A 48,491-nucleotide genomic window follows, 5' to 3' on the forward strand; every position below is an offset into this window, starting at 1 on the left:
TATAGTCACTGCACTACAAAAGAGTTATGTTTTGGATGAATATCATAAAACAATTTAGATAAGTCATTTTCCATCCAACCTTGGCGTAAAAACTTCACTTGAGCCCACTTTTTCTCGATGGGATTTAAGTCAGGACTATAAGGAGGTAAGAATAATAGCCTGTGACCATGCCTGTTAAGCAGCTTTTGAACGCGCTTATGAAAGGCTGCATTATCCATAACGATTACACATTTTCTCTTAAGCTTTGGTATCAGCGTGAACTTGCACCAGTGATAGAAAATCTTTTTATTAATGTTGGTCTTTAAGCAATTGAGTGCAAACAGCGTTTTGCCATATAGTGCACCAATGACGTTGGTTCGATCTTTGGCTTGCCAATTGTAACTGCCAATGCAGGGGCTACCAATGGGTGCATAACCACAAGGACGCATCGTTTCACTCTCAAACCCACTTTCGTCCATATAGACAATAGCAAAGCCTTGAGCAATGTAGTGGTTAAGCTTGGCTAGATAAGTCGCTCTTTTCACAGGACAGGCTTTGGGATGCTCAAGTGTCTTTTTTTTTGCTAACACCAATACGCTTTAAGGCTTTACTGATGCCTGTTGGGCTACAATCAAAACGCTGTGCTCGCTCATAGTGATAATCGTCAGGGTGGTCTTTGACATCTTGAGCTAAGGCTTCATCCTCTATTTTGTAGGGCTTAATATATCGAGTGGTTTTACTATGAAGACGCTTTTTCCACTTCTGGATAGTCGTTGGACTGATATCATAGAAAACAGCAGCTTCAGCAAAGGTCATGCCCTCATCTAAGCTTTTTAAGACTTGTTTGCGAAAATCTAGGGAGTAAGTCATGGTTATTTATTGTGGTAATCGTTTAGTTGATTTATTTTATAACATTTTTGTGGTCAGGTGACTATAGCTTCAGGTAATCCGCCATAAAGCTTACTATATTCTTTGGTCAAAGATTCATCATAGTTATTAGGGATTATTTGTCTTATTAACTCTAACTCATCGAAAATATCTAAGCTAATCAGGTAATGACGGTTGCCTGTTTCAGGGTCACTTTGCCTATTTATTCTAATATTCATAAATACATCTGTACCATGTCGCAGTTGCCATATTTGTAAATCACTGAGCTGCATCCATTGCTCAAAGTTCAAAGGGTAGGTGTAATCAAGATTAAAGTCACTTCCACCTTCTTTTGTGGCAAATATAAAGCTGTCTTTAGGGCTTAAACGAGGCTCACTTAAACTTTTAGCATAAGTCCAACCCTTACCTTGCAGTTCTTTAAAGAAAGCCATCATTTTCTGATAGGCATCTTCGTCTGATATACCGCTTACTTTATGGTTGAATAAAAAGCCAAGATTGACTTTCGAGAGTTTGTAATTTGCTTGTTTGTTATCGTCATAAGCCAAGACTGACATAACACCGTCAATACTTAACTCACCATTAGGATATTTAATAATGACAGTAGGTTCTTTATATCTTGGAAAATCATAACCTTGAAAAGTAACCCCCATAGGCTGAGCGTCTGCTTCTTGGAAAGCTTTATACTCAGGGTTAGCACCGTATAAATCTTTAGCAGTCATGTTTAATGAAATTTCTAAAGGTTTATCAGGCATAACAACCTTTGTTTTAGCTTGGCAAGAAGTAGCTATTAATATGATAAAAAAAGAAGTAATGAACCTTAATCGCTTCAACATATCTATCTACTCATTCAGATCAAACATCAAAGTGCACTGCTTCTTACTATTCTAATTTTTATCATTAAGTCAATCGATTTTTTGGCTGTTATAAGATTGTAAAGTATCATATGTTTTAACCGCATCAAAGCTTGTGTTTAAATAACTGATTGACTTTAGTTGTAACATTTCTTCTGATGTTAAACTTGAAATGTTATTTACTTTGTCTATTATATGACTGCTGACTATTTCTTCAGAAATTAAACGTGCTCTCTTTCGTACTGCGGAGCTTTTTGCCTTATCTGTTGATAAAGCTACAAAATATTCAAGTGGAGCTGCACCATTTTTAAGCATACAGATCTTATAGTTGATATCTGAACGATATAATATGTAATCTTGAACTTTTTTTATGTCAATTTCACTTATCTTCTCTAAAGTACTTTCATCAGGTAAAGTTCTGCTTTTTTCTTCAGCAGTGCATAGATCTATAGTGCTCTCGTACTGTTCTATTGCTGATTCTAGAGTAATTTCATCTTCTAATTTTTTCTCTGTTTTAGCACAAGCTGGTACTGAAAATATAATTAATATTAATGAAAAGAATATAGTTTTTTTCATGGTATACATCCATCTTCAATAGCTTGAAATAATAATTTTTTGTAATGATCTTTTATGCTGAAATTGAGATACAACTTTGAATAGCTTGCAGAAGTTAAAACTTTGAATAACAAAATTACTTTGAAATATTCTCTTTATATGCTCGCAATGCCCTTGTTGTAACCAACAAATCAAAACTACTGTTTAAGTAGTCTATTTGATGAAGTTTATTTCTTTCTTCTTCAGGTAGGTTGTTAATATAATTAACATTACCTATAAAGTCATAAGGCATTAGAGTTTTAAATAAGTGTTCGGCTTCCCTGCGAGTAAAATAATCTATATTACTATCTAAAGCTACAGCCAAAATGTATTCTCTGGGTGTAGCACCATTTTGTATCAGACAAATTTGGTCATTTATATTACTACGATATATTATATAAGCATTGATAGTATTTTCAGAAAATTTGCTCATAGCTTTTAAATCATCTAGTTCAGGATCTTTAATAGAGTTTTTATCTTCTTCACACAAATCTACTGCATCATTCATAGTTTGAACTGCTCTATCTAGAGCTAAAGAATGTTCACTAGCACCTATGAACTGTGAACACGAGATGCATAACAATGTCATACTCCATATTAATGATAATTTAATATATTTCATGGCATACATCCTTCAGCAATAGCTTTAAAGAATTTTATTTCATTATTGTGTTTAGAATAGCCATCAGATTCTAATTCTAAAATAGCCCGATAAGCATCCTTTTCAACCATGTTCCTTTTTATTTGATCAACACTACCCATTGCTTCTGCAAATAATACCCAGTTAGCTCCGTCTATTTTTCGAGGGGCAGGTTTTATGGCTGCTTCTAACTCTGCTTTTGCCGATATACCCCAAATTGAGTTAATTGGTATTCCAGATGATGTCCTCCCGCCAGCAGGTCTTTTTGTAAATAAGAGTCCTGCAAATGCGGCAGGTAAAATTTTACTTAACCAGCTAGCTGATTCTATACGTGAGTCTATACTTTCAAGCCACCTCAAACTTATGTCACTAAACACTAAATTATTAATAATAGGACAAACCTTTAAGTTTGAGTTTCTTCTGGTTATTTTTACATCTATATTATTGCCGTCAGCAGTTGTTTTGCCACTCGACTCTTTACGCATAATCTGCATAACTACTAATCTCCAATCGTTGATAGATAAAGATGAACATTAAAGTTTTCTTCAATTGATGATACAAGGTTTGCAGTTTCACCCTCAGCATTAGTAGTTCCAAAATAAATTAACTCTTTTACCTCAGATACTGCACGATAATGAACATGACTATACGGGTTACCATCATCATCAGTAAACTTAAATTTAACTTTATAAAGTTCAATAGATCCCCAAGGGTCTTCATTTCTTAGATGCACTTTAATCTTATTGGAGTCAGAACTATAGAAATTCTCTGTACTTCCCTCAGCATCAGTTATACCTTCAAAGGTCTCTTGCGTATCCTCATTAATAGCAATATAAGGAGTATTGGCATAAGCAATGTCATCATCGTCTGCAAATTTGAACTTTGCTTTATACATCGCACCAGCTATCAAACTAGGCAACCCCGCCAACCCAAGCCCATCATTTCCACCTCCAGCCTTACTGTGCTTGCCACCTTTCTCCGTAAACTGTTTCGCTGCAATCGTAATGTCAGCACCATCAAGCGTGATCCTGGCACCACCAGCCGTCAGCGTAATCTTATTGGTGGCTACGACCTCAACCTCTTTGGTCGAGGAGGCAATGTTGACATCTTGCTTAGCGGTCGCTTCAAGCTTACCCGTGTGCGCAGACAGCATGATATTGTCTTTGGCATTGGTCATACTAAACTGACCATCTGCTATGATATTTAGAGACTCGCTACTGACTTGTTGATGACTATCGCCACTACTGATACTCATATCTTGCTGGGTAGTGCTGATCATCTCACCCATCGACCGTTGGATCAGCAGGTCTTCACTGACGTAACTACTATCTGCTGCGCTATCGATAAGGGTGTAGGGCGTTGTTTGATGGGTTTTGGTTTGCTGCTCGTTGCTGATATTCTCTAACTGTGTTTTGATGACACTGTGATCATTAACCGATCTACCCAAGCCCGTTGCCAACTGTGTTAAACGTTCTGCTAGATGCTGACCGCCAAGACCAGTTTGGGTGAGAGTCGGGGTGTGCTGTTGATAGTTATGTTGTCCAGACTGTGCGTGAGTTTGCGGTTGAGTAGAGATTAATAAATATAAAAAGCCACCCAAGGGTGGCTTGAATAAAATAATATATTAATTACCCTTTTTCAGCGTCAAATTGCCAAATCACCTCACCCCAGTTATTGTTTGGATAGTCTGGCATGATGTCGCCTTGCTTAAAGTAAGCACGACTGTCAGATTTTGCTTGCGTGAACCAGTAGCCTGACTTAGGGCAGGGCTGACCAGCTAGGCAACGGCCTCGAGCTTGACTAGTAATTTCAGGTTTATTGGGTTTGGTTTTATTTTCATAGTACGGCGTCATGTCTTCGCCCGCCTCTTGACGCTTAATAAAATCCTCGTAGGTAATTTTATAAGGGTCAATTGATACAGATTTGCTGGTATCGATACCTGTCTCTTTAAGTACGAGTGGTAGGGTATAGTCAGGTTGGTTCTGCTGAATCTTTAATCCCATTTTAATAGCTTCAGTTTCAATAAAGAGTCTAGCTTCAGGTAGTTTGTCATAAAGCTTACTGTATTCTTTAGTCAAAGGCTCATCATAATCATTCGGAACGATTTGTAGTAGTAGCTCTACTTCATTGAAAACCTCTAAACTAATCAGGTAATGACGCTTACCTGTGGATGAATCTGTTTGTCTATTCATTCTAATATTCATAAATACATCTGTACCATGTCGCAGTTGCCATGTTTGTAGATCATCGAGCTGCAACCACTGTTCAAAACTTAATGGATAAGTATAGTTAAGACTGAAGGCATATCCATCTTCTTTAGTAGCAAATGTAAAGCTATCTTTGGGGCTTAAACGAGGTTCACTTAAAGTTTTAGCATGTGTCCAACCTTTATTCTGTAGCTCTTTAAAGAAAGATATCATTTTTTTATAAGCATCTTTATCTGATATACCGCTTACTTTATGGTTGAATAAAAAACTAAGATTGATTTTAGAGAGTTTATAACTTTCTTGTTTATTATCCTCATAAGCTAAGACTGACATAACACCATCGATAGCAAATTCACCATTAGGATATTTGATAATGACAGTAGGCTCTTTATATCTTGGAAAGTCGTAACCTTGGAAAGTGGCTCCCATAGGTTGAGCGTCTCCTTCTTGAAACGCTTTATACTCAGGGTTGGCATCGTATAACTCTTTAGCTGTCATGTTTAATGAAATTTCTAAAGGTTTATCAGGCATAGTGCTCTCTTTTTCTGCTTGGCAGGCAGTAGTTGAAAAAGATAGTGATGCTAATATTAAGGTTACTTTTAGAAGTTTATATTTAAACATAACCATCCCTGTTATTGGTTAACCTCTAAGTATTTCAATTGTTTTTCAAAAAAATAATCTCTTTTTGTAATTCCAACCATTCTGATTTATAGTGAAACTTATAATACTTTACTAAAAAGTCAGCTTTTAATTTATATAATTTTTCATTATTATATCTTGAGATATGTTGTTCAATTAATGGTGCAATAGTGTCAATCTCAAAAAAAGACCACACAGCAGGTATAACGCTTGAAAAATTTAGTGAACAAATAGGGGCTACTTCATAAAACAATGAATATTCAATTGTATCTAAAGAATAACTTTGAACTTTCTTCGCAATAGCATCGTAATTTATTTCATTATCAACAAATAATTCAGATAATGCTGACCATAATTCTCTTTTTTTCACAATACCTTCCATGTAGTAAACTCCTCCGCCTCTTCATATAGAGCTTCACCTACTTCCGAACCTATTAGTCCTCCTAACACACTACCAACTAGTATTACGGCAACGAAACATATAGGAGCACCAGGCCCACAGATTATTGATGCTCCCATTCCTGCAAGCGTACCTCCAGCTAGGCCACCACCAATAGTGCCACCTTGAACAAATGACTCTTTAACTTTATTTTCTGCTGTAGCAATATAATAGATTGCTAAGGCAGCAGTAACTACCCAAAGAACCTTACCTAATACCTTTAAACGTTTTACTTTTATTGTTACACTTTTACGGTTCCTACCAGAAGCCTCTATAATATGGTATTGTACTTTTTGTTTTTCTATTGGACTTAGTTTATTAAATTTTTTGGAAAAAAGTTTTTCTGAATACTTATCCATTAGATCTTCTGTACTAACTCCAACTTTCTTCATTTTAATTGCCCCAGCCTGACTTTGTACTGATGTTATACTTCTTGTTTCTTCCATAATTACGTTACGCATTTTACTACTGTACTCTAAACCTTCTACAACAGTAATCTTTCCACTATCTACTGCCTTTAAAGTCTCATTAGAAATCTCTTTTATTTTTTTAGTATAGTTAATTCTAGCATTTGCATCTTTTATGAAATCTTTAGCGAATTTAGAGGCTGCACCTTCAAATCCTTTGATAGAATGGTTAAGGACTTCCGTCCCATCAACATAATTTATATTATTAATTTTAGCTTGTTCTTCAAGATAAACTCTATCTTTCCAAGCTCTAGTGGCAGAGTTATAATCACTAACTCCTGTGTAACCGCTCATAGAAACCTCCTTTATTTAATATTACTCGGACATTAATTTTAATATATCGTCAACTAAGCTATTTTTAGATTTAGTCTTTTCATCAAATAAAATTTCAAATATTCTTACTTCTTCGCCGTATATATCTTTAAACTCTACATAACTGTTTTCGTCAAATATTGAATCTATAGAATCTCCATTGGTTAGAGTCAAGCGACATTTCATTCCAGCTAAATCAAGAGTATTTTCTTCAAAAGCAACCCAATCTGGTTTTCGTAGTACTGAATTTTTTAGTTTAACGATATGTTGTGGTAACCCCGCCAATCCTAACCCATCCATACCGCCTCCAGCCTTACTATGCTTCCCAGCTTTCTCCGTAAACTGCTTAGCGGCGATAGTGATATTAGCGCCTTCTAAGACAATACTCGCACCACCAGCCGTCAGCGTGATCTTGTTCGTTGCGACTATCTCAACCTCTTTGGTCGAGGAGGCGATGTTGATATCTTGCTTAGCGGTCGCTTCAAGTTTCCCCGTATGGGCAGAAAGGGTGATGTTCTCTTTGGCATTGGTCATACTAAATTGACCATCGGCTATGATATTTAGAGACTCGCTACTGACTTGATGATGACTATCGCCACTACTGATCATCATATCTTGCTGAGTGGTATTAATCATCTCACCCATAGTTCTATGAATCAGTATATCGTCACTGACATAACTTGTGTCTGCTGCGCTGTCGATTAGCGTGTAAGGTGTTTGCTGATGGGTTTTAGTGTCTTGTTCCTTGGCGATACTCTCTAACTGAGTTTTAATATTGGCATGGTCTTTGACGTTTCTGCCTAGTCCCGTTGCCAATTGCGTGAGTCGCTCAGCTAAGTGTTGACCACCCAATGCTGTTTGCGTCAGCGTCGGGGTATGCTGTTGATAGTTATGCTGTCCAGATTGAGCGTGGGTTTGTGCTTGGGTGGAGAGAACGAGCGCTTCGCCTGATTTTATATTGATTTGCGCGTTGGTGGTAGCGCTAATACCTTCGCGTTTAGCAGTGTCCGATGGATTAATAACCCCCATCTTAAACGTTGCGCCCACTTGTCCGTCTTCGACCTTGAGCTGCGAGTACGCTTGCGCGCTACGATGATCAGTGACCCACTCTGATAAGCCATTGTCGGTATTGCGATAACCACTCTCTATCGCTTGTTCGTTCTCAGTGGTAAACAGACTAGGACGGGTATTCGATAGCAGACTACCCGTATTAATCAAATGCTCACCATCGCCAATAGACTGAACTAGCGTTTGATCATCGGCTCTATGAGTGCTCACCATCATTTGTTAGTGCAGTCTATTAATATACTTTACTGCGCTTTCAGCTCTTCAATCTTTTTTTGATCACTAAGAATAAATTTAAATTCTTCCAATTCAGGATATGAAAGTTTTGAAAAGTAATTTATTGAGTCCATATCCATCGGCTGAATTATAAATCGGTCATGGTCTGAAGAATAAGTGAATTTTCTAGAATCAGGTAATTCTGATATTTTTTTTTCTTCTAACAGATAAGTATCGAAAGTAGTACCATAGTTTTCATTTTTTTTATATAAACCGTAATCTAGCAGATAGATTTGATTGTCTATTTCTAGTATTTTGAATTTATTCTTTACATCTGTATTGTAATGATCATATATTTGATCTTTACTTATACTAAAAAATTTTCTGTTTTTATAGTTGACGAATAGTTCATAAACGAAGGAGTTATCAAGATCAATTTTTCTCGTCGAGTTACTGTATTTTTCTTGATTATGAATACTAATTAGCTTAGTTTCAACATACTCACTATATTCATGACTATTCCTTAATAACTCAATATTTACCACAATATTATCCTGTAAATGTTTGTCGACATCTATATCTATATAAAGGTTTTTTTCTGCGTTAATAGACATAACTTTACTCACTAAATATATAGTTAATAATAGAATAATTACAATAAAAGGTATGCAATAGTATTTCTTACCTATGATCATTGAATATACCTTGATGAGAATTATTAGTAATAGTGTTATTTTTATAGAACCTCATAACTTCCGCTTTTGGAAAATCTTTAAGATTGGGTTTTTCTACTCCCTGCCAAGTTATAGAATCAAGACCCTTGCCGCCTAAGCTACCTACCATGTAGGTATTGGCAATATCCCAGCCTGCTCCTCCAAATATAGGAATACTTCGAGCGCCTGTCGTTACTCGGTAATCAGGAAATACAGAAGGGAAGGATGATGTGCTTTGACCTATAACTTCAACAGTAGAATAGTTCGGTAATGCTGAAATTCTTTTAGCAAAAGAATTAGTTTTTAAGGCAGATCTACATCCAAAGAAAACACATCTAGTTGTAGTTACACCTTTGTATGTAGCCCAGTTAAAATCTATACTTGACCAGCCATCTATATGCATTTGCTTTTTTTTGTCATTAAGCGGAGGGTCGTTAGGTGTATCATAAGTGATAGGCCCATCAGTTCCAGAATGAGAAAATATACTTACTTCTCTAGTTCTAACTTTACTTTTGCCTCCGTATTTTTTTATATAATTATTTATTATGACTTGTATTTCTTGTAAGGCTTGTATTGGAGGACAGTGAACCTTATGAATACTAGACTTGTACCAGCTTGATTTTTTAATATTTTTTAGTCTCGTTTGTGCTGACTCAGAAAACATTTTTGTTCCACTATCCCATTCATCAACCCAAAATAGTAAAAATAACTCGATAGGAGGAGAAATTTTTACTTTTTTATTATTATTGGGTGTAGATTTTGTAGTACCTGTAGATGAAGACATTACTTACTCCTTTCATTATCACTCTGCCAATCAAGTTTCAAAACCACCTCAATATCGTCTTCACTATTAGATTGAAACCTTTCTGACCAACCGTCTTTATCTGTATTACCTTTAAACTCTTCTCCTGTTACTTTATTAATAGCGGTGTAAGGCGTATTAGCATAAGGTTCCTCATCATCATCAACAAACTGATACGCTAAGTTATAAACCCCATCCATCAACGTCTTTTTATCAGGAATAATGTTAGGCAACCCTGCCAATCCCAACCCATCTACACCGCCTCCAGCCCTACTATGCTTACCAGCCTTCTCCGTAAACTGCTTTGCCGTAATCGTAATATCACCACCATCTAAAGTGATACTCGCACCACCAGCCGTCAGCGTAATTTTATTCGTCGCTACTATCTCAACCTCTTTAGTCGAGGAGGCAATATTCACATCTTGCTTAGCCGTGGCTTCAAGCTTACCCGTATGGGCGGAGAGGGTAATATTCTCTTTGGCATTGGTCATGCTAAATTGACCATCGGCTATGATATTTAGAGACTCGCTACTGACTTGGTTATGACTATCGCCACTACTGATATTCATGTCTTGCTGAGTGGTGGTTATCATCTCACCCATACTTCTGTGAATCAGCGTATCGTCACTGGCATAAGCACTGTATGCTGCGCTATCGATTAGCGTGTAGGGCATCGTTTGATGGGTTTTGGTTTGCTGTTCTTCTGCGATAGTTTCAAGTTGGGTTTTAATCGCTTTGTGGTCATTGACATGACGTCCAAGCCCTGTTGCCAGTTGCGTTAACCGCTCAGTTAAGTGCTGACCTCCAAGACCAGTTTGAGTCAGAGTCGGGGTGTGCTGCTGGTAGTTATGCTGTCCAGATTGCGTATGAGTTTGCGGTTGAGTGGAAAGGACGAGGGCTTCGCCTGATTTTATATTGATTTGAGCGTTAGTAGTCGCATTGATGCCTTCGCGTTTGGCGGTGTCTGATGGATTGATGACCCCCATTTTTAGACTGGCAGATATCCCAGCACTGTCTACTTTTAGCTGAGAGTACGCTTTTTCTGTACGGTGATCAGTGATCCATTCCGATAAACCGTTACCCGTGTTGCGATAACCACTTTCGACCGCTTGTTCATTATCCGTGGCAAATAGGCTTGGGCGCGTAGACGACAATAGACTGCCAGTATTGATTAGATGCTCGCTATCACCGATAGACTGCAGGAGAGTTTGGTCGTCCGCTCGATGGGTGAAGTGTGTGCCATAGTTAGCGCCAGCTTGTGCTTCAAGGCGATTGATAGGTTGGGCTGGACTATCCAGTAAGTAGCTTTTGGTCGGGGTCATATGGTTGCGACTGTCTGTATCGCTTTGACTGTCTGTAATGCCTGTCATCGGCGGTAGAGCCTGTCTGCTGTATAGAGGACCGACCCACGGGGTATCAGCGGTAATGAGGCTCAGCTGGGTTAAGTGAATGCCAGCTTCCAAAGAGGAGGCATGGCGCTGATGATGGCGGCGGCTTATGGTGAGTCCAGTCACATGTGCCAGACTATTGCGTGCCAAATGAACGATATGGGTAGCACGGTAGTGTTGATTGAGCGCACTGTGATCGACAAGCATAAAAGTATCAGCAACATTCAAATCCGTGGCATGGGCGAGGGCGTGATAGACGCTATATCTGCTTTGATGGCTGTGAGCGACTATGCTTGCCTCATCTATAGTTTCAGTATCGGTTACTGGTGCAAAGGCGGCTGGGCTGTCTAAAGTGAGTGAATGACTACTCGTTTGATTGTTTTCTTTATCCCCATTATTGCTCGTCGCAATATCGGCTGACTGGGTTGGGTGTGCGACATTTGCTGCATTGAAGCGCTGCATCGTTACTGAGTTTGGTTGGGTGATGACCTGCTCACTGATGGCCAAGACAGGCGCATGGACACGGTCGTGTAATATTTGTTGATAGCGTAATGCGCCAATATTTAGGCTGACGCCATCGCTATCGCTGGGATGGGCGGAGGTGATAATGAGCTTTGGCAGGCTGTGATCGTCTGTTTGCTCATGGCGCAGATAAGCCGTCAGCCCTTGACGCGCGAGGCGCTCACAAATATGTGACCAGTGACTCATTTGCCACTGAGTCATACGAGCGGGTATCCAGTTCGTATCATTTTCACCGTTGCTGCTGTCATCGACCACGTCCACATCTAGTGTGCTGAGGCGCTCTGAGACCATAGTGAGAACAGATAAATTGGTGTCTATTTGACTGTGTAGATGCTGATGCAAGCGATAGGTAATCGGCTGTGCCAGCAGACGGTAATAGCCATAACTGCCATCATGATCCAATTGACGAATGGCTGTGATATAGAGATGACGATAGGTCAATCCGCTCGGCGTATCAAAGCTCAAGGTTAATGCACTACCGATTAAAGCCGTCAACGGTGTGAAAGGGGGATGATGGCGCTCATGGATATAGACGTGTAATAGATAGGTATCAATACCGTGCTGCTCTTGCTGGTGACAGCCGTTCGGGTTCAGCTGAGCGATGATGTGTGCTTCCTCATGAGCATGAGTCAGTTTCTGTAGCCACGCTCGGTGAGCCGCCATATCTTGTCGAGCACTGGCGTAAGGGGCTTGGCTATTGCTTTCAATCGCATACAGCCTATCAGGGTGCATCGGAAGCACGGTGTTGGTCAAGCGTAACATAGGGGTAGTCCCTCTTGTGTCAGAGACGGCATCATAAGCATCAGTGCTTAGCTGCCATGATCAACGTATATAGCAGCGTTATTCACCAAGATTGAATTCGATCCGGCGGTTACGAGTGCGTCCTTCTTCATTGTCATTACTCGCGATAGGATCAGCGTCACCTTTACCAGCGGTACTTAGACGGGCCGCATCAATGTTACGACCGATGAGGTATTGCTTAACTGCTTCGGCACGCTTGTTAGATAAGACCAGATTGGCGCTTGGGTTGCCCACATTATCAGTATGTCCAATGATGGTCACTGGCTTATCGCCAACACGCTGCAGGACGCCAGCCATATCGTCTAGAATACCCAGTCCCATTGAGGTCAACTTCGCGCTGCCGGATTCAAACTCGACAATACGGTTGCCCAAGGTGTCATCGATAAGTCGCTGCTCACCTTCTACGACGACCAATTGATTTTCTAATTGGTAAAGATCGGTGAGGCGCGTGTGTATCCGGTTTTGGATGGCTTGCTTTTGCTCAATGCTGCTCACCTTGCCATGCAAGCTAATGGTAGTCCCATGAATATCAATACGACCCTGACGGATATTGGAGATATCACTATCGATAATAGCGGTCGCTACCTGTTGCCAGTTGGTCGGTATGCTAATGTTAGAACGCACTTCGATCTCATCTCTGACGGGCTTGTTAGGGTATTGCGCCTTTAGCTTTTCAAGGAGTTGCTGCTTATCCGAGCTGGTAGCTACGACACCTTTAATGACCACAGGCACATCTTCAGGGCTATTATTAATATGAGCATCATTATGAGCCGCAAACACCGCAGCACTCATAGACAAAGTAACAGCAGCGAATAATAGGCTTTTTTTACGACGTGTTAATTTAGGTATTGTGGTTGAGACTTGGGCTAGCATAAAAATACCTTTTCTAATCTTACTGTTATTGAGAGCATGCTTGTTAACGATCAATTATCGAATATCTACTGTGCCAAGAAGGTTTTTTTAAACAGTTGTCTAGTATCGTACAGATAAAGGTCATCTTGCAACAATATTTTGTTAAACCGAGTTAAGCCGATATCTTCATCGATATAGCTTTGTGTCCAGTCACTATGAGCAATGATTACCCAATCATCGGGATGACTGTCCTCACTACTTGCCAGCTGGCTAAGCATGCAACCGTCCGGCTTGGTAAAGCTCAATAGCAGGCGGTAGCAGTTTGAAACTCGGTACAGATACGTATTCAGATAGAGCTGGTGTGGCTGATAAAAACCGCTAATAAGATCATGCCAAAAAGTCGCCATATGTATGGCATTTTCTCTGTCAGAGGTCAGGGTCCAATATATGGCTTTATTCAGACCGCTAAAGCCTTTGCTATAAGTCGGTAAGAATAACAAGCCTGTGGCTATGATTTGTTGTATCAGTTGTGATTTACTGATGTTCATCAATATCGCGATGTCGTGCAATGTGGTGGTATTGATAAAATCGTAATAGTGGGTACTGGCGTTTTTATTGACGGTAAGCTGACCGTCGTTCAGACCCGCCATAACCTCAGCGCTATCGGTTTTAGATTTAGCCACGCTTAGGACTTCATAAGTCTCATTCCACAGCGTTAATGACTTAACGGGCAGGTAGTTCATCCAGCTTTTTGGTTTATCGAGATGAAGCACACCAAAACCGATAAGCGGATAGTTTCTATGGCTACTGTCATGACTAGGAAGCAGGACGCCGGTAATAATCTCGTTAGATACCGTATCTACGTGACTAAAGTTCAAAAAAGCAATGTTGTTCGTCGGTGGGCTGTCTATCAACGAGTCACTCGCGTCACTGAATAAGTTTTCTGATATCGCCAAGGCTTGACTGACCCATTGATCAATTGCATTGGTCTCAGCGATATGAGCGCGCGCCCTGATAAAGTCTCCACGAGCTGGTAATTTGCCAAAATAAACTAGGGGTAGTGATTCAGGAGTCATGGCGTTGGCTCCCGCGGTTCAGAGGTAGCCGTAGTTGGAGACGAGGCAGTTTGTGCGCCATTGCCACTATTGTCCTCGGTGTTCTGAACGTTACTCGTGGTAGCACTGGTATTAGCATCTGTATTGGCGTCTGTACTAGGAGCCAAGTTCAACACGCCTGCTACTGGAGGGGCTGTACTCGTTTGCTCAGTATTTTGACCGGTTGATTCACGAGCATTATTGCTATTAGCCGCTGCGCTATTATCCGTAACAGGTCTTGCCGTACGTGTGACCCCAAGGGCAATCACCTCGTTAGGGAGTTTCATACCAGTAAAGGGGTTGTTAGAGCGCCCTTGACTGGCTGTGCTACTGCTACCACTGATGATTCTAAAACGTACCGGAATAGTGATGCCATCACCTGACCATGCCATCTCAAAGATATTGTCGCCAAGCTCAGTGCGGCGGGCGCTATTAATCAGTCTTTCAACGCCAAAGCTGCCGGCTTCCTCAAATATGGTGTAATCCCTGCCATCGTAGTTTTTGGCTCTGATGCTGGCTCCTGGTTGGCTACTTGGATTTGGCCATACAAACGTCGTCCATGCTTGCGTACCCATACGATAACGCAGCTGCTGTCCATCAACGACGATCGTATATTCGGTCAAACCGCTAACCGGTAAAGGCATGATTTGGAATGTGGTTTGATTGGCAGTGGCACTGCCACCACTCGCGCCTGACGCGCTTCCAGCATTGCCACCAGTATAGTTGACAAAATATCTGCCAAAATCAGCGACGAACTTAGGATTCAGACCTAAGCCTGCACCATTCCAAATTTTACTTGAGATTTGATCGCCTCGGCGGATGATAAAAGGCGATAAGGTTTCGTTAACAAACTTGGCGACATAGCCATCTTCCCCAAAGAACTGTCCAATCTCAGCAGGGGTTGCCTCCAAGTTAGCATTGGCGGTAAATGGATATTTATTGCCCAAGTTATCCAAAAAGGGCTTGTATACTTGTGCTTGCCAGACTTTATTAATCTCAGCCTTAGTCGGGGTGAGGAGCATCGTAAATGAGCGAGTTAGCGGCTCGCTTAGCAATGGACGTACCAGCTGTTTTATTTCAGAGTTGGCTTGGCTAAGTATTTGCTCATCTAAGATCTGCAAGGACTTGGTCATCTCTGAACCTTCAGTGCTGAGCGTTTGCGAAGCAAATAACAAGGCATCAGGACCGATATCATCGCTACGGGCTATGTTATTGAACCGCGTTCTAATATCTCCTAAGCTTGCCAAATAGTTATCCAATAGCGATAAGTCTTGATTGTCTTCTCTTGGGGTGACTAGGTTGTGTATTGAGGAGAACTCCTGCGCTACCATGCCGGTGCTGGCAGGGACGGCTGCCGCTTCATTAGTACTGTTATTACTGCCATTATTCATCGCCGCTTCTGCTTGACGAAGCTCAGCTGGGCTTTGACGCAGGATCGTTTGCTTGAACCAATTGACAAATGAGCGCCGAGAGTTGGAGCCATTCGCTGCGGGTTGGTTTGCGGCTTTATTGTCCCACTGGGTCTGACGATCTACCGTCTCAAATAGTGTTTTTAGCGGTGATTCGGTGGCGTTAGACAGCTGATTTAATAAGAGCGCATGATCGTCGAAGCCTTTACTATCACGGATGTAGACCTGTGATAAAAAGCGCTTCCACTCAATGATGTACTCTTGTTTGTAGCGATTGACCAGATATTGACGTATTTGTTCAGGGCTGCCTGTCAGCGTCAAATCATCTTTGCTACTGGTCGCAAGTACCCAATCGTCGGCAACCACTCTATTGGTAGCAGCTCTATCAATCTCATCACTCACGAACGATTCCCATGCTTGCTTGGTAAAGGTGCCGGAGATCACATAACTGCCTAGCAGTACTTCATTGGCACTGTCTTGGGTAATTTGTGCGACAGTCACCGATGGAAAGCGAGCAGAGGAGCGCATTTTAATCTCAGAATAGACACGCTCACGGGCAGGTTGGCCTTTACTGGCTTTAGACAACGTCGTACGGGTTTTATCCACCAGTCCCAAGTCATTTTGAATCAATGGAAAGGCGGGGTCGTCGACATGAGCAAGCGTAAAGCTTAAGATGCGCTCAGCCTGACGAATCATCTTGTCACGCGGCATATCAGCACGGTTGGACTCAAGCCAAGTGCGCCAAAAACGTGTCATTTGATCGCTCAAATGGCTGGTTTCTAAGTGCTCATGATTGCCCAGCATCAGATAAGCTTTCAGCGCATTATAAGCATCCTCTACGTCGGTAGGGTCAGATTGTATATAAGCGTCGTTGCTCACGGTTTCGGATTCAGCTGCTGACGTTTCTGCCTCCTGCACTTTCAGGTCTGCCGCATTCGTATTGACGTCGGTCAAAAACCTTTCAATGTTTTGTTTGGTAGGCGCTAACACGATAATGCCTACACCATTATAATATTCAGATAGCAGTTTTTCTTTGAGCTTATCTCCTTGATATAACCCAAAGCTCAGCGACAACGGACGATTCTCGTCGTAGCCTTCGAGTTGCTCTATTCGACTTTGCAGGATAGTGAGTGACTCAAGTTGTGACTGCAAATCACCATTAGCATTTTTTTGCATTAGTGCGACTTGCTGCAAGTCAGCTTCTACACGTTCAGTCAATTGCTTGTTATTGGCATAAGACCAAGTCCATAAACCAACCGCTGTACATAGCACCACCACAGAGGCGAGGGTGGCCAGCGCGCGATGGCTACGCTTGTTGCGGTTTTTATGTTGTTTGACCAAATGCTTGTCTTTTAAGATGACTTTAGAAAATAAATCATGCAAGAAGTAAGGCTTGTCGGCGGCTTCTTGCTGAGCACTTAAAGGCACTGCAGGTGGTTGCAAGTCGTAATTTTGCACCATTTGTAAGGTCATTTGACTGCTGACTTGCCCTTCTTGTAAGGCACTGGTGAAGTAAAATCCGCGTAGTATGGGCTTAAACTGAAAAGGGTTGTCTTCGAATAAGGCGTGCATCAGCGTTCTAATCATCGGCCGTAATGATTGGAACTCCATGGGAAAAGTCATCAGACTCGGAGATACCGTACGTTGGTGACGCAGAGACAACTTAGTGGTGCTAAGATCTTTTAGACCGTTAACCAGCACGCCAAAATGCTCTTCAAACACATCGCTGATATTGATGCTATCAGGGTCTTCGGGATAGGGAATCGTCGCGCCCCATACTTGCCCGCGCTCTTCTTGCTCGTAATCATTAAAAAAGTCACGGAAGCCTGATACCAAATCCATTTTTGTGAAGACCACATAAACGGGGGCATAAACTTCTAATTGCTCTGTTAAATCTTGCACACGGCTACGCAGGTTTTTGGCCAAGTCTAGTGCGTAACTGGGGTCATTTTTGGTAAGCTCAGCGATACTAACGGCGATAATAATACCGTTGATAGGCGCTTTGGGGCGGTTCTTCTTCAATAGGTTTAAAAACGACAGCCATTCTGAGCGGTCATCTTCGTAGGCAGAGTAGCGTCCTGCGGTATCGAGTAGGATGCCTTCGGTAGAAAAAAACCAATCACAGTTACGAGTACCGCCGACACCTTGTACCGACAGCTTGTTGGTTTTTTCCATAAACGGGAATTTTAGCCCAGAGTGAAGTACCGCCGAGCTTTTACCTGCTGCTGGGTTACCAATGACCATATACCATGGCAACTCGTACAGTGCAGCTTTGCCAGTTTGATCGCCAATTTTAGACTTGCGAATGGTCTTAATAGCGTCTTGCATTTGCTGACGTAAGGCCTGTACTTCTTGTGCATTCTCGTCTTTAGCAGCACTACTATTGGCACTATTAGCGCCTTCATCGTTATTGTCTTCTACTAAATCTGCGAGCTCAGCGGCCGCCTTTTTACGCTTTTTCCACCAGTAGTAGCCAAACCACGCTAGTAGCAGACAGGTTATGGAGACACCGATAATGACGAAGAAGGCTTGTAGCGCGACATAATCATAGAGTAAGACCAGAGCGACTATGATAGCTAAGACCAATAACACTCTTGGATTGTAGATGAGATGAAAAAACCTTGAGAACATGCCTGCTACCTAATGTGATCTTGAAATAATAGAGAGTCATCATTTCATCATAAACAATGACTGATATAAGCGATAAAACGAGCAATATTAACTGAACTAAAAGTGGCTAAAGTGTTTGGTTGGACTCTGCAAGCCACAACATACAGCGGTGCTTATGTTGGGTAATAAGGAGTTTAATGTCAGACTCCTGTGGCTGTTCTTTGGCAGCGCTGACCAACAGTGCGAGACTTAAAAAAGGCTGTAACCATGAGTTCAGAGGCATATAATGCCCTAAATGATGGTCATTTACTAGCGCCCCTTGCGCTATAAATTCATCGATAAATGTCATAAGTAGGGATAAGTCGTAAGGTTGTGTTGATGGATTAATGTCTGACAAGAGGGTGATACTATTTTCACTTAACGCATCTGTCATTGTTGTTTTATTGTCAATGGCCTGCGCTGACTTTTTTTCTTCTGCCTTGGTTTTGTCGTCATGGCGATCTAATAGAGCAAATGAATTATCTAGTAACAGCTGTTTTATCGTTTTCAAATTTGCTAAATAATGCTGGCGAGTATTGCTATAAGCCTGCTGCGGCACCTCAGCGGCCATACTACTGGCATCATTGGGTAGCGCCTCGCCAATTTCAGTCATGGAAAAACGTACCTTGTGATCTAGATCGAGAAGGTCTTTGGCGGCTTTGTTATAGAAAATCAGCAATATACCGGCTTCGGTAGGCAAGAGATTGGAGGCGTTGTCTACGTATAAGTTTGCTTCAAGCCATTGCTCATTAATCTGTGAGTCGACGGTGATAAAAAGACAAATCTCGGGGGTCGCAGCTTTAGTCAGAGCAATAAGTTGCCCGTGAATAAATTGCAGCGGCTGATAGGTCTCGTTATCAGCACCGTCATGGCTATTATGAAAAGAGTCTGTATGACGAGGATTTTTATCAGCGATGATGGTCTGAATAGTGAGTAGCTGCTCGGGAATACCATAGGTTGCCAATTGCTGTTTTAGCCTTTCAACCAGATAATTAGCATCAGCCAGCTCAGGAATAGACAAATAAATAGACAGCGTAGACAATGAGATAACGGGAAGGCTATCCTCTGCAGAGGAGTCTTCTGTTGTGCTCGCGATGTAGTGTTGCTGCCATTCTGGATGGATATTCAGCGCTGAGTTTGGCTCATGGATATTTTGTTGCATAATGCGCTCAAAATGCTGAGCCAGTACACTTAGTGCATCATCACTTGCGGTAAGTTGATTATCAATCAATGCCCATAGACGCAAGGTTTGCTCATTTAGGCTTTCAGCCGCGTCTTCAGGATATGCCTCGTTATCTAGCTCATTATCGTAAGCGTAGAGCGCTGTTTGTTCGGTGATCACACCCTCAATCGGCTTGGTTAATATTGGTAAGCCGTCAAAGTCTGATAGCGCTTCACTCAATACCGTGAGATCGTTATCATTGTCTATGATTTCAGGCCAATCAATCCCTTCGGGTAGACAGATACTACTATTTATAAACAATTGATAAGAATCGATAGGTGGCGCCTTTATTTTTTTGCTTATTTTCTGAGCTGGCGCTAGTTCTTCTGCTTCTGATTTTTTTTGTCGCCATTTAATAAACACGATAAAGCCAAACAAAATTATTGGAATAATCACAAACCATAGCAGCAGTCTTGCAGAGGTAAGTTGCAGCGTATTATCTTTAAAGTACATCCAAACCAATAACAGATAAATGACTAAAAAAAGTGCAAGAGCATAGCGCCCGTAAGTTATTAGCTTTTTTACGCCCACTTGCCATACCCCTTATCTACATAATTTTATTAGAGGTAGTTTATGGTATTTGAAGATTTCTCGCTACCATGTATCATTACTTTGCTTGGTTAATTAGCATAAGATGGTTTTTCTTCTCGATTTTTGCTCATCGCCATGCTATATCACTAGTCAATATAGCCAGTTAATAAAAAATACAATTAAGTTGGGTTTTTTATAAAAAAATATCTCATCTGTCTATATAATAGCCAGCTACGACATGCTGATGGCTGAACATTAGTATTTTCCAATATTTTGCCCGCTGTTTTTCTTTATGCCTCACTGTGCCATTATTTTCCTTATGATTTATTTGGTCGTTATCCTTTTTACGCTTGTTTCCATTACAGTGATTATCATGCTTTTTGATCGTCAGCTGTATGAGCGACTGTTTGATAAGGTGAGCACTGTTTGGCAAGGCGTCTCGGTGATCAAACTTCAACGCCCCACGCTCAAGCTACCAGTTCTGCCACGTATCTCGCCTAACAGCATTCCTATTGTTCCCACTTTATCTGTTTTAGCCATTCTTACGACGACAGTGGGGTGTTATTTTCTGATTATGCATAACTCTCTTGAGGTTTATCATGCTCAAGATGACTCGTTGAATACTGCCAACTCGCAAATCAGTCAATTACTGGTCGGGGAGCGATTGCGACCACCGCCTGCGCCGCCTGCTGAGCTTTTCGCTGAGCTAGAAGCAGAGATTGCCAGCTATCAAGCCACGCAAACCGACGAGGGCTATTGGCCGGAGGTGGCGACGGACGCGTCACCAGTACAAAGGCCTTTAATGCTCCCTGAACCTGACCTGTCTGATTTAAATACCCAAGACCACAGTACGGGCTACTCGGGTGATATTTTGGCATCGCATATCAGCAATGGGCACATTAACATCAGAAATGCTGACCGTAATTGGAATAAGATGAACTCTGAGTTTGTCCAACGGCTGTTGACTGTCTATAAGGTGATGAGTGATCAATATGGTTATGACATGGTGCTGCTAGAGGGCTATCGTAGTCCGGGAAGGCAAGCACGCTTGCTCAAAAAAGGCCCAAATGTCACCAAGGCAGGATCTTATAAGAGCTATCATCAGTTTGGTCTAGCAGGCGATAGCGCCTTTATTAGAAATGGTAAAATTGTGATTACTGAAAAGGATCCATGGGCGATGCAGGGCTACCAGTTATATGGTAAAGTAGCAAAATCGGCTGGACTAGTGTGGGGCGGCGACTGGCGTATGATGGATTTGGGCCATGTTGAGCTGCGCAAAAAAGGCGTGCTTGGTCGCCCGCAAATGGCAGAGATTTTGACCAGTCAATAACGACAATAACAAAGCAAAATACAGAAATAATATGGACAAATGTATGAAATTATCTATAGCGGCAGTGGCTCTTGGTTGGGTATTAACGACCACGCTATCAGGATGTAGCCTCAGTGGCGCTAGTAAGTCTGATAGTAATGCGTCTGTACTGGCTGGCAAGTCAGGTAGCAATAACGAAGCTTCCGTCATCGATAGCATGAAAGACGTTATTAGCCATAAAAGCACGGCAATGAATGAAGATTTACAAAACCTAAAAGCGCAACTAGAGCAACAGCAACAGCGGCTTGAGTCAATGAATGACGAGCAAAAAGCCTTGCAAGAACAGCTAAAACGTCAAAGTATTACCTTACAAATTCTTCCTGCGGCTAATGCCAATGCTGGACGTGCCAAACAAGGCACTGCGAGTACGGCTTATATTGGATTTTTGGAAGAAGAGAACCAATTCGCCGAGGTAGAGGAGCGGGCTGCTAAAGAAGTTAGCGTCATTCCCAATCGTGCCACCAGTCTTAAGCTAAGTATTCCACAGGATGCACAGTTTATTGCCATCAAAGTTGGACTGAGACATACGCAGAAACGCTCGCAGGTATTGATACCACTTGATAGTATCGATTTTGACCAAGCGCTGGTTTTAAATATCGGCGCTTGTGATATCAATATCAAAGAAGGCGTCAATCCAGAGTTAGTGCCTGACTTTACCACCAAACTTAAATATTATCAGCAACCGCTGGTTAGCTGCTTGTAGGAGATAGCCTTGAGTAAACATAGAGTATTATGGGGAGAGGGACTGTTTTTAAGACCCCAGCATTTTCAGATTCAAGACAGCTATCATAACTCGCAACGTGCACTAAGTATGACACTGATGCACCCTTATGCTTATGGCATAGCAGACGTGCAAATTGATAAACAATTACTAGAGAGCAATTTATTAAGCTTCCAAAGCATCTACGGTGTGCTACCAGACGGTACTATCTATCAAGCGCCACGTACCGATGCGCTGCCAAAGCCAATCACGCTTGATACTCACCGTAACGACGATGAGATATTCGTGTTTTTGAGCCTTGAGATTGTTCATAGTGGCGGTAGCAATATACAGACAGAGCAAAGCGATAACCCAGCACGCTATGTGAGAAATACGGTCGAGGCACAAGATCTGTACAGTCAAGCTGCCGAAGCGATGATCGATGTTATTCAACTGTCACCAAGCTTGCAGCTGAGCCATTCTGCTCAAGCGCCCAGTCAAGATACCGTCTCTTTGCTAGTTGCTAAGTTGCTGCGTACCACCCAAGGTGTCTACCAAGTGGACGAGGATTATATTGTGCCTAGCGTCCATATCACCAGTAATCCTGCATTGGTCAACCAAGTCTATCGCTTGATGACGATGATTAATACCAAGTCCACCTCTCTCTATGACCATCATCGTCAATCTAACAATGATTTGCTAGAGTTTCGCTCATCAGACATTGCGTCTTTTTGGCTTTTGCATACGCTAAATACCGCATACTCTCAGCTCAGCCATTTATACAATAATGCCAAGCTACATCCAGAACGGCTTTATGAGGCGCTATTGAATGTTGCCAGTCAATTGGCGACCTTTAGCTCATTATATAAAGTAGGTGATTTGCCCTCTTATCAGCATAACAATGCCAATGAGTCTTTTATCAGTATCATTTTGATCATTCGCGAACTGCTCAATACGGTGATTGCTAGCAACTTTATCTCTATTCCTTTGCGTCAAAATAAACCGTCTTACTACACAGGGGAGCTGAGCAGTGACAAGATTACTCGCAGCTCACAGCTGTATCTGTCGGTTAGCTCATCGCTACCGATGCATGAGCTCATTGATATCGTGCCAAGACGCTTTAAAGTGGCAACGCCAGACGCGGTAGAGAAGCGGGTACTATCAGCACTACCGGGGTCACCAGTCTCGCATGTCACCCAAGTACCTAGTGCGATACCGGTAAGACCAGGCTTTAGCTACTTCACTATCGAACCGGTCGGTGAGCTGTATGATGAGATGATTAAGTCTGAGTCTATCTGTATTTATGTACCGAACGGCTTTGATGACTTAAAAATAGAGCTGATGGCCATCGTGCAGTAGTTTTTCTGAGAAATGTTATGAATAAGGGTTTATGAGAAATTGATGTTTATATCTAAAATATCTCACTCAATTTTTGCTTATGGATAATCTTTAACCAAACCCTTTTATTCAGTTGTATTTCAAATAATTAGTATTAGGAACGATCATGTCAGCAAACAATTCAACGGGTTCTGCGCCTTCATTGCTAGATTCAGGCGAGGTGGCATCAAAAGTATCAGCGAATGGCCTTGATAGACGCATCAGCAGCCAGTCGCTGGTTGATATCATGTATGACGGCTTTTACTTGGTTTTCTTATTGCGTAATCATTATTTTAGTACCGAACCGCGTAAGTTCCGTCAAAAAATATACGAGTTTTTAGATAAGTTCGAAATGAACGCTCGTAAAAAGGGCTTTTTGTCAGAAGATATTCACGAAGCCAAGTACGCTTATTGTGCGCTGATTGATGAGACAATCATGACGTCGCAAGAGCCAGAGTTTCAAACGTTAAAGGATGCTTGGGAGCTAAACCCTTTACAGTTAGATTTGTTTGGCTCGCAAATCGCTGGCAATGAGTTCTTTGAGCGCTTAGATGGTCTGCGCGAACAAGGGGAGAGGCGTCTGCCAGCGTTAGAAGTCTATCATTATGCGATGTTGCTTGGCTTTCAAGGAAAGTATCGTTTAGAGGCGCCAGAAAAGATACGCTATCTTATCTCGCGTTTGGGTGATGAGATTGAGCATTTGCGTGGTAATAAAAACGAGTTTTCGCCATTTTGGGCGATTCCTGATCAGATTAAGCATACACTGACCAGTGAGACACCGCTATGGATCATCGTTGCCGTAATGGCAGTGCTATTGACGGCGATATTTACAACTATGTGGTATCTGACCAATAGCTTCACGGATCATCAACTCTCAGCTTATGATAACGTCATCCAAGAAAATAAAGAGCAAGCGCATATTTCAATTTTCTTACCGTAACTGCTTGTATTTACCGAGAGATATTTACCTTATATTTACCGAGAGATAGTTACCGATAATAATTTAAAATACGGCCGTTAGTTATAGTTAATATTAAATAAATGGATACGTTGTTTAATAACGCGGAACTGGTATGAATTTTTCTGGCTTGCTGTGCCTATGCCGACAGAGGCTGCAAAAAATTCATCCCAGTCCAGCTGTATCTTTTTAATATTGGACTGACTATAAGTACTGACGGTCGTTTTCATGAGTCGGTAGTAAAATATTTTTAGTAATATCTAAAACATAAAGCAATAAATAACACCCATAAAAAAACCCCCATCAAAGTGATGAGGGTCTTGGCAAATGCCATAATCGAATCAAAGATGACTCAAAAAATTTACGACTAAAATATGGCTCTCCAACCTGGGCTCGAACCAGGGACACACGGATTAACAGTCCGTTGCTCTACCAACTGAGCTATTGGAGAATAAGCTGTAAGTGTTTCATGGCTTACAACGAGCTTAGAAAGTCTCTAACGAGTTCTTGCTAAGTGGGGCGTATTCTAGCAAAGATAAAAAATACGTCAAGCTTTTTTTGCATAATTAACAACATTAATGGTTTTTAATAGGATGATGATGGTTTTTAAGACGTTTTTCATTATCGGTAGTTGTTAAAACCACAATAAAAAAGACGCCCACATATCCTTTATGTGAGCGTCTTTTTTATTTACATATTTCTAATGCTTATTACTTATAGTAGATTAAATATAATCGTTATTCAGCAACGTCTAAATCAGCAACCGCTTTTTCGATACGCGATAAGGCGTCTTTTAGTGTTGCTTCATCAGTGGCGTAAGAGATACGCATATAACCGCCCAGACCGAAGGCATCGCCAGGAACGACCGCAACGCCAACTTTCTCTAACAACCATGCTGAAAACTCAGTACATGACGATAGACCAGCCGCTTTGATGAGTGGTTTGATGTCAGGATAGACATAAAATGCGCCATCAGGACGTAGACATGTGATGCCTTTAATGGCATTTAGACCATCAACGACCAAATCACAACGCTTTTCAAATGCCGCGACCATAGGCTCTAGTACGCTTTGGTCACCACTGATAGCAGCTTCGGCAGCGACTTGACTGATAGAGGTCGGGCATGAGGTTGATTGTGATTGTACTTTCTTCATCGCACCAATTAATTTAGCAGGGCCACCAGCATAGCCGATACGCCAGCCGGTCATCGCATAGGCTTTTGATACGCCATTTAGGATGATAGCGCGGTCTTTAAGCTCAGGCGCAGCATTCAAGATATTGTAGAACTTATCACCCGTCCAGCGAATGTGCTCGTACATGTCGTCAGAGGCCACATAGACTTGTGGGTGCTTTTTCAGCACGTCAGCGATAGCTTTTAGCTCATCTAGCGTATAAATCATGCCCGTTGGGTTAGAAGGACTGTTCAATACCAGCATTTTGGTTTTGTCAGTGATGGCAGCTTCTAATTGCTCTGGAGTAATTTTGAAGTCCTGCTCAGCTGGGCATTTAACAATGACTGGCACGCCTTCTGCGATGATGACCATGTCAGGATAGCTGACCCAGTACGGTGCTGGAATGATGACTTCATCACCAGGATTGATAAAAGCTTGGGCAAGATTAAAGAAGGATTGCTTACCACCGACCGATACCAAGATTTCATTTGGCTCATAGCTGATGTCGTTATCACGCTTGAATTTCTCAATGATGGCTTTTTTGAGCTCTGGGGTGCCATCGACAGCAGTGTACTTGGTGAAGCCGTCATTGATGGCATCGATTGCTGCTTTTTTGACATGTTCTGGCGTATCAAAATCAGGTTCGCCAGCACCTAGACCAATGATATCTTTGCCTGAGGCTTTTAGCTCTTTGGCTTTATTGGTGATTGCTAAGGTAGGGGATGGTTTGATGTTGTTGACACGGTCAGACAATTGCAATTCGCTCATGAGAGCTCCTTTTCGTATGGGAGTGGGTTGGTGAAAATCTGCTGGTAATTATATAACGTTTTAAGCATTATCAGGACATGTTATAAGGTAGTTTAAGCGTTTTTTAGCGTCATTTTATTATGCATATCAGGCATCGCCGAATAATACATGGCTATTACTGAATAATAAGTCGTTAGCGCTCAATATAAAGCTTGCCAGTTTTGGCATTGTAGCATGCTGCTATTACGCTGTCTCATAGAGGCAGTAACAGAAAATGACGCTTTTGCAGAGGGTCTTAGCCTTTATTTGATCAAATATATGTCATATTGATAGCATAACTTGTGCGTCATTGATTGCGAAGTCACAACAATAGCGCCGCAGCCTTATACTATAATTATTTAGATTTGATAAATAAGTGATGTAATTAGTTAATGTAAATGTTACTAATACTCACTCTCAATAAAAACAAAAAACGAATTATAAGTGCTTTATACCCGTCACAATTTCTATATGATAAAAATGGTTAACAAGGATATTAACGATGACAAACGCTCCCGAAAAACAACACATACTTATCACTGGCGCGACCTCAGGTATTGGCAAGCAACTGGCCAAAGACTATCTGCTAGACGGTCATCATGTCTATGCCGTTGGACGAGATGATGAAGCACTGGCTGAGCTGAAAGCATTAGGGGCAGAGACGATTGATTTGGATCTTATGGATCGAGAAAAAGTCATTGCCGCCTTTGATAAGGTTAGCCAGATTGATGTGGCCATTTGCGGTGCTGGCATGTGTGAGTATTTAGACATGCCAAACTTTGACAGTAGTGTGTTTATGAAAGTCATGTCAGTCAATATGGGCACGTTATCGCACGCCATCGAAGGGGTGTTGCCAAAGCTGATTGCTTCAAAAGGTCGCTTGGTCGGTATCGGCTCAGCCTCTGCTTATGTGCCTTTTGCTCGTGCCGAAGCCTATGGTAGCTCAAAAGCCGCTATCCATTATCTTATGAAAACCTTACAGATTAGTCTTGCTCCGCAGGATATCTCGGTGAGCTTAGTCGTTCCCGGCTTTGTCGAAACGCCAATGACCAAACAAAATGATTTTCCCATGCCATTTATCCAAACACCAAAACAGGCAAGCCAAGCGATACGCGATGGTATTGCCAGCGGCCATGATGTTATCGAATTCCCTAAAAAACTCACCTTGCCATTAAAAGTGCTGGGTACATTGCCAGATTTGGTCTGGCAACAAGTGGGTAGTAAGCTGAGTAAAAAATAACAGCCTAGGGCATGTCTTCATTGTTAGCCCTTTGAGATGAGTTTCAGTTGGATAGAGGATATGCTCTAACGATTAAATGAATGAAATGCCCTTGTGTTTATAAAATATCGCTCGTCCAAATAATAGCAAAAACAAAAATATAGAAAGGAATGCTTTTATGCTGTTTAACCGTCGTAAGCGTGCCAGTACGAATACAGTGTCAACCAATAAAAAACAGCCCAACGCCTTTAAAGATTCAGCTAATGCGCCCGCGAAAAAGCGTATCGCTATCATCGGATCGGGGGTCTCAGGACTGACTTGTGCTCATTATTTGGTCGCAGAGCATGAGGTGACGATATTTGAAGCCAGTGATTATATTGGCGGGCATGTAAATACCATTGATGTGGCGCTACAAGATGGCAAAAAAGCAAAGAGCAGTAAAGTAGAAAACAGCGCAATAGACACCGGTTTTATTGTCTTTAATGAGCGTACCTATCCCAACTTTTTTCGCTTACTCCATGAGTTACAAGTGCCGTTTCAAGCAACGGATATGAGCTTTTCAGTAAAAAATATCGCGCGTCATTTTGAGTATAACGGTCACACGCTCAATACCTTATTATCGCAGCGCAAGAATGTCCTCAATCCTAAGTTTTGGCAATTTATCAAAGATATCCTACAGTTTAATAAGCATATCAAGCAGCTGCGCCAAGATTATGATGCGGCGCGTGCACAGGGGCAAGATGTCAGCGGTTTTACTGCGCAAACATTGGGCGATTATCTAGCGCAAAAACGCTATGGGTCGCTATTTACCGATAATTATCTGCTGCCTATGGTGTCTGCTATTTGGTCAGCCAGTCTGGATGACGTACAAGATTTCCCATTGGTATTTTTTGCCCAGTTTTTTGATAATCATGGACTGCTCGATGTAGTCAATCGTCCGCAATGGTTCACCATCAAAGGCGGCTCTAAACAATATGTCAATAAATTGCTGCCACGCTTTGTCAAGGCAGGCGGCCAGGTAAGGGTAAATTGCCCGGTGCAGTCTGTTACTCGTATGGGTGCTGATGATGGCGACAAGGTGACGTTGACCATTCAAGATAAGAGCCGCACTGATGATAAGGTTGAACACCTTGTGTTTGATGACGTTATCTTTGCTTGTCATGCAGATACCGCGCTCAAGATTCTAGCAGATGCCAGTACCGATGAAGCTGAGGTGTTGAGTCATTTCCGCTTTAGCAAAAATACCGCTGTCCTGCATACTGATACTCAGGTGTTGCCCAACAAGCCTCTAGCATGGGCAAGCTGGAACTATCTTATTGGTAATGAGACAGATGCAAAGGATGCTTTAAAAAATGACGTGATTGATGCTGGCAAGCAGGCTGCCTCAAAGCCAGTACTGACTTATCATATGAATATCTTGCAGCGGCTGACCAAAAAGCATAATTATTTGGTCACCCTCAATCCAGCAACCGTTGATAAAGGTATTGATGACAGACAAGTTATTAAGCGTATTGACTATAGCCATCCTATCTTCGACAAGGCGATGATTGAGGCGCAGACACAATGGTCACGCATCTCTGGCAGTGGTTTGCATACGCATTTTTGCGGTGCGTATTGGTTCAATGGCTTTCATGAAGATGGTGTACGCAGTGGTCTAAGAGTTTGCCAAGCGCTTGGGTATGATATTGACATAAAAGACGAAGTCGACCCAAGTCACTTGCCGGATAGTGATAGCGCACACACGCCGTTTCGTTATAAAGACTTGCCAGTAAAAGCCGATAAACAGTCGCGCACACTGACAAAGCGTCAGGTAGTGACGGCAACGACCAATCAAGAATTGGTTGATTACGTTCACCGTTTACAGTCTGCCGCTACTGACTCGCCGCAAAAGAAAAAACGTGGCTTATTTGGTCGGCGTAAAGCCGAGCAACATAGTACCAAGCAGCATAGTAATGAGTGAAATAAAAGAGAGCATTATGATGACCCCAGTGCATCCGTCTCACGCAATGTCAACTCATGAGTTACCTTGTACCTCTGACAGCTTGCCGCACCAGTTATTTCATGGGAATACGTGGCACAGTCGGCTACTGCCAAATGTGCATAAGTTTGTGTACCCGTATCGCTATTGGGGTGTCAATATTAGCGCGTTAGCAGCAGGGCAGGCGCTCCCTGAAGTCGATACAGCAGGCTATGGCAAACGTCAGTGCCTAAAAGGGCTGCCACTATTTTCCACAGGAAAAAAGGCATTACAGCAGTTTTATCCTGATGATTATTTACAAGGCATATCACAAAGATTAAGGTCGCAAGAGCCAAATAGCCTAAGTGAAAGTAATAATCCAAATGATGCCAGAAAATCGCTTGATATAAATGCTAAAAACGGTGAAGAAGCTAATAATAGAGTAGCCAACAATAAATTAGCTAACGTCAGTAGCTATCAAAAACTTGAGCAAAGACTGCGTCAGGCTTTTATGAACCATGCTGGTAGCGCGCCAAGTGGTGACATGTTGGGCTTGGTTGTCTGCCGCAATGCTGGTATATATTTTAGCCCCGTGAATTTTTATCTGGGTTTTGATGAGCAGCAACAGCCAACGCATTTACTGGCTGAGGTCTCTAATACGCCGTGGAATAAACGTCACTATTACGGATTTTTATTAGATGGGACGGACACCGAATTCTGCCATGATAAAGACTTTCATGTCTCACCATTTAATCCTATCGACCAGCTCTATCGCTGGCAGGTTAAAGTTAAAAAACAGCCAGATAACTGCTTACAAGTGCGTATTGCCATCGATATTAGCGACGAGCGGGGAGAGGTGCTAAAGACTGGTATCAAGGTGTCTGGGGTGCCGATGACCGAGGCAACGGTTCGCGATAGCTTACGCAAAAATCCGCTGATGAATATGACCTCGCTAACGCGTATTTATTGGCATGCGTTTAAGCTTTATGCGATTAAAAAAGTGCCTTATATTAATTATGATGAAAAGCTAGCCGATAGCAAACAGCAGCAAGCGGCTAATAAAAAAGACATCATTTAGCCAGTGCAAAGTTAACATTCGGTATAAATGTAAAACTCAGTACAGAATTGAAATCAAGTTTCAGAATTAAGCCACGCGACTTCAAGAGCCTAATGTCCAAACATAAGGCCTTTAGATAAGGATAAGTAGACGATGTCAGCACGACCGACCAATAGAAATCCAGCTTCGACATTAGGAAGATTTACCGCACGTATCAATAAAACCGTCAATGACAGCACCGTATTGCGACCAGTCAATGACAGTATTAATAATTTGGCACGAAAGTTGATCTTTCGCGCGTTGGAGCATATGCAGTTTGGCAGCCTCACATTGATCGAAGCATTCGATGAGCAAGCGCCTAAGACCCAGAGCTTTGGTACCAAGGCATCTGAGGCGATGAGCAGCTCAGCAGTGGGTCGCCATCCCTTAAACGTCACATTGATGATTCATGACAGTGCCGTCTATCGCCAATTGTTATTTGGTGGTTCGATTGCCCTAGCAGATAGTTATATCAATGGCGAGTGGGATACGGATGATCTGACAGGCTTGATTCGACTGGCAGCGCGCAACTTAGCCGTGCTTAACCAGTTAGAAAACCGCTTCGCTGCGGTCAGCAAAACTTTTGAAAAAGCCAAGCACCGACTGCGTAGTAATGATAAATCTGGCTCAAAATCCAATATCTTAGCGCATTATGATTTGGGCAATGATATGTATGAGCGGTTTTTGGACGATACCATGATGTACTCATCGGCAGTATATCAGTCGCCTGATACGACACTGAGCGATGCCCAGCAGCATAAGCTAGCGCTTATCTGTCAGCGTCTACAGCTGAGCGCTGACGATCATGTCATTGAAATCGGTACTGGCTGGGGCGGCTTTGCTATTTATGCCGCCAAGCATTACGGCTGTCATATAACGACAACGACCATTTCAGATGCGCAGTATAACGAGGCACAGCAGCGGGTCGAAGCTGCCGGACTGTCTGATAAAATCACCCTTCTCAAGCAGGATTATCGTGAGCTGACTGGGCAGTATGACAAGCTGGTCAGTATTGAGATGATTGAAGCGGTCGGACATGAATTCTTGCCGACGTTTTTTGCCAAGTGTAATAGCTTGCTTAAGCCAACAGGGTTGATGGTGCTGCAAGCGATTACCTTTAATGATCAGAACTATCAAGACTATATCGATTCGGTCGACTTTATCCAGACCCATATTTTCCCTGGTGGCTGTCTGCTCTCAAACCAAGAGCTCAATACCCAGTTTACTGAGCAGACCGATATGGTCATCAAACAGTTGCATGATTATGGCTTTGATTATGCCTATACATTACGCGATTGGCGCACAGCTTTTATGGCGCAGCGCAATGAAATCAAAGCACTCGGTTATGATGAAGCCTTTATTCGCTTGTGGGAGTTTTATTTCTGCTACTGTGAAGGCGGCTTTTTGGAGCGTACCATCGGTGTGGTACAAGTAACAGCGGTCAAACCAAATAACATCGACACGCTACATTTTTCTGATTTACCAGCGGCAGACAAGGTATCCGCTTAACGCACTGTTTGACATGAGGTTGCGTATTGGTGCAAAAGCGCCTAATGCTGAGCAACCCTGATAAAAGGATATTATTATGGCTTACGTATTTATCTATCTGGCTGCTGTTGTCATATTTTTGGGTGTTGATGCAGTTTGGCTTACGACCATGAAAGGGGCTTTTTATGAGTCGCGTATCGGTCATCTATTGGCTGATGAGCCCAATATGATGGCCGCTGGCGTGTTTTATATGTTTTACATATTGGCACTCTGTATATTGGTTCTGTATCCGCAAATCAAAGCACAGGCATCGGTCGGCCATATCTTCTTACTGGGTGGTCTGATAGGACTGATGGCATATGGCACTTATGACTTTACCAACTTAGCTTTGTATAAAGGCTTTACCTTAGATACCGCGTTAGTAGATTTTGCGTGGGGCGGAATTTTAACTGGCTCAGTGAGTGCGATCGTCGCTTGGCTGGCGTACCGTTTTCATTGGTTGAGCTAACCAGCATATACCGCCTATTTCTCTGAAACACAGTCCGAATTTATTATGTCACTACAAGGGCAATAAAATAAAAAGGGTATATATAAAAGACAGTAGATATATAATTACATTATTTAAAATAATAGTAACTAAAGTATGAGCATCGAAAACATAGATATCGAAGGTAGCACAGTCAATCAAACCGCTAATCTAATAGAGATTATCTATGAAGATGAGTTTTTGGTGGCGATTAATAAAGAGGCGGGTTTACTCGTACATCGCAGTTGGCTGGACAAAGGCGAGACCCGCTTTGCCATGCAACTCACTCGTGATGCAGTAGGTTGCCATGTATTTCCGGTGCATCGGTTAGACAAGCCGACATCAGGCGTGTTGTTGTTCGCCAAGAGCCCAAGCGTCGCGCGCAGCCTTACCGAGGCTTTTACTGCCCATAACGTTACCAAGCAGTATTTAGCTGTGGTGCGCGGTTTTATGCCAGAGCAGGGTACTGTTGATTATGCGTTGAGTTTCAAGCCCGACGCCATTGCCGATAAGTTTGCCAACTTGGACAAACCCGCTCAAGATGCGGTGACCCACTGGCAGAGTTTGGCTCAAATTGAGCTGCCATTTGCGGTATCAAAAAAGCATGATACGAGCCGCTACAGTCTAGTGCGCTTAACACCTGAGACTGGTCGCAAGCATCAGCTGCGTCGACACATGAGACATTTATTTCATCACATAGTGGGTGATACTAGCCACGGCGACGGACGGCACAACAGATTTTTTCGTACTCAATATGGCTGCGAGCGCATGCTGCTGCATGCCCAAACTTTAGCGTTTAGCCATCCAGTCACCGGTGAGCCATTGTTGCTAAAAGCAGGACTAGACGATCAATGGATGAACGTCTTGGAAGAGTTCTCTTGGGTAAATGCGCTATATATTAAGCAGGATAAAGTTTAGGTTCTGTCTTAGAAGGTCATATCAAAGTAGTTGAAATACAGTCACTACAGATGAAGGCTTAAATCCTGAGTGAGGACTTGAAGCTTGATATCCGGTCTATATGTGCTAATAGGTCAAGCTGTTGATACAATATCAGCGTACTTAGCTGGTGGCTCATGCTCAATGAGTTATTGCATTCTCTAAAATCATATACGCTGCTTTGACCCTATCTGCATTGGGATAATTTTTATTTGCCAGAATGATAATGCCTGATTTTTCGGCAGGAATATAAGCGATATAGCCACCAAACCCATTAGTAGCGCCTGTTTTGTTGACCCAGACATTGTTTAAAATAGGCGTTGGATGGTTGTCTATTTTAATGGCTTGAGGCTTTAGCACCACATCCATTGAGTTACCTTCGAGTAAGGTATCTAGCTGAGTAGGATAAGGGTACATCTCCCATCCTAACCCTTGTGTAAAAGTGCTCGCCTGATAGTAACCCTTTCTATTATTGTCTAACGCTTGCTGAATATCTTTATCCAACGGCACAAGACCCATATTAGCAGCCATAAAATGCGTCATATCTTTAATGGTGGATTTAATGCCATAGGCTTCAGCGTCTAACATGCCAGCATTGACTCGGATAGCATCGCCAGCAGCGTTATAACCAAATGCATAATCCGCCATTTTGTCACTAGGCACATTGATAAAGGTGTTGGGCATATTGAGTGACGGTAGTATTTTTTCTTCCATCAATTGTGTGTAATCAGCGTCCATGCTCAATGCCGATATATAGCCAAACAGACCGATACTGGCATTGGAATATAAACGCTTTGAGTTGACCGGAAAGACTGGCTGCCAAGATTTATAATAACGGAGCAACTCTTTATTATTTTTAACCTCATCAGGTACTTGTAGCGGTAGACCACCAGCGGAATAGGTGGCTAGGTTTATAAGCTTAGTATTGCCAATGGTGCTGTTTTTTAGGTAGGGAATATATTTATCAGCCGTATCTTCTAATTTAAGTGTGTCATTTAATTCTGAATAACTGGCTAAGGTAGCAGCAAACGTCTTACTGATTGAGCCTAGCTCAAAAACAGTGTTTTCTGAGACAGGTATTTTGGCTTTCTTATCAGCCAAACCATAATAATATAAATGTGATTTACCATCGATAATAACGCCAAAAGCCATTCCTGAAATATTATGCTCATTCATTAGTAATTTAGCTTGTTGATCAACGGCGCTCTTTAGTTGGCCATTATTATCTGCTGCTTGTACGGTTCCAGATAGTAATGATGCTGTCACTAAAGCGGTAAGTCCCACTTGATTTAAAAGGGTTTGAAAGTGCTGTTTCATTATAGAGTTGCTCGTTTATTCTGATAGATTTATTAACGATCGTTTGATGCTTCAATGATTATGGGAACAACTCTTACTTTAATTTTAGGAGTATTATTTCATGATACTTAACCTCTGACAATATAGAGCTGTCCAGTACAATGGATTGATTCCTCTGAAGTACTCACCAATATAACCAGCTATTTGCATCCCTAAATCCTATTTATAAAACACTCAAAATAGACTGCTATAATGCAACCTATTATAATAGATTGTGAGAATCGTTATCTTTATAAAAAAATACTTAAGGCATGTGCTCAAAACCCGTTTGGTCACTTAAGACCAATAAATTTTAGAAAACCGTAAGGAATGTTATGCCCCAGTACAATACTACCTCAACTGCCAAAAAAGCCCCTTTAAATCATGAGCTATATATGACGGTGCTAATGACCCCTGATATGGCAAATTTCATCGGCAATGTCCATGGTGGTGATTTGCTCAAAATGCTCGATCAGGTCGCTTATGCCTGTGCCAGTCGCTATAGCGGTAACTATGTGGTGACCCTATCAGTTGATCAAGTGATGTTTCGTGAGCCAATCTATGTGGGTGAGCTAGTGACCTTTGCTGCGAGCGTCAACTACGTGGGTAGAACGTCGATGGAAGTAGGCATACGTGTCGAAGCAGAAGATGTACGGGCGCGCACGGTTCGTCATACCAATAGCTGCTACTTTACGATGGTCGCCATTGATGACAATGGCAAGCCAACGCCAGCGCCACCGCTTGATATCAAAAATGTGATGCAGCAGTGTCGTTTTGATGCAGGCTTAGAGCGTAAAAATCTACGTATGCAAAGCTCACACCGTCCTAGCTGTGATATAGAGGATATGATTGGTGAGCTGTCAAGTAGTCGTGAAGATTAAGCCAAATAGAACGCTTAGCCAAGGGTTGTAAATTAAGAGCTAAGATAGTGTTGGTCATCTAAAGTAAACAGCGATTCACTAAAAAGTTACTGATAGTTTATCTAAGACTGCGCTATCTTTTATGCTAGCCATTGCGGTTGCTTCATAAGTATTTACTAGAACAGCATTTACTGTAAGCAAAAACTAGGATAGAGACAATGGTTACCCATTCGCTATTTTACTGAGACTATTATGAGTTTAAAGCCATCAAAAACCAATTCACATAGTCCTACTACTGATCAGCCAGCACCGCATCATAATCGTGCTCGCGGTACTGGTACGCTCATTAATAAGACCCATTCTGATGGTAGTTCTCGTTCTGGCTTCGATGATGTGTCTAAGCCAGCAGCCGATAAAGATGAGCAACATTCTGCCTCATTGACGACGGTATTGATTGCTGTTGGGGCCAACCTCATCATTGCGATTGCCAAAACCATAGCCGCCTTTATGACGGGTTCTGCCTCTATGATCGCAGAGTCTGCGCATTCTTGGGCAGATGCAGGTAATGGGACTTTATTAATTGTCGCCGAAAAAAAGGCCATCAAACCTGCTGATAAAAGCCATCCGCTTGGCTACGGTAAAGAGTCGTATGTCTGGTCGATGATTGCCGCTTTTGGTGTTTTTATGGCAGGCTCTATTGTCTCCATTTATACCGGTATTACCGAGTGGAACGCGGCTGAGAGTGAGACCGACTATACGATTGGGTTTATTATATTAGCAGTAGCTTTTGTACTCGAAGGCTTTTCGTTAGGACAGGCTTACTTGCAAAGCAAAAAGCATGGTGAAGCGATCAATGTCAGCGCCATCGGCTATGTGGTCGATACGTCTAACCCCACTTTGCGCGGTGTGTTTTTTGAAGATTTAGCGGCTGTGATTGGCTTGCTTGTCGCTGCGGCTGCGATGGGTATGCATGCTTATACCGGACAGCCCTTTTGGGATGCGCTAGGTTCTATCGTCGTCGGCCTATTATTGGGTGTGGTTGCTATCTTTTTAATCAGCCGTAACCGCGACTTTTTGGTCGGCTATAAAGTATCCGATAGGATGCATTCCTATGCGTTGAGCGAGCTGCTCAATCATCCAGATATTGATAGTGTGTCTTACTTGCATCTAGAGTGGGTAGGGCCAAAAAAAATATTTATGGTGGCGGCAGTAGATATCGCTGGTAATCAAAAAGAAAAAGAAATCGCGCAAAAATTTGAAGACATTGAAAGCCAGTTCCGTGCCGATCCCTTATTCCAAGAAGCCATTTTGACATTGTCAGTGCCTAATGCTGAGGTGCTCAGTTTGCCCAAAAGTAACGATAAAGTTGCCTCATAATGAGAAGTAATATGAAACTAAGTCTGCAATCTATTGTAGAAAGTAAAGTCGGCTGTTCCATCATGGTTCGTTCATTAAGTGTGGCGGTTATGATGATTACTACAGTAGTCAGTCTGACTCAGGCCAACGCTGAGTTAGTTATTCACAATGAGCCTGCTCAACAGCAGATAGTAAGTGCCAATAGCGATTCTATTAACAATACCGCTTTCATGAATAATGATATCTTCCCAACAGATACGTCTATTGTTAAGTTGATGCAAGTGATGCATATTGATGAGCAAATAGAATCTATCGTTAACGGGCAACAAGCGGCTATCGATGCTATTAATACGCAACAGACGCGCACTCAACAAAGAGACAATGGCAAACTGAACAAACGCCAACGTGAGCTACAAGAGCAAATTCAAAGTGTATTGGGTCAATATGCCAAGATAATGACCAATGGTATAGGCAACGCCACTGACAAGCAGACGTTGACCCAAGCGTATATTAACGCAGCAAAAAATTACTATACGCAAGTGGAAGTTGATGCTCAAATTGGCTTTTATGACACAGTAATTGGTCAAAGTATCTTGGCTAAACAGCCACAAATTACAGCAGCCTTTTTAAAGCAATCTTTGCCTGATGATACCAGTGAGACAGAAGCGCAATTGGGTGAGTTATTACCGCAAATGCAAGAGATTATCAAAGGTGTATTTTAATTGATAGTTTAGCTATTTTAGCGCCAATCTTAATTTTGTCACGCATAAAAAAAGGTCACCCAATGGAGTGACCTTTTCTTTTTTACTTTATCTATAGCGATTCGACTAATCGGTATTGAGATTAATCAACACTATAAAATATTTATTTTTTTGGTGCATTAGCGCCAATGAACCATGCATCTTTATCAACAGTACGGCTAACTTCTGTTAGTAGATCGGCAGTATCTTCATCGCCTGCATCACCTGCAGTATCGATGCCTTCACGTAATGATGCTGCAATGGTTTTATAACGATTGGTCAGCTCACGTACATGCTGATCAACTTCGCTGATATCAGTAGGGTAAGTCTCTAAGATAGAGTCTTCAACCACACGCTTAGAGATACCATTGGCCTTACCGCCTAGGATAACAATACGTTCAGCGACCGTATCATAAGCTTCAGTCAAGCGGCTATAGGTATCATCAAGTAGCTGATGCACGCCGATAAAGCCAGTACCTTGAAGATTCCAGTGACATTGCTTACTGTCCATACTCAAATCAATGAGATTTGCTAAATTAGCATTCAATAAGTCGATCATTTTCTTTGCGGTTGCGTCGTCTATTCCACTTGCGTAACGTTCTCTCATATTTTACTCCATTATTTAGATTTATTTTATTGGGTTTACTTTTCTTTTTGTTAGAAAGGTATCCAAGCACCGTTTAATTTATCTGTTTAGATTGGTTGATTCAAAGTAACCATAGGCCAATTACTATAAAAGACATATTGTTAAAAAAGACAGATTGCTATAAATAAAATTTGTCTATGGGCTGTACTTATTTTCAACAGTGCTTGTTCTTAACGAGTTATTTCATAAACGATAATAGCAGCTCATGGCACTGTTGGTACCCTCAAGCGTTAGGCTTTGTTAGGTGGTCGTGTAATGACTTTGTTAACCATGAAAAGCTTTGTAAATTTATCAGAGTCTGTGTGCGGTTTTTATGACAATTTGCAATTTTTCTCATCATAAATTCTATCTCTATCAGCGCTGTTCTATGACGGGCTATACGAGCCTAGCCTAATGACTAGACTCACGATTGTCCTTTAAAAACTGCTCGTCAGACCCCATATTGTTATAAACCTAAAGAAGAAGAAAGCCATTATGCGTATGCCCGAACCGCGCTCATCGCGTCAGTTAAACCAATTGGCCACTCAGCTCCAAGGCGAAGCTGAAATTAGTGGTGTTAATGCGTCTGGGACGCAAATATCAAGTCGTGCTTTTGAGATGGTCACAGAGTTTGAGCCAGCAGGCGATCAACCGCAAGCGATAGAAAAGCTCGTCAACGGTATTAATTCTGGCATGGATGAGCAGTTACTACTGGGTGTAACGGGTTCGGGTAAGACCTATACCATGGCCAAGGTCATCTCTGAGACGCAGCGTCCAACCATTATCATGGCACATAACAAAACGCTTGCCGCGCAGTTATATGGTGAGTTTAAGTCATTTTTTCCAAACAATGCCGTTGAGTATTTCGTCAGTTATTATGACTATTATCAGCCGGAAGCCTATGTCGCGGCAAGTGACACCTTTATCGAAAAAGACAGCGCTATTAATGATCATATCGATCAGATGCGTCTGTCAGCGACGCGAGCACTCCTAGAGCGCCGTGATGCAATTATCGTCGCCTCAGTATCGTGCATTTATGGTTTGGGTGATCCAGAAAGTTATCTAAAAATGCTGCTGCACGTCGTCGTCGGTGACAAAATCGATCGTACTGCTACCATTAAACGCCTCGTTGAAATGCAATATACGCGCAATGAGTTAGACTTTGGCCGTGGTACGTATCGCTTGCGTGGCGAGCTGCTAGATATTTATCCTGCTGAGTCTGAGCAGCTGGCGGTACGTGTGCATTTATTTGACAATGAAGTGGAGAAAATCACGTGGTTTGATCCCTTGACGGGTAAGACGGTACGTAGCGTGCCACGTATTACTATCTATCCAAAATCGCATTATGTGACGCCGCGCAACAAGTTAGAAGCTGCCAGTCATACCATTCGCGCTGAGCTTGAGCCACGTTTAGAATATTTCCGTGAAAATAACAAGCTGATTGAAGCACAGCGTCTCAAAGAGCGTACCCAGTATGATCTTGAGATGATTCAACAGCTCGGCTATTGCAACGGTATCGAAAACTATTCGCAGCATCTCTCTGGTCGTCCATCAGGGGAAGCGCCGCCGACGTTGTTTGACTATATTCCAGAAGACGCACTGCTGTTCCTTGATGAGTCACATGTCACTGTTTCGCAAATCGGTGCAATGTATAAAGGCGATAGATCACGTAAAGAGAACTTGGTCAATTATGGTTTCCGTCTGCCAAGTGCTATGAATAATCGTCCGATGAAGTTTGAAGAGTGGGAGCGTATCAAGCCTAAGACTATTTATGTCAGTGCCACGCCTGCATTGTATGAGCTTGAGCACAGTGAGCAAGTGGTAGAGCAAGTTGTCCGTCCGACTGGTCTAATTGATCCTGAGATTGAGATTCGCCCTGTATTGACGCAGGTCGATGATGTGTTATCAGAGATTACTAAGCGTCGAGAAAAAGATGAGCGCGTGCTGATAACTACCTTGACCAAGCGTATGTCAGAAGATTTGACCAGTTATCTAAAAGAATACGACGTCAAAGTTGCTTATCTGCATTCGGATATTGATACTGTCGAGCGTATGCAAATCATTCATGAGTTGCGGACTGGCGTGCATGATGTACTGGTCGGTATTAACCTATTGCGTGAAGGTTTAGATATGCCAGAAGTGTCATTGGTCGCAATATTTGATGCGGACAAAGAAGGCTTCTTGCGTTCTGAGCGTGCCTTGATTCAGACCATTGGTCGTGCTGCGCGTCACATCAATGGTAAGGCTATCCTTTATGCTGATCGCATTACCAACAGTATGCAAAAGGCGATAGACGAGACCGACCGTCGCCGTGAAAAACAGGTAGCATTTAACCTTGAGCATAACATTACGCCAAAAGGGGCACGTCGCAGTATCACCGATAAAATCGATACGGGTGACGATCAGAATGCCAATGACAATCAAGTGATTCCTATCAAGAGCAATCTGCCTGATGTCGATATCAGCATTTTACGCAGTCCTGATTTGCTGGCGAAAGAAATCAACCGTCTTGAAAAGCTTATGAAGCAGATGTCACGTGACTTGAAATTTGAGGATGCCGCAAAAACGCGAGATAAAGTGCTAGAGTTAAAGGCGCATTTGATTTAACAAATTCTTTGGAAGATAGAATAGGGCGAGTTGCTAAGGTAACTCGCCTTTTTTAATTAATAAATATATTAGATCTGATTTGATTTTTTAAATAGTTCTTTTCTGAACTTACCTAGATGTACTGTCCATTCACAACACAAATCATGAAGTTGGTGCGCTAATGGACGACAACATTCAGGAGTAAAGAATTCAGGGTTTGTATATTCCAAAAAATTACCATGGCAAAGATTGTGTCTTATGCGCACTATTTCCACATCGGTTTTATTTGGTTTTTTAGAGTTTAAATTGTCCAAAAATAGACTTTCTTCTGGAAAGGCTAGGGCTTCTATAGGCAGCCCATTATTTTGAGCTGCTAGTAAAAGACTATTGCTTAAAGTAGGTATGTTATCAAGTTCAGTCACTATACATGGCTTTTTAATCTGAGACATAGTTATTCTGAGAGAAGCTTCAATACCATTTATAAAGCTCGTGCAAGCTGGTAAATAAAGCTCAGAGTCCAATGCCGAAAGTGCTTGAGTAAATAACCAGTGAACTTCAGCACCTAAATTATGATTCAAGAAGAAGAATTTTCTTTCATGTTCTATGCGTATTTTTTGCAAGTAAGACTCTTCTTCGCTCATCATTTCATATGCTCCCTTCATACTCATATATTTCAAAAAATTCATGTGGTCATAATAAATTATAACTATTATATACTCGCCAGTGTTAAACGTAGCTTTAAATTTCCTAACTTAAGGCAGATAGCGGCTCTATATATAGAATAAAAAGGCTGAACGATCATAGCTTGAAAGTGTTTTTTGGTAATTTGCATCCTATATTTTTCATAGCAGTATAGGTGACGACAAGTCACAGTCTCTTGTGTTGAATTGAACCAATATTAGGATTAAAAGAAAGGGCTTCATAGGTGTAAATTAATAACTAAAATTTGGTTGTAACAAAACTTGTGTTTATACTAAATGCCCCTTAATATGATATCAATTAGCAATATGAACTTATAACAACGGACGTTAAGGCACATAATCCATCATGAAAAATAATAAATTCTTAGAATTAAATGCGAATGAAAACTCACTAGGTATGGCAGATTCTGCCAAACAAGCCATTATAGAGTCTTTAGGTGAGGGCTTTCGTTATCCAGATAATCCACGCGCGGCGCTCATTAGCAAAATTTCCACCATCCATGGTGTGGCAAAAGACCAAATCTCCTTAGGCAATGGCTCGACTGAAAATATTCGAGCGACCTTACAGATGCTGCAAAACAAAGCACTAAAAGAGGGCAAGCAGTTTCAAATGGTGATTCCTGTGCCAACGTTTGATTGTGCAGAGATGTATGCAAATTCCATTGGCGTGCCTGTGGTCAAGATACCGTTAACCACTGAAAACTATGATTATGATTTTGATGAATTACAAAAAGTAGCTGACGATTTTGATGGTATTAGTCTGCTCTATATTTGCAATCCAAATAATCCAACTGGCATCATTACATCAACTTCAAGGCTTAAAACCTGGGTAAGTAATGCACCAGATAACCATTACTTTTTATTAGATCAAGCTTACTTGGAGTATGTGTCAGACCCAAGCTTTGAGAGTGGGATTGAGTGGGTGAAACAAGGGCTATCAGACAATCTTATTGTTATCCATACTTTTTCAAAGTTATGTGCTTTAGCTGGTATGCGAGTGGGCTACGCGGTTTCTAACCCGCAAGCTATTGAGACTGTCGAAGCCTTTATGTCTATGGACAATACCAACTTGTCGGGTGCGGTCGCCGCCATTACGACGTTAAATGATGCAGAATTTTTAGCACTCAGCTTGCGCAATACCAATCAATCGCGCCGGATGATTGAGACCGTGTTAGACGATCTGGGATTGCGTTATTTACCCTCACAGACCAATTTTATTTTTCATGAAATAAAGGGTGACTTAAAAACATACATCGATAGAATGCGAGACAATGGCATAAAGGTTGGGCGTGAATTTCCCCCTGTTACCGGATTCAACCGCCTAACGCTTGGCACGCCTGATGAGATGGCAGCATTTATTAAAGTATTAAAGCTGTTCCGTGAAAAAGGCTGGGTCTAATGCATGGCGTGCAAGATGCGCGTAGGGCACTTGTATTCACATTGAATGCGCCTTACCATATTAATACTTATCGGTATAAAGCTTACCATTCATCTGACATACCAATGCAAAATAGTAGAGCAGTAAGTTTGATACTGCACATCGTAATTTTGGTGTTGATATAAATTAGGCGTATTACTATAGTGCTTACCAAGCAATTATTAGAGCTGAACTCTAACGAAAACTCACTGGGCATGGCAGACTCTGCCAAACAAGCTATCCTCGACTCTTTGCGCATCGGTTTTCGTTATCCAGATGATCAACGCGCTGCGCTTATTAGTCGAATTGCCAAGATAAATGGCGTGATCGAAAGCGAAGTGTCACTTGGCAACGGCTCTAGCGAAAACATCCGAACCGTGGTGCAGATGCTATTAAATCTTGCATTTAAGACCGGCAAGCGCTTCCAAGTGATTGTGCCTGATCCTACTTTTGCTTACGCTGAGTTGTATGCCAGCTCGCTTGACGTGCCCGTCATCAAAGTACCGTTGAAGCCCGAAAGCTACGATTTTGACTTTCAAGGTTTGCAAAAAGCTGCCGACGATTTTGATGGCATCAGCCTGTTTTATCTTTGCAACCCTAACAATCCAACTGCCACCATTACCTCAACCGCGCCTTTTAAACATTGGGTAGCAAACGCTCCTGCAAACCACTATTTCTTATTAGACGAAGCCTACTCAGAGTACGTCAACGACCAAAGCTTTGAGAGTGGCGTCGAGTGGGTAAAGCAGCAGCTAACAGCCAATCTAATTGTCGTTCGTACCTTTTCGAAGTTATGTGCTCTGGCTGGCATGCGCGTCGGTTATGCCATTGCCAATCCATCTATGATTGCGGCTATCGAGGCCTTTACTTCTATCGATAATACCAACCTTTCAGGTGCCGTTGCCGTGCTAGCAACCCTCGACGATGAGGGTTTTTTAGCCCGCAGTTTGCACAATACCAATCAATCACGGCAGATGGTTGAAGCGACTTTAGATGAGTTGGGGCTGAGCTATCTGCCCTCACAAGCTAACTTTATTTTTCATGAGGTCAACGGTGAGGTGAAGATTTATATGGACAGAATGCGCGAGTATGGCATTGTGGTCGGTCGCAAGTTCCCACCGATTGAGGGTTTCAGTCGGCTAACGCTTGGCACGCCTGATGAGATGGCTGTCTTCATTAAAGTACTAAAGTCGTTTCGTCAAAAGGGTTGGGTGTGATTAAGCCAGATAGAATAGTTTCATAATTAGAAAAGGGGAGTTGCCTAACGTACAGCCTCCCTTTTTTATTGCAATAGGATAGAGGAGCCAGAGCTAATATTTCATTTTTACCAACATCAAACGCAGTTTTACATATCCGGTCTTAAAAAATATCACGTCATCTTATAGTATTGACTCATAAAGCACGAACGAACAAGCAGCAGATTACATGCTGGACAGTGGCAATAAAATCAGGCGTGCTAACGTATATTATAATTTTAAGGTCAGGGATATATCCATGTTTGATATCAAATCATTTTTTAAAAGAGAAGTAGAAAAAAAACTCATCAATGTAGACGATTATATTTTTATGCCTGAGCGAGTAGAGATGGAGCTAGAGGGCGGATTATTAAATTGTGTACTCAACAGTGATGGTCGAGTCGATATTTTTTATAGTAAGCAAGGAGTGACAGAGGTTAGCTCGGCATCACGTAAGCACCCCTTTACGGCATTCGAAACTGAGCTATATCATGGTGTTTATGATGACGTTATTAATGATTTGATCAAAGAAGTAGACAAGATTATCGATGGCTCTTCTAAGTATTTTAGTCGCAGCAAAATACTGCCCTTTACAGCAGCGCTGTCACAGAGTCCAGTTGATAAAAACAAGTTCTAAGCCAAGCTAATACGCTGAGAGGAGTGAACGATACAAAGACTCAGCAACAAAAAGGGTGCGTTATTTATAACGCACCCTTTTTATTATTTTGTATTCTCAACGAACATTACTTTAACGCTTTAAATATCTGTAGTACTTAACGATACTTATATTTTCACTCCGAAGGCTTTATTTACAGCAGCTAAAGCCGCGACATTGGCGATAGGACGAGATTGACTGCCCTCAACCAAATGATTGGTCTTCGTCTGGGTATACAGCCCTTTGGCAAAGCGCGTACCGTCATCACGCTCAGTCAGCGTGTCGGTATAGTACCATTCACACTGACAAGCCTCTTCAGTGATATCGAGTAGCATATAACCACGATCGGTCTGATTGTTGAACTTCTGATGTGGATTTAGCTCAATGCCTGCTGTCTCAGGGAAAGGTAACGAGGTCAGCGCCGGACAGACGAACTCTACCGCTATTGAGCCCTCGCCTGTCGTTGGATTATAACGGCTTGCATCAAACGGATCTTTGCATATATCAAAGGCAAAAGAGGCGTGATAATCGCCAGTTAATACGACGGTATTGTCGATACGATTGTCTTCGATAAAGTCGAGCAAGCGAGTACGTGCGCTCGCATAGCCATTCCAGATATCGCCAGAGTTGGTCGCAAAAGTGCCTCTAAAGGGCGCTAGAATGACTTGTTGTCCCAGTATCTGCCATGTCGCATTGCGGCGTTTGCCTTCTTTCATATTTAGATAGAGCCAGTTTTCTTGCTCAAGTCCCAACAGTTGACGTTCAGGCTCATTGCTGGCTTTCGCATCGAGCTTTTCTCGACCAAATATACGCGTGTCTAGCATATTTAGATCAAACAACTTACCAAACTCAAAGCGTCGATAAATCCTCAGCTGGCTATCCAGTTCATTGCTGCTATCGTCACGAATGGGCATCCACTCGTGATAGGCGCGAACCGCTGACATTTTACGTTCTATATAGCTGCCTTTGCTTTCAGTATGGAATCCAGCACCACCTTTCCATGAGTTGTCTGCAATCTCATGATCGTCCCAAACGGCGATAAAGGGGTGTTGACGGTGGCATTCTTGCAAGTCAATATCAGTACGATAGCAGGCATAGCGACGACGATAATCTTCTAAGCTAATAATTTCGTTTTTGGGCTCTATCGGACGCTCTTCGATCAGTGACTGGTCACGATAAAAGCCCTCTGGATACTCGTAAATATAATCACCCAAATGCAGGACAGCTGATATATCTGCTTGCTTAGCGATATCTGCATAGCCATTAAAGTAGCCAAAGCCATAATTGGAGCAGGATACCACTGCCAAGCGCACGCGGTCTATTGCGCTCGCAGGCAAGTCTGGCTGTGGAATAGTGCGTGTGCGACCAGTAGGAGAGAGGTAGCCTAAGGCTTCAAAAATATAATAGTAGGTGGTGTCGGATTTTAGGGACTTGGCATCGACTTTGACGGTAAAATCAGACTCTGAAGTAGCCAACGCTCGGCCTTGAGTGACGATGTTTTTTAGCTCAGGATCGGTAGCCACCGTATAGCTGACAGGAATACTGGTAGCATTGATGCTACCGTCATTGGTGATGCGCGTCCAGAGTATTACTCTATCTTGTAAAGGGTCACCGCTGGCGATGCCATGTACAAAGGGTGATGCGCCTTGATAGCCCAAGTCGTCTACCTTATCCAAGGTATTCGAATTGGTGGAGTCATCGTCTGATGAGCAAGCACTTAGCTGGGTCAACAAAGTACCCGCCACCGTTACTTGACTACCTAGTTTTATAAACGCACGTCTTTTCATCTATCATCCTTGATATCTGTTAAAAGTAATGACCATTTAAAGTCAGCTTAAAATAACTAGGATAACAGCAATTCAGCTAAAAGTACTGCTAATAGTCGACTGATTTTGACAATTTATCCGATTTATATAAGGCTGGCTATATTTTAATAATCTCTATAAATAAGCTGAGTTAAGCAATCGATAACCCAGCTTATGTTAGCTCCAAAAATACAAAGCGTTTTAATTTATTTGGTGAAATTTGCATAACAGGTTTGTAGAGATTTGGCGACGACTCTGGTCACCAACTGTGTGCGGTATTGGGTGTCTATCGCTGCATTACCCAATTCAACAAGGGTCACTTGCTGCGGTGCTTGCTCACTGACACAGCCACAGACATTGCTTTTTATCGCTTCTTCTTGTGTTTCAGTCATGGCTACACTGGCAATGCGCCAGGCACTTTGTTTTTCGATCTGACTACGGCACTGATTATCAACTGCTGCTTTAAATACGTTCATACCGATATTATTTGCTGTACCAATCGCATTACCGGTATTGGTATTCATGCCGTCAGTCGCCGTGCAACCCGCTAGAGCGAAGGTAGCAAGCATAGCCGTTGAAATTAAGATTTTTTTCATGGGTTAGTCCTTTAAGGTCTTGATTGATTTTAAAGTGTCTGTTTGATAAAACTGACATTGGTAGCAAGGGATAATCGCTAGGCGAAACGTGTTTTGTCCAAGCAGGTCGTATATTATCAGCAAAACTTATCAATGACACCATCAACCATTATCTTAAACCTCACCTTACCTCTGACTTGCGTGGTTTTTATAAATATTCACCAATTCTTTAAACCCTAGATTCAAATAAGAAGTGCAACGTTTTAAAAGAATGAGTTGAAGAGTAAGATGTGCCGTGTTGCATTTCAAACTTCAACTCCTACATATCAGAACGTTATGAAACACTATACACATCTTACCCAAGAGCAAAGATATCAAATATCAGCGCTATTGCAAGCTAAAAAAGGCATGAGTGAAATAGCTAGAATTATTGGCTGTCATAAATCAACGGTGAGTCGAGAGATAAGGCGAAACATGGGACAAAGGGGTTATCGCCCCAAACAAGCCCATCGATTGGCAAACGCGCGCAAAGTTGTGAATAGCTCACAGATCAGCCGCTTTGGCTGGTGCTATATTGATCATCTACTCAGCAAGCACTACTCACCTGAGCAAATCACAGGGCGACTGAGAATGCTGGGTTGGCAAGAGGTCCCAAGCCATGAATCGATATATCAACACATCTATACTGACAAAAAGGCAGGGGGTAACTTACATAGCGCCCTTAGATGTCAAAAGCG

Annotated in this window: 42 protein-coding genes and 1 tRNA gene; 18 read left to right on the plus strand and 25 right to left on the minus strand. The window is 42.1% G+C overall.

Features of this window, described 5'->3' with window-relative positions; all coding sequences use genetic code 11:
- Positions 1–5: 5 nt before the first annotated feature.
- From W293_RS0108695 to W293_RS0108780, 18 genes are all read right to left on the minus strand, one after another.
- Positions 6–569: a transposase gene (locus W293_RS0108695; protein WP_198015433.1), complete on the minus strand. Its 564-nt coding sequence runs from the start codon at positions 567–569 to the stop codon at positions 6–8.
- Positions 544–849, minus strand: coding sequence for an IS630 transposase-related protein (locus W293_RS0108700; RefSeq protein ID WP_025651943.1), 306 nt, complete (start codon positions 847–849; stop codon positions 544–546). The genes W293_RS0108695 and W293_RS0108700 overlap by 26 nt, the downstream gene beginning before the upstream one ends.
- A gap of 53 nt (positions 850–902) precedes the next feature.
- Positions 903–1,619 (minus strand): hypothetical protein, encoded by a 717-nt coding sequence (locus W293_RS0108705; RefSeq protein ID WP_025652065.1) that lies wholly within the window; start codon positions 1,617–1,619, stop codon positions 903–905.
- Between the two features lie 150 nt (positions 1,620–1,769).
- Complete coding sequence (locus W293_RS0108710; protein ID WP_025652066.1) at positions 1,770–2,294, minus strand: hypothetical protein; 525 nt, start codon at positions 2,292–2,294, stop codon at positions 1,770–1,772.
- Positions 2,295–2,409: 115 nt separating this feature from the next.
- Positions 2,410–2,934 (minus strand): hypothetical protein, encoded by a 525-nt coding sequence (locus W293_RS0108715; RefSeq protein WP_025652067.1) that lies wholly within the window; start codon positions 2,932–2,934, stop codon positions 2,410–2,412.
- Positions 2,931–3,446, minus strand: a complete 516-nt coding sequence (locus W293_RS0108720; RefSeq protein ID WP_025652068.1) for a hypothetical protein — start codon at positions 3,444–3,446, stop codon at positions 2,931–2,933. Before W293_RS0108720 ends, W293_RS0108715 begins: the two co-directional genes overlap by 4 nt.
- Positions 3,447–3,451: 5 nt before the next feature.
- On the minus strand, positions 3,452–4,552 hold the full coding sequence (locus tag W293_RS16790) for a DUF2345 domain-containing protein (protein WP_025652069.1): 1,101 nt from the start codon (positions 4,550–4,552) through the stop codon (positions 3,452–3,454).
- A 28-nt stretch (positions 4,553–4,580) separates the two neighbouring features.
- Positions 4,581–5,780 (minus strand): hypothetical protein, encoded by a 1,200-nt coding sequence (locus W293_RS0108730; protein WP_156915641.1) that lies wholly within the window; start codon positions 5,778–5,780, stop codon positions 4,581–4,583.
- Positions 5,781–5,814: 34 nt separating this feature from the next.
- On the minus strand, positions 5,815–6,180 hold the full coding sequence (locus tag W293_RS16795; RefSeq protein WP_025652071.1) for a hypothetical protein: 366 nt from the start codon (positions 6,178–6,180) through the stop codon (positions 5,815–5,817).
- Positions 6,165–6,998, minus strand: coding sequence for a hypothetical protein (locus W293_RS0108740; protein WP_025652072.1), 834 nt, complete (start codon positions 6,996–6,998; stop codon positions 6,165–6,167). The genes W293_RS16795 and W293_RS0108740 overlap by 16 nt, the downstream gene beginning before the upstream one ends.
- 21 nt (positions 6,999–7,019) lie before the next feature.
- Complete coding sequence (locus W293_RS0108745; protein WP_198015435.1) at positions 7,020–8,294, minus strand: DUF2345 domain-containing protein; 1,275 nt, start codon at positions 8,292–8,294, stop codon at positions 7,020–7,022.
- Positions 8,295–8,326: 32 nt separating this feature from the next.
- The gene (locus W293_RS0108750; RefSeq protein ID WP_156915640.1) at positions 8,327–8,911 is read right to left on the minus strand and encodes a hypothetical protein; all 585 of its coding nucleotides are present in this window, start codon (positions 8,909–8,911) and stop codon (positions 8,327–8,329) included.
- A gap of 67 nt (positions 8,912–8,978) precedes the next feature.
- On the minus strand, positions 8,979–9,794 hold the full coding sequence (locus W293_RS0108755; RefSeq protein ID WP_025652075.1) for a hypothetical protein: 816 nt from the start codon (positions 9,792–9,794) through the stop codon (positions 8,979–8,981).
- Positions 9,794–12,484 carry a DUF2345 domain-containing protein gene (locus W293_RS16800; protein WP_025652076.1) on the minus strand — a complete coding sequence of 897 codons (2,691 nt, stop codon included), beginning with the start codon at positions 12,482–12,484 and terminating at the stop codon, positions 9,794–9,796. Before W293_RS16800 ends, W293_RS0108755 begins: the two co-directional genes overlap by 1 nt.
- Positions 12,485–12,562: 78 nt before the next feature.
- A complete protein-coding gene (locus tag W293_RS0108765; protein WP_025652077.1) occupies positions 12,563–13,396 on the minus strand; it encodes an OmpA family protein in 834 nt (277 codons plus the stop codon).
- Positions 13,397–13,461: 65 nt separating this feature from the next.
- Complete coding sequence (tagF, locus tag W293_RS0108770) at positions 13,462–14,451, minus strand: type VI secretion system-associated protein TagF (RefSeq protein ID WP_025652078.1); 990 nt, start codon at positions 14,449–14,451, stop codon at positions 13,462–13,464.
- Entirely contained in the window at positions 14,448–18,509 is a 4,062-nt protein-coding gene (gene tssM / locus W293_RS0108775) for a type VI secretion system membrane subunit TssM (RefSeq protein WP_025652079.1), read from the minus strand. Before tssM ends, tagF begins: the two co-directional genes overlap by 4 nt.
- A gap of 106 nt (positions 18,510–18,615) precedes the next feature.
- The gene (locus W293_RS0108780) at positions 18,616–20,202 is read right to left on the minus strand and encodes a hypothetical protein (RefSeq protein WP_156915639.1); all 1,587 of its coding nucleotides are present in this window, start codon (positions 20,200–20,202) and stop codon (positions 18,616–18,618) included.
- Between the two features lie 451 nt (positions 20,203–20,653).
- Here W293_RS0108780 and W293_RS16330 point away from each other — a divergent pair, with 451 nt between their 5' ends.
- From W293_RS16330 to icmH, 4 genes are all read left to right on the plus strand, one after another.
- Positions 20,654–21,610 (plus strand): M15 family metallopeptidase, encoded by a 957-nt coding sequence (locus W293_RS16330; protein WP_025652081.1) that lies wholly within the window; start codon positions 20,654–20,656, stop codon positions 21,608–21,610.
- A 43-nt stretch (positions 21,611–21,653) separates the two neighbouring features.
- Positions 21,654–22,352 (plus strand): hypothetical protein, encoded by a 699-nt coding sequence (locus tag W293_RS0108790; protein ID WP_025652082.1) that lies wholly within the window; start codon positions 21,654–21,656, stop codon positions 22,350–22,352.
- A 9-nt stretch (positions 22,353–22,361) separates the two neighbouring features.
- Positions 22,362–23,708: a type VI secretion system baseplate subunit TssK gene (gene tssK, locus W293_RS0108795; RefSeq protein WP_025652083.1), complete on the plus strand. Its 1,347-nt coding sequence runs from the start codon at positions 22,362–22,364 to the stop codon at positions 23,706–23,708.
- Between the two features lie 145 nt (positions 23,709–23,853).
- Positions 23,854–24,666 (plus strand): type IVB secretion system protein IcmH/DotU, encoded by an 813-nt coding sequence (gene icmH, locus W293_RS0108800; protein WP_025652084.1) that lies wholly within the window; start codon positions 23,854–23,856, stop codon positions 24,664–24,666.
- A 393-nt stretch (positions 24,667–25,059) separates the two neighbouring features.
- Here icmH and W293_RS0108805 read toward each other — a convergent pair.
- Together W293_RS0108805 and W293_RS0108810 are read right to left on the minus strand one after the other, a co-directional pair.
- Positions 25,060–25,135 (minus strand) — tRNA-Asn (locus W293_RS0108805).
- Positions 25,136–25,421: 286 nt separating this feature from the next.
- Complete coding sequence (locus tag W293_RS0108810) at positions 25,422–26,624, minus strand: pyridoxal phosphate-dependent aminotransferase (RefSeq protein ID WP_025652085.1); 1,203 nt, start codon at positions 26,622–26,624, stop codon at positions 25,422–25,424.
- A gap of 520 nt (positions 26,625–27,144) precedes the next feature.
- Here W293_RS0108810 and W293_RS0108815 point away from each other — a divergent pair.
- The 6 genes from W293_RS0108815 to truC all read left to right on the plus strand — a co-directional run bounded on the left by W293_RS0108815 (position 27,145) and on the right by truC (position 33,846).
- Positions 27,145–27,882 (plus strand): SDR family NAD(P)-dependent oxidoreductase, encoded by a 738-nt coding sequence (locus tag W293_RS0108815; protein ID WP_025652086.1) that lies wholly within the window; start codon positions 27,145–27,147, stop codon positions 27,880–27,882.
- Positions 27,883–28,039: 157 nt separating this feature from the next.
- A complete protein-coding gene (locus tag W293_RS0108820) occupies positions 28,040–29,821 on the plus strand; it encodes an NAD(P)/FAD-dependent oxidoreductase (RefSeq protein WP_025652087.1) in 1,782 nt (593 codons plus the stop codon).
- 16 nt (positions 29,822–29,837) lie between these two features.
- A complete protein-coding gene (locus W293_RS0108825) occupies positions 29,838–30,896 on the plus strand; it encodes a DUF1365 domain-containing protein (protein ID WP_025652088.1) in 1,059 nt (352 codons plus the stop codon).
- Between the two features lie 132 nt (positions 30,897–31,028).
- On the plus strand, positions 31,029–32,423 hold the full coding sequence (locus W293_RS0108830) for an SAM-dependent methyltransferase (RefSeq protein ID WP_025652089.1): 1,395 nt from the start codon (positions 31,029–31,031) through the stop codon (positions 32,421–32,423).
- Positions 32,424–32,499: 76 nt separating this feature from the next.
- On the plus strand, positions 32,500–32,910 hold the full coding sequence (locus W293_RS0108835) for a DUF2177 family protein (protein ID WP_025652090.1): 411 nt from the start codon (positions 32,500–32,502) through the stop codon (positions 32,908–32,910).
- A gap of 135 nt (positions 32,911–33,045) precedes the next feature.
- Positions 33,046–33,846, plus strand: a complete 801-nt coding sequence (truC, locus tag W293_RS0108840; protein WP_051395126.1) for a tRNA pseudouridine(65) synthase TruC — start codon at positions 33,046–33,048, stop codon at positions 33,844–33,846.
- Between the two features lie 159 nt (positions 33,847–34,005).
- On the opposite strand, the gene ampC is transcribed toward truC, so the two are convergent.
- Entirely contained in the window at positions 34,006–35,181 is a 1,176-nt protein-coding gene (gene ampC, locus W293_RS0108845) for a class C beta-lactamase (RefSeq protein ID WP_025652092.1), read from the minus strand.
- Between the two features lie 353 nt (positions 35,182–35,534).
- Between ampC and W293_RS0108850 the strand changes: the two genes are divergently transcribed.
- The 3 genes from W293_RS0108850 (at position 35,535) to W293_RS0108860 (ending at position 38,137) form a co-directional block, all read left to right on the plus strand.
- Entirely contained in the window at positions 35,535–36,080 is a 546-nt protein-coding gene (locus W293_RS0108850; RefSeq protein WP_025652093.1) for an acyl-CoA thioesterase, read from the plus strand.
- Between the two features lie 231 nt (positions 36,081–36,311).
- Entirely contained in the window at positions 36,312–37,436 is a 1,125-nt protein-coding gene (locus tag W293_RS0108855) for a cation diffusion facilitator family transporter (protein WP_025652094.1), read from the plus strand.
- A gap of 11 nt (positions 37,437–37,447) precedes the next feature.
- Positions 37,448–38,137 carry a DUF2059 domain-containing protein gene (locus W293_RS0108860; RefSeq protein WP_025652095.1) on the plus strand — a complete coding sequence of 230 codons (690 nt, stop codon included), beginning with the start codon at positions 37,448–37,450 and terminating at the stop codon, positions 38,135–38,137.
- A gap of 142 nt (positions 38,138–38,279) precedes the next feature.
- Here W293_RS0108860 and dps read toward each other — a convergent pair whose 3' ends face one another.
- Entirely contained in the window at positions 38,280–38,762 is a 483-nt protein-coding gene (gene dps, locus W293_RS0108865; RefSeq protein ID WP_025652096.1) for a DNA starvation/stationary phase protection protein Dps, read from the minus strand.
- Between the two features lie 513 nt (positions 38,763–39,275).
- Here dps and uvrB point away from each other — a divergent pair.
- Positions 39,276–41,387 (plus strand): excinuclease ABC subunit UvrB, encoded by a 2,112-nt coding sequence (uvrB, locus tag W293_RS0108870; RefSeq protein WP_025652097.1) that lies wholly within the window; start codon positions 39,276–39,278, stop codon positions 41,385–41,387.
- 68 nt (positions 41,388–41,455) lie between these two features.
- On the opposite strand, the gene W293_RS0108875 is transcribed toward uvrB, so the two are convergent.
- Positions 41,456–42,010, minus strand: coding sequence for a hypothetical protein (locus tag W293_RS0108875; RefSeq protein WP_051395130.1), 555 nt, complete (start codon positions 42,008–42,010; stop codon positions 41,456–41,458).
- Positions 42,011–42,413: 403 nt separating this feature from the next.
- Between W293_RS0108875 and W293_RS0108880 the strand changes: the two genes are divergently transcribed.
- From W293_RS0108880 to W293_RS0108890, 3 genes are all read left to right on the plus strand, one after another.
- Positions 42,414–43,466: a pyridoxal phosphate-dependent aminotransferase gene (locus W293_RS0108880; RefSeq protein WP_025652099.1), complete on the plus strand. Its 1,053-nt coding sequence runs from the start codon at positions 42,414–42,416 to the stop codon at positions 43,464–43,466.
- A 182-nt stretch (positions 43,467–43,648) separates the two neighbouring features.
- Positions 43,649–44,701 (plus strand): pyridoxal phosphate-dependent aminotransferase, encoded by a 1,053-nt coding sequence (locus W293_RS0108885; RefSeq protein ID WP_025652100.1) that lies wholly within the window; start codon positions 43,649–43,651, stop codon positions 44,699–44,701.
- 277 nt (positions 44,702–44,978) lie between these two features.
- Positions 44,979–45,356, plus strand: coding sequence for a hypothetical protein (locus W293_RS0108890; protein WP_025652101.1), 378 nt, complete (start codon positions 44,979–44,981; stop codon positions 45,354–45,356).
- 146 nt (positions 45,357–45,502) lie between these two features.
- On the opposite strand, the gene W293_RS16335 is transcribed toward W293_RS0108890, so the two are convergent.
- Both W293_RS16335 and W293_RS0108900 read right to left on the minus strand, forming a co-directional pair.
- Positions 45,503–47,161 carry an alkaline phosphatase D family protein gene (locus W293_RS16335; RefSeq protein ID WP_025652102.1) on the minus strand — a complete coding sequence of 553 codons (1,659 nt, stop codon included), beginning with the start codon at positions 47,159–47,161 and terminating at the stop codon, positions 45,503–45,505.
- Between the two features lie 224 nt (positions 47,162–47,385).
- Positions 47,386–47,775: a hypothetical protein gene (locus W293_RS0108900; RefSeq protein WP_025652103.1), complete on the minus strand. Its 390-nt coding sequence runs from the start codon at positions 47,773–47,775 to the stop codon at positions 47,386–47,388.
- Positions 47,776–48,090: 315 nt separating this feature from the next.
- Here W293_RS0108900 and W293_RS17015 point away from each other — a divergent pair.
- On the plus strand, positions 48,091–48,491 hold a 401-nt coding region (locus W293_RS17015), incomplete at its 3' end, for a helix-turn-helix domain-containing protein (RefSeq protein WP_037025970.1).

The sequence above is a fragment of the Psychrobacter sp. TB67 genome (genome assembly GCF_000511065.1).
Classification (GTDB): domain Bacteria; phylum Pseudomonadota; class Gammaproteobacteria; order Pseudomonadales; family Moraxellaceae; genus Psychrobacter; species Psychrobacter okhotskensis.

What these genes read in the sequence shown, in the direction of transcription:
- ampC (WP_025652092.1), bottom strand. Translation starts at nt 35,181, where the DNA reads ATGAAACAGCACTTTCAAACCCTTTTAAATCAAGTGGGACTTACCGCT.
- W293_RS0108730 (WP_156915641.1), bottom strand. Translation starts at nt 5,780, where the DNA reads ATGTTTAAATATAAACTTCTAAAAGTAACCTTAATATTAGCATCACTA.
- W293_RS16795 (WP_025652071.1), bottom strand. Translation starts at nt 6,180, where the DNA reads ATGGAAGGTATTGTGAAAAAAAGAGAATTATGGTCAGCATTATCTGAA.
- tagF (WP_025652078.1), bottom strand. Translation starts at nt 14,451, where the DNA reads ATGACTCCTGAATCACTACCCCTAGTTTATTTTGGCAAATTACCAGCT.
- W293_RS0108875 (WP_051395130.1), bottom strand. Translation starts at nt 42,010, where the DNA reads ATGATGAGCGAAGAAGAGTCTTACTTGCAAAAAATACGCATAGAACAT.
- W293_RS0108835 (WP_025652090.1), top strand. Translation starts at nt 32,500, where the DNA reads ATGGCTTACGTATTTATCTATCTGGCTGCTGTTGTCATATTTTTGGGT.
- W293_RS0108850 (WP_025652093.1), top strand. Translation starts at nt 35,535, where the DNA reads ATGCCCCAGTACAATACTACCTCAACTGCCAAAAAAGCCCCTTTAAAT.
- W293_RS0108900 (WP_025652103.1), bottom strand. Translation starts at nt 47,775, where the DNA reads ATGAAAAAAATCTTAATTTCAACGGCTATGCTTGCTACCTTCGCTCTA.
- truC (WP_051395126.1), top strand. Translation starts at nt 33,046, where the DNA reads ATGAGCATCGAAAACATAGATATCGAAGGTAGCACAGTCAATCAAACC.
- W293_RS0108855 (WP_025652094.1), top strand. Translation starts at nt 36,312, where the DNA reads ATGAGTTTAAAGCCATCAAAAACCAATTCACATAGTCCTACTACTGAT.
- W293_RS0108860 (WP_025652095.1), top strand. Translation starts at nt 37,448, where the DNA reads ATGAAACTAAGTCTGCAATCTATTGTAGAAAGTAAAGTCGGCTGTTCC.
- W293_RS0108755 (WP_025652075.1), bottom strand. Translation starts at nt 9,794, where the DNA reads ATGTCTTCATCTACAGGTACTACAAAATCTACACCCAATAATAATAAA.
- W293_RS0108810 (WP_025652085.1), bottom strand. Translation starts at nt 26,624, where the DNA reads ATGAGCGAATTGCAATTGTCTGACCGTGTCAACAACATCAAACCATCC.
- W293_RS0108705 (WP_025652065.1), bottom strand. Translation starts at nt 1,619, where the DNA reads ATGCCTGATAAACCTTTAGAAATTTCATTAAACATGACTGCTAAAGAT.
- dps (WP_025652096.1), bottom strand. Translation starts at nt 38,762, where the DNA reads ATGAGAGAACGTTACGCAAGTGGAATAGACGACGCAACCGCAAAGAAA.
- icmH (WP_025652084.1), top strand. Translation starts at nt 23,854, where the DNA reads ATGTCAGCAAACAATTCAACGGGTTCTGCGCCTTCATTGCTAGATTCA.
- W293_RS0108710 (WP_025652066.1), bottom strand. Translation starts at nt 2,294, where the DNA reads ATGAAAAAAACTATATTCTTTTCATTAATATTAATTATATTTTCAGTA.
- W293_RS16800 (WP_025652076.1), bottom strand. Translation starts at nt 12,484, where the DNA reads ATGTTACGCTTGACCAACACCGTGCTTCCGATGCACCCTGATAGGCTG.
- W293_RS0108880 (WP_025652099.1), top strand. Translation starts at nt 42,414, where the DNA reads ATGAAAAATAATAAATTCTTAGAATTAAATGCGAATGAAAACTCACTA.
- W293_RS0108780 (WP_156915639.1), bottom strand. Translation starts at nt 20,202, where the DNA reads ATGTACTTTAAAGATAATACGCTGCAACTTACCTCTGCAAGACTGCTG.
- W293_RS0108830 (WP_025652089.1), top strand. Translation starts at nt 31,029, where the DNA reads ATGTCAGCACGACCGACCAATAGAAATCCAGCTTCGACATTAGGAAGA.
- W293_RS0108750 (WP_156915640.1), bottom strand. Translation starts at nt 8,911, where the DNA reads ATGTCTATTAACGCAGAAAAAAACCTTTATATAGATATAGATGTCGAC.
- W293_RS0108715 (WP_025652067.1), bottom strand. Translation starts at nt 2,934, where the DNA reads ATGAAATATATTAAATTATCATTAATATGGAGTATGACATTGTTATGC.
- W293_RS0108740 (WP_025652072.1), bottom strand. Translation starts at nt 6,998, where the DNA reads ATGAGCGGTTACACAGGAGTTAGTGATTATAACTCTGCCACTAGAGCT.
- W293_RS0108815 (WP_025652086.1), top strand. Translation starts at nt 27,145, where the DNA reads ATGACAAACGCTCCCGAAAAACAACACATACTTATCACTGGCGCGACC.
- tssM (WP_025652079.1), bottom strand. Translation starts at nt 18,509, where the DNA reads ATGTTCTCAAGGTTTTTTCATCTCATCTACAATCCAAGAGTGTTATTG.
- uvrB (WP_025652097.1), top strand. Translation starts at nt 39,276, where the DNA reads ATGCGTATGCCCGAACCGCGCTCATCGCGTCAGTTAAACCAATTGGCC.
- W293_RS16330 (WP_025652081.1), top strand. Translation starts at nt 20,654, where the DNA reads ATGCTTTTTGATCGTCAGCTGTATGAGCGACTGTTTGATAAGGTGAGC.
- W293_RS0108720 (WP_025652068.1), bottom strand. Translation starts at nt 3,446, where the DNA reads ATGCAGATTATGCGTAAAGAGTCGAGTGGCAAAACAACTGCTGACGGC.
- W293_RS0108700 (WP_025651943.1), bottom strand. Translation starts at nt 849, where the DNA reads ATGACTTACTCCCTAGATTTTCGCAAACAAGTCTTAAAAAGCTTAGAT.
- W293_RS0108820 (WP_025652087.1), top strand. Translation starts at nt 28,040, where the DNA reads ATGCTGTTTAACCGTCGTAAGCGTGCCAGTACGAATACAGTGTCAACC.
- W293_RS0108890 (WP_025652101.1), top strand. Translation starts at nt 44,979, where the DNA reads ATGTTTGATATCAAATCATTTTTTAAAAGAGAAGTAGAAAAAAAACTC.
- W293_RS16335 (WP_025652102.1), bottom strand. Translation starts at nt 47,161, where the DNA reads ATGAAAAGACGTGCGTTTATAAAACTAGGTAGTCAAGTAACGGTGGCG.
- W293_RS0108765 (WP_025652077.1), bottom strand. Translation starts at nt 13,396, where the DNA reads ATGCTAGCCCAAGTCTCAACCACAATACCTAAATTAACACGTCGTAAA.
- W293_RS0108790 (WP_025652082.1), top strand. Translation starts at nt 21,654, where the DNA reads ATGAAATTATCTATAGCGGCAGTGGCTCTTGGTTGGGTATTAACGACC.
- W293_RS0108825 (WP_025652088.1), top strand. Translation starts at nt 29,838, where the DNA reads ATGATGACCCCAGTGCATCCGTCTCACGCAATGTCAACTCATGAGTTA.